General features: G+C 62.0%; 41 protein-coding genes and 1 pseudogene (1 of these 42 running past the window's edge). 21 read left to right on the top strand and 21 right to left on the bottom strand.

Features of this window, described 5'->3' with window-relative positions:
• The 4 genes from B7X90_RS01040 to B7X90_RS01025 all read right to left on the bottom strand — a co-directional run.
• On the bottom strand, positions 1 to 820 hold the 5' portion of the coding sequence (locus tag B7X90_RS01040) for an acyl-CoA dehydrogenase family protein (protein WP_292620915.1). Its footprint begins 392 nt before the window's first position; 820 of the gene's 1,212 nt are visible here — the first part of the coding sequence; the start codon lies at positions 818 to 820; its stop codon lies beyond the left edge, outside the window.
• Between the two features lie 68 nt (positions 821 to 888).
• Positions 889 to 3,651: an MFS transporter gene (locus B7X90_RS01035; RefSeq protein WP_292620913.1), complete on the bottom strand. Its 2,763-nt coding sequence runs from the start codon at positions 3,649 to 3,651 to the stop codon at positions 889 to 891.
• 235 nt (positions 3,652 to 3,886) lie between these two features.
• Positions 3,887 to 4,975, bottom strand: coding sequence for a ParB/RepB/Spo0J family partition protein (locus tag B7X90_RS01030; RefSeq protein ID WP_292620911.1), 1,089 nt, complete (start codon positions 4,973 to 4,975; stop codon positions 3,887 to 3,889).
• Between the two features lie 62 nt (positions 4,976 to 5,037).
• Positions 5,038 to 6,243 (bottom strand): AAA family ATPase, encoded by a 1,206-nt coding sequence (locus B7X90_RS01025; RefSeq protein WP_292620909.1) that lies wholly within the window; start codon positions 6,241 to 6,243, stop codon positions 5,038 to 5,040.
• A 148-nt stretch (positions 6,244 to 6,391) separates the two neighbouring features.
• On the opposite strand from B7X90_RS01025, the gene B7X90_RS01020 reads away from it, so the two are divergent.
• Together B7X90_RS01020 and B7X90_RS01015 are read left to right on the top strand one after the other, a co-directional pair.
• Entirely contained in the window at positions 6,392 to 6,688 is a 297-nt protein-coding gene (locus B7X90_RS01020) for a type II toxin-antitoxin system Phd/YefM family antitoxin (RefSeq protein ID WP_292620907.1), read from the top strand.
• 3 nt (positions 6,689 to 6,691) lie between these two features.
• Positions 6,692 to 7,027, top strand: a complete 336-nt coding sequence (locus B7X90_RS01015) for a type II toxin-antitoxin system RelE/ParE family toxin (protein ID WP_292620905.1) — start codon at positions 6,692 to 6,694, stop codon at positions 7,025 to 7,027.
• 4 nt (positions 7,028 to 7,031) lie between these two features.
• Here B7X90_RS01015 and B7X90_RS01010 read toward each other — a convergent pair whose 3' ends face one another.
• Positions 7,032 to 8,690, bottom strand: a complete 1,659-nt coding sequence (locus B7X90_RS01010; protein ID WP_292620903.1) for an alkaline phosphatase D family protein — start codon at positions 8,688 to 8,690, stop codon at positions 7,032 to 7,034.
• 36 nt (positions 8,691 to 8,726) lie between these two features.
• Entirely contained in the window at positions 8,727 to 11,039 is a 2,313-nt protein-coding gene (locus B7X90_RS01005; protein ID WP_292620901.1) for a TonB-dependent receptor, read from the bottom strand.
• Between the two features lie 210 nt (positions 11,040 to 11,249).
• Between B7X90_RS01005 and B7X90_RS01000 the strand changes: the two genes are divergently transcribed.
• The 5 genes from B7X90_RS01000 to B7X90_RS00980 all read left to right on the top strand — a co-directional run bounded on the left by B7X90_RS01000 (position 11,250) and on the right by B7X90_RS00980 (position 17,858).
• A complete protein-coding gene (locus tag B7X90_RS01000; protein WP_292620899.1) occupies positions 11,250 to 12,899 on the top strand; it encodes a choline dehydrogenase in 1,650 nt (549 codons plus the stop codon).
• 183 nt (positions 12,900 to 13,082) lie between these two features.
• On the top strand, positions 13,083 to 14,207 hold the full coding sequence (locus tag B7X90_RS00995) for a fumarylacetoacetate hydrolase family protein (protein WP_292620898.1): 1,125 nt from the start codon (positions 13,083 to 13,085) through the stop codon (positions 14,205 to 14,207).
• Between the two features lie 71 nt (positions 14,208 to 14,278).
• Positions 14,279 to 15,064: an SDR family oxidoreductase gene (locus B7X90_RS00990; protein ID WP_292620938.1), complete on the top strand. Its 786-nt coding sequence runs from the start codon at positions 14,279 to 14,281 to the stop codon at positions 15,062 to 15,064.
• Positions 15,064 to 15,954, top strand: a complete 891-nt coding sequence (locus B7X90_RS00985) for an SMP-30/gluconolactonase/LRE family protein (RefSeq protein WP_292620896.1) — start codon at positions 15,064 to 15,066, stop codon at positions 15,952 to 15,954. Before B7X90_RS00990 ends, B7X90_RS00985 begins: the two co-directional genes overlap by 1 nt.
• The gene (locus tag B7X90_RS00980) at positions 15,954 to 17,858 is read left to right on the top strand and encodes a sialate O-acetylesterase (RefSeq protein WP_292620936.1); all 1,905 of its coding nucleotides are present in this window, start codon (positions 15,954 to 15,956) and stop codon (positions 17,856 to 17,858) included. Before B7X90_RS00985 ends, B7X90_RS00980 begins: the two co-directional genes overlap by 1 nt.
• Before the next feature lie 10 nt (positions 17,859 to 17,868).
• Here B7X90_RS00980 and B7X90_RS00975 read toward each other — a convergent pair whose 3' ends face one another.
• Positions 17,869 to 18,918 carry a LacI family DNA-binding transcriptional regulator gene (locus B7X90_RS00975; protein ID WP_292620894.1) on the bottom strand — a complete coding sequence of 350 codons (1,050 nt, stop codon included), beginning with the start codon at positions 18,916 to 18,918 and terminating at the stop codon, positions 17,869 to 17,871.
• A 233-nt stretch (positions 18,919 to 19,151) separates the two neighbouring features.
• On the opposite strand from B7X90_RS00975, the gene B7X90_RS00970 reads away from it, so the two are divergent.
• The 3 genes from B7X90_RS00970 (at position 19,152) to B7X90_RS00960 (ending at position 23,566) form a co-directional block, all read left to right on the top strand.
• The gene (locus tag B7X90_RS00970) at positions 19,152 to 20,567 is read left to right on the top strand and encodes a sugar porter family MFS transporter (protein WP_292620892.1); all 1,416 of its coding nucleotides are present in this window, start codon (positions 19,152 to 19,154) and stop codon (positions 20,565 to 20,567) included.
• A 70-nt stretch (positions 20,568 to 20,637) separates the two neighbouring features.
• Positions 20,638 to 22,227, top strand: coding sequence for an alpha-L-arabinofuranosidase C-terminal domain-containing protein (locus B7X90_RS00965; protein ID WP_292620890.1), 1,590 nt, complete (start codon positions 20,638 to 20,640; stop codon positions 22,225 to 22,227).
• Positions 22,228 to 22,621: 394 nt separating this feature from the next.
• Complete coding sequence (locus B7X90_RS00960) at positions 22,622 to 23,566, top strand: RES family NAD+ phosphorylase (protein ID WP_292620888.1); 945 nt, start codon at positions 22,622 to 22,624, stop codon at positions 23,564 to 23,566.
• A 190-nt stretch (positions 23,567 to 23,756) separates the two neighbouring features.
• On the opposite strand, the gene B7X90_RS00955 is transcribed toward B7X90_RS00960, so the two are convergent.
• The 4 genes from B7X90_RS00955 to B7X90_RS00940 are packed head-to-tail and all read right to left on the bottom strand — an operon-like array spanning position 23,757 to position 28,526.
• The gene (locus B7X90_RS00955) at positions 23,757 to 25,673 is read right to left on the bottom strand and encodes an NPCBM/NEW2 domain-containing protein (protein WP_292620886.1); all 1,917 of its coding nucleotides are present in this window, start codon (positions 25,671 to 25,673) and stop codon (positions 23,757 to 23,759) included.
• Positions 25,670 to 26,749, bottom strand: a complete 1,080-nt coding sequence (locus B7X90_RS00950; protein WP_292620885.1) for an alpha/beta fold hydrolase — start codon at positions 26,747 to 26,749, stop codon at positions 25,670 to 25,672. The genes B7X90_RS00955 and B7X90_RS00950 overlap by 4 nt, the downstream gene beginning before the upstream one ends.
• 34 nt (positions 26,750 to 26,783) lie before the next feature.
• A complete protein-coding gene (locus tag B7X90_RS00945) occupies positions 26,784 to 27,800 on the bottom strand; it encodes a cupin-like domain-containing protein (protein WP_292620884.1) in 1,017 nt (338 codons plus the stop codon).
• Positions 27,801 to 27,803: 3 nt separating this feature from the next.
• Positions 27,804 to 28,526, bottom strand: a complete 723-nt coding sequence (locus B7X90_RS00940) for a SapC family protein (RefSeq protein WP_292620882.1) — start codon at positions 28,524 to 28,526, stop codon at positions 27,804 to 27,806.
• Positions 28,527 to 28,937: 411 nt separating this feature from the next.
• Between B7X90_RS00940 and B7X90_RS00935 the strand changes: the two genes are divergently transcribed.
• The 5 genes from B7X90_RS00935 to B7X90_RS00915 all read left to right on the top strand — a co-directional run bounded on the left by B7X90_RS00935 (position 28,938) and on the right by B7X90_RS00915 (position 37,616).
• Positions 28,938 to 29,138, top strand: coding sequence for a hypothetical protein (locus tag B7X90_RS00935; RefSeq protein ID WP_292620881.1), 201 nt, complete (start codon positions 28,938 to 28,940; stop codon positions 29,136 to 29,138).
• 3 nt (positions 29,139 to 29,141) lie between these two features.
• On the top strand, positions 29,142 to 31,769 hold the full coding sequence (locus B7X90_RS00930; RefSeq protein ID WP_292620934.1) for a TonB-dependent receptor: 2,628 nt from the start codon (positions 29,142 to 29,144) through the stop codon (positions 31,767 to 31,769).
• A gap of 68 nt (positions 31,770 to 31,837) precedes the next feature.
• The gene (locus B7X90_RS00925; protein WP_292620879.1) at positions 31,838 to 33,400 is read left to right on the top strand and encodes a tryptophan halogenase family protein; all 1,563 of its coding nucleotides are present in this window, start codon (positions 31,838 to 31,840) and stop codon (positions 33,398 to 33,400) included.
• Between the two features lie 74 nt (positions 33,401 to 33,474).
• Entirely contained in the window at positions 33,475 to 36,123 is a 2,649-nt protein-coding gene (locus tag B7X90_RS00920) for a glycoside hydrolase family 3 C-terminal domain-containing protein (RefSeq protein ID WP_292620932.1), read from the top strand.
• Positions 36,120 to 37,616, top strand: coding sequence for a glycosyl hydrolase family 8 (locus B7X90_RS00915; protein WP_292620878.1), 1,497 nt, complete (start codon positions 36,120 to 36,122; stop codon positions 37,614 to 37,616). Before B7X90_RS00920 ends, B7X90_RS00915 begins: the two co-directional genes overlap by 4 nt.
• 21 nt (positions 37,617 to 37,637) lie before the next feature.
• On the opposite strand, the gene B7X90_RS00910 is transcribed toward B7X90_RS00915, so the two are convergent.
• The 9 genes from B7X90_RS00910 to B7X90_RS00870 all read right to left on the bottom strand — a co-directional run bounded on the left by B7X90_RS00910 (position 37,638) and on the right by B7X90_RS00870 (position 50,336).
• Positions 37,638 to 39,965 carry a glycoside hydrolase family 95 protein gene (locus B7X90_RS00910; protein WP_292620876.1) on the bottom strand — a complete coding sequence of 776 codons (2,328 nt, stop codon included), beginning with the start codon at positions 39,963 to 39,965 and terminating at the stop codon, positions 37,638 to 37,640.
• A gap of 121 nt (positions 39,966 to 40,086) precedes the next feature.
• A complete protein-coding gene (locus B7X90_RS00905; protein WP_292620875.1) occupies positions 40,087 to 40,827 on the bottom strand; it encodes a FadR/GntR family transcriptional regulator in 741 nt (246 codons plus the stop codon).
• A 101-nt stretch (positions 40,828 to 40,928) separates the two neighbouring features.
• Complete coding sequence (locus B7X90_RS00900) at positions 40,929 to 42,395, bottom strand: family 43 glycosylhydrolase (RefSeq protein ID WP_292620873.1); 1,467 nt, start codon at positions 42,393 to 42,395, stop codon at positions 40,929 to 40,931.
• A gap of 11 nt (positions 42,396 to 42,406) precedes the next feature.
• Positions 42,407 to 43,096, bottom strand: a complete 690-nt coding sequence (locus tag B7X90_RS00895) for an acetylxylan esterase (protein ID WP_292620872.1) — start codon at positions 43,094 to 43,096, stop codon at positions 42,407 to 42,409.
• A 140-nt stretch (positions 43,097 to 43,236) separates the two neighbouring features.
• Positions 43,237 to 44,544: a xylose isomerase gene (gene xylA / locus B7X90_RS00890; RefSeq protein WP_292620870.1), complete on the bottom strand. Its 1,308-nt coding sequence runs from the start codon at positions 44,542 to 44,544 to the stop codon at positions 43,237 to 43,239.
• A gap of 7 nt (positions 44,545 to 44,551) precedes the next feature.
• Complete coding sequence (gene xylB / locus B7X90_RS00885) at positions 44,552 to 46,000, bottom strand: xylulokinase (protein ID WP_292620868.1); 1,449 nt, start codon at positions 45,998 to 46,000, stop codon at positions 44,552 to 44,554.
• Between the two features lie 5 nt (positions 46,001 to 46,005).
• A complete protein-coding gene (locus tag B7X90_RS00880; protein WP_292620865.1) occupies positions 46,006 to 47,121 on the bottom strand; it encodes a glycoside hydrolase family 43 protein in 1,116 nt (371 codons plus the stop codon).
• Positions 47,122 to 47,402: 281 nt separating this feature from the next.
• Positions 47,403 to 48,929 (bottom strand): aldehyde dehydrogenase (NADP(+)), encoded by a 1,527-nt coding sequence (locus B7X90_RS00875; protein ID WP_292620863.1) that lies wholly within the window; start codon positions 48,927 to 48,929, stop codon positions 47,403 to 47,405.
• A 90-nt stretch (positions 48,930 to 49,019) separates the two neighbouring features.
• Positions 49,020 to 50,336, bottom strand: a complete 1,317-nt coding sequence (locus tag B7X90_RS00870) for a sugar MFS transporter (protein ID WP_292620861.1) — start codon at positions 50,334 to 50,336, stop codon at positions 49,020 to 49,022.
• A gap of 263 nt (positions 50,337 to 50,599) precedes the next feature.
• Here B7X90_RS00870 and B7X90_RS00865 point away from each other — a divergent pair, with 263 nt between their 5' ends.
• From B7X90_RS00865 to B7X90_RS00850, 4 genes are all read left to right on the top strand, one after another.
• On the top strand, positions 50,600 to 51,481 hold the full coding sequence (locus tag B7X90_RS00865; RefSeq protein ID WP_292620860.1) for an SMP-30/gluconolactonase/LRE family protein: 882 nt from the start codon (positions 50,600 to 50,602) through the stop codon (positions 51,479 to 51,481).
• Between the two features lie 140 nt (positions 51,482 to 51,621).
• The gene (locus B7X90_RS00860; protein ID WP_292620858.1) at positions 51,622 to 52,227 is read left to right on the top strand and encodes a hypothetical protein; all 606 of its coding nucleotides are present in this window, start codon (positions 51,622 to 51,624) and stop codon (positions 52,225 to 52,227) included.
• Positions 52,228 to 52,280: 53 nt separating this feature from the next.
• On the top strand, positions 52,281 to 54,056 hold the full coding sequence (locus tag B7X90_RS00855) for an SLC13 family permease (RefSeq protein ID WP_292620856.1): 1,776 nt from the start codon (positions 52,281 to 52,283) through the stop codon (positions 54,054 to 54,056).
• A 77-nt stretch (positions 54,057 to 54,133) separates the two neighbouring features.
• Complete coding sequence (locus B7X90_RS00850) at positions 54,134 to 54,727, top strand: twin-arginine translocation pathway signal protein (RefSeq protein WP_292620855.1); 594 nt, start codon at positions 54,134 to 54,136, stop codon at positions 54,725 to 54,727.
• A 265-nt stretch (positions 54,728 to 54,992) separates the two neighbouring features.
• Here B7X90_RS00850 and B7X90_RS00845 read toward each other — a convergent pair whose 3' ends face one another.
• On the bottom strand, positions 54,993 to 56,162 hold the full coding sequence (locus tag B7X90_RS00845) for an aminotransferase (RefSeq protein ID WP_292620853.1): 1,170 nt from the start codon (positions 56,160 to 56,162) through the stop codon (positions 54,993 to 54,995).
• 89 nt (positions 56,163 to 56,251) lie between these two features.
• Between B7X90_RS00845 and maiA the strand changes: the two genes are divergently transcribed.
• Positions 56,252 to 56,893 (top strand): maleylacetoacetate isomerase, encoded by a 642-nt coding sequence (maiA, locus tag B7X90_RS00840; RefSeq protein WP_292620851.1) that lies wholly within the window; start codon positions 56,252 to 56,254, stop codon positions 56,891 to 56,893.
• Positions 56,894 to 56,937: 44 nt separating this feature from the next.
• A pseudogene (locus tag B7X90_RS00835) lies at positions 56,938 to 57,576 on the top strand (rhodanese-like domain-containing protein); the annotation flags it as partial.
• Positions 57,577 to 57,671 lie beyond the last annotated feature (95 nt).

Here is a 57,671-nt window from a genome sequence, read left to right as displayed (position 1 = left end):
GATCGGAAAGCCGTGGCCCCATCATCCGCGCCATCGAACCGCCGCCCGAAAGGTTGGTGCGTTCATGCTGCAACAGCCGCTTGCCAATGGTCCAGCCTTCGCCTTCGCGCCCCACCAGGTTTTCCTTGGGCACTTTCACATCGGTAAAGAAGGTTTCGCAAAATGGGCTGAGGCCGCTGATCATGCGGATCGGCCGCACTTCCACACCCGGTGCCTTCATATCGATCAGCAGAAAGCTGATGCCCTTGTGCTTGTCACTGCGGTCGGTACGGACAAGGCAGAAGCACTTGTCGGCCCACTGGCCCCCGCTGGTCCAGGTCTTCTGGCCATTGACCAGATAGTGATCGCCCTTGTCCTCGGCGGTGGTTTGCAAGTTCGCAAGGTCCGATCCGGCATTGGGTTCGGAATAGCCCTGACACCAGCGGATTTCGCCCCGGCAGATCGGCGGAATGTGCTCCTGCTTCTGCTGTTCGTTGCCATATTCCAGCAGGGTGGGGCCAAACATCATCACGCCCATGCCGCCGATGGGGTTATAGGCTCCGGCGCGGGCCAGTTCTTCGTTGAGGATCGCGGCTTGCCCACGGCTCAGCCCGCCGCCGCCATAGGCTGCGGGCCACGTCGGCGTGCCCCAGCCCTTGCTGCCCATCGCCGCGCGCCAGCGCTTCTGCGCCTCGGTCTCGCGCAGGTCGCTTTCAACGCCTGCCATGGGGTTGCCCTTGCCTTTCAGTTCAGGCGGGAAATGGTCGGCAAGGAACTGGCGCACTTCCTGGCGGAAGGCTTCGTTTGCCGCGTCTTTATCGGTCATCGGCCGTGTGGCCATGGCGTGCTCCCTGGAAAAACTCCCGCGCCGCGCACCGGCGGGGGATGAATGGACGGATAGTTGGAACTTCAGGCAGGCTGCTCCCCCGCTTCGTCGCGGCGGCGCAGTTCCTCGATATTGGCGGCATGGGATGCCCGGTCGATCCGGTAGGAAAACAGGAACCCGGCCCCACCGATGTAAAGGACGATCAGCAGCGGCACATAGTACTTGGCCAGCAGCATCGGCAGTGCGGGATCAAGCGTCTTGGGATCGGCACCGGGGGCAAGGCCCACCACCGTCAGCAGCATACCTGCGGCAAAGACACCAAGGCCCGATGTGGATTTCTGCATCAAAGTATTGGCGGCAAAGAACAGCCCTTCGGACCGGCGGCCCGTGGCGATCTGGCTTTCCTCCACCACATCGCCGATCATCGCGTGGACCAGCACGGCTGATGAAATGCCGCACATTTGGAACACGGTGGCAAAGGCGAAGATCGTCGGCACCAGCATCGGGTCGCCGTTTTCAAAAAACAGCCCGTTGATCCGCAGCAGATAGGGCAGGCTGGCCAGCGACACCGCAATCACCGAAAGCCACAGCGCGGCATTTCGCTTTCCGAACTTGCGAGAAACCCATGGCGCAAAGAACAGGCCGAGCGCGGCGCCAACAAGTGAATCTACCGTGAGAATGGCCAGCTGCGCGGAATTGAGCCCCCACAAATAGGTGCCGAAATAGATGCTGAGCGCCGAGGTCATCCCCACCGAGGTGTATTTCAGCACCCCGAATGCCAGCAGCGCCAGAAAACTGCGGTGCGAGAAGGTCTGCCGCATGTCCTTCAGCGTGGCCAGAACGCCGATCTTGGGCGGGGGCGGCGGAGCCTTGAAATACTTGACCCGGTGCAACGTGCCAAAGCTGGAAGCCAGAATCGCCACCAGCATGACCGACGATCCGACCATCGCAAAGGTATGATACCCGGCAGGGTTGAGCTGGCCCACCGGATAGGCTGCGGTCGGCGCAAGGAACACCAGCAGCGTCAGGAACGCCATGCAGACCCCGCCCAGATAGGCGAAGAAATAGCGGAAGCTGGCGATGGAGGTGCGCTCGTCATAGTCGCTGGTCAGTTCGGGGGCGAGCGCGGAGCTGGGAATCTCGAAGAAGGTGATGAACGTCCGCACCAGACAGCCGACGACAACCAGATACCAGAATGTCTCGGTCTCGCTCATCCCCGCGGGCGGGAAGAACAGGAACAACATGCTGAGCGAGGCCGGAATGGCTGATAGGATCATCATCGGGTGGCGGCGGCCCCAGCGCGTCTGCAACTGGTCCGACCACTGTCCGACAATGGGATCGGAAATGGCATCCACCACCAGCGCCACCAGAATGGCCAGCGACACCAGATCGGCGCGAATGCCGATGACCTGATTGTAATAGAGCAGCAGGAACGAGCGAAACGCGACGTCCTTGATGCCGTAGCCGATCGATCCCACGCCGTAGAAGATCTTGGTGAAAAGGCCCAGTTTTGGTGCCGAGGCTTCGGTTACCATGCGGGTGCCCCCCCCGCTGCCTGCTGCCGTGGCCTTGGCAATCGTATCGCCATATTGCGCCTGTGCCCGTTCACGCCGGGCGAGCAGCGAGTATTCGGGGAACATGGCGTCAGACACATCGCGGTAGGCGTGCAGATGCTGCCGCGCGACGGTCACCTTGTGAACCTCGGTCGGACCATCGGCAATGCCCATGACCATCGCGCCGATCACGCTGCCCACGAACGGCATTTCGTTCGAAACGCCCAGCGAACCGTGGATGTGGACGCAGCGCGTGGCGATATTGTGATAGACCTTGGGCATCAGCGCCTTGATCGCGGCGATGTCCTTGCGGACCTTGCGATAGTCCTGATACTTGTCGATCATCCATGCGGTTTTCAGCACGAACAGCTTGAACTGCTCCAGCTCGATGTAGCTGTCGGCAATCTGCATCTGCACGGCCTGAAAATCGCCAATCGCACCATTGCGGGTCTTGCGGCTCACCGCGCGGCGGCTCATCGCATCCAGCAGACGGCGGCAATTGCCAACCGTGCGCATGGCATGGTGCACGCGCCCTCCGCCAAGCCGGACCTGGGATATGGCAAAGGCGCCGCCCTGTTCGCCCAGCAGGTGATCGGCGGGCAGCCTGACATCGGTATAGCGGATATAGCTTTCCGACCCGTCCTCCTGCCCGAACACACCGACATTGCGCACGATCTCCACGCCCGGCGTATCCACCGGCACGATGAACATGCTCTGCCGCTTGTGGCGCGGAGCATCGGGATCGGTCACAGCCATGACGATCAGGAAATCGGCCCAGCGACCGTTGGTGGAAAACCACTTCTCGCCATTGATGACCCAGTGCGTGCCATCAAACTGTGCCTGCGTGATGAACCCGGTGGGATCTGACCCGCCTTGCGGTTCCGTCATCGAAAAGGCGGATACGATCTCGTTGGCGAGAAGTGGGCGAAGATACCGCTCCTTCTGTTCTGGCGTACCGTAGTGGGCCAGAATCTCGGCATTGCCGGTGTCAGGCGCCTGGCATCCGAACACCACGGGGGCGTATGTGGCCCCGCCCAGAATCTCGTTCATCAGTCCCAGCTTGACCTGGCCATAGCCTTGCCCGCCCAGCTCCGGTCCAAGGTGGCAGGCCCATAGCCCCTGCGCCTGAACTTCCTGTTGCAGCGGGCGAACCAGCGCATTTCGCGCCGGATTGCGCACGTCGTATGGGTGGATGCCCAGCAGGCCGAGCGGCTCCACCTTTTCGCGGACGAACTGTTCCATCCAGTCCAGCTTCTGCTGGAAATCGGGATCGGTTTCGAAATCCCAGGCCACTGTCACTCTCCCATGCCGTGCGTTTTCGCACCTGTCGATTCTCAGCATACCCAGTTTTTAGAATACGGCAAGGACGTGTGTGATGAAGGGGGGCGGATGCCGCGCTAGCGCAGGCAGAAACTGTCGGCCGGGTGGGCGAGCGTGGCTTGTATCGCCCTTGGCCAAATGCAAAAACGGCGTGTTTCCCTGGGGAAACACGCCGCTTCGGTCGTCTAAATTGAGGAGTACTCCCTGTTCAGGGGTGAAGCCCGCGCCCCTCGATCTGCAGGTCAACCAGCACACAGCGGGCCAGTTCGACCTGTTCTTCAAGGCTCATGCCTGATCCCGAATGAAGCTGCAGCGTGACACCCTGCCGGTTGATCGATTTGACGGTAACGGCCGGACGGCCAAAATCACTGGCATAAGTGACCGGCCCACTGCGTTCCTTTGCCGTTTTCGGCGCGGCGAGCAGGTGTGCGATGACGGCATTTGCCGGGATGGCAGGATCGCCCATCTTGCGGCGTTCCTGTTGTTCGCGGGCCAGCGCCTTTGCCTCGCGCAGGATCGCCGTTGCCGCACTGCGATCGTCAAGCGCTTGGGCGAGCGGATAGGCGGGCTTCAACTGCACATCGGCCGGACTGGCGAAGGCCGCCAGAACCTGATCGGGCAGGCCTGCCACCTTGATCATCTTCGAAAGCCAGCCCTTCGAAAGCTTCAGCCGTTCGGCCATGCGCGTCAGGTGGCTGCCATAGTGATCGTTCAGCGCCTGCGCATAGTTGCGTGCGCGTTCCAGATCGGACACGTCCTTGCGCGCGCGGTTTTCCAGATCGGCCAGACGGAAAGCGGCTTCATCGTCCAGATGGGCAACTTGCGCCAGAAATTGCATCTGCGGATAGGAATTGGCGCGCAGCCATGAGACCGACCAGTGCCGCCGCGTGCCTGCGACCACTTCGTAGTCATGGGCAGGGTCGCCCTCTATCCGGCGCACCACCGCCGCCACTTTCTGCCCGCCTTCGGCAATGATCGAATCGATCAGTTCACGGCATGATTCTTCCGACAAATGTTCGTAGGAGCGGGCGTTGCCTTTCCACACGCGCACCCGGGCAGGATCGAGCAAAAGCTGCGTCACCTGCCGCACTTCGCCACTGGCCACACGCGCCAGCGCGGATTCGCGGCCCAGCAGCGTGCTGCCGCGCAAACGCTCGCTGCGCGGCGAATCAGGCGCAGTGGCTTCTTTGTCGGATGGCAATGCGCTTGCTGCGCCGCTTTCCATTTCCGCTTTGGTGTTAGTCACTTCCTCGTCCGCCAGCAGAGCAGCGAGATAGTCCGATTGCTTACGCGCCATAGGTCATCTCCCGGATATCAGTGTCGAACATAATAAGAACATGGCGTTGTAGGAAAGTGCCTTCACAGCGCATGGATCACATCCTCTTCGCGCGCCGGGGCCACGCGGCCCCAACCGGCGCGCACAAGCTGCTCGATCTGCCCAAGCGCCTCGTCCAGATTGGCGCGGCAGCGCTTGTGCGTGCGCGGTGTGCCGATGGGCCTTTCGAGTTCGTAGACAGTCATCATGCGCAGCGCGGCGTGGCTGATTTCGGCGCTTTCAAGAATGGGGACGGGGAGCAATGCGGGGCCGAAGGTCTGCTCCATGATCGTGCGCACCATTTCGTGGCTGGGATCGCCGCCGTCGAACTTTGAACAGATCAGGCGGACGAAGGAGTAATCCACCTCGATCCCCGCTTCGATCAATTGCGCGATCACCTGATCCATCATCGAAAGGAACTGCACGGTGGAGCAGAAATCGGGTGTGGTCGCCGCCAGCGGCACCAGCAGCGCATTGGCGGCTTGCATCACCGCCAACGAAATCGTGCCCAACGCGGGCGGCGGATCGAGGATCACGATGTCGTAATCACGCGCCATATCGAGTAGGCCGGCTTTCAACTTGCGGAAACGCGCAGCGAGGACCGACTGGCCATCTGCGCCCGATGCGGCCAGCTCGTATTCCACATCGAACAGTTCCAGGTTCGACGGGATCAGATCGACATTGGGCCACGGCGTGCGCTTTACCGCATAGAGCAGATCGGTCTGCGTCGGGTCGATCGAGAGGTAGGGGTAGAGCGTTTCATCGCGGGTGATGTTGAAGTGCGGGTTGAAGCCGAACAGTGTGGTGGTGGTCGCCTGACTGTCGCAATCGACCACCAGCACACGGTATCCCTGCACGCCGAAATAGTGGGCAAGGTGCGTGGTAACGGTGCTTTTGCCCACGCCGCCCTTGAAGTTCTGCACCGCGATGATCGCTGGCACATCACCCGGCGCGCGGGCGGGGGAGGCGCCCAGCACGGCGCGCATGTGCATTAGCTCGTCCATCGAATAGCCCAGCCGCCGCCCATTTTCGCCCGCAGGGGGAGGGGGCAGGCGGCCATCGTCTTCGGCCATGCGGATGCGGTTGGTCGAGCAGCCTAGCAGTTGCGCGGCCTCGGCAATGCCGATGCGGACATTGAGGCCCTTGCGACTGTCCGGCAGGAACGCCTTGCGCCGCAAACGCTCGATCATCTTCTCACCCGCTGAGGCAAGATCGCCGATCTGGCTGCCTATTGAATTCGGATCAGACATCGTGCGCCTTTTTGAAGGAATTTCACGCTTTGGATATCGGATTTCGTTCAATTGTGCAATTGCCCGCGCGCTGAAGTTTGCGGAAACGGGTGGATGACATGCGTGGCACAAGAGACTATATTCAGTCCGAATTCCGATGGAGCGTATCATGGGCCTTGAAAGCCGCATCAAGCCGATCAGCTATGTAAAGGCCAACAGCGCCGAAGTGCTCCGCGAATTGAATGAAGGCGCGCCGCCGCTGATCATTACCCAGAACGGAGAGGCCAAAGCCGTTTTACAGGACGCCGCAGACTACTACCAGACGCAGGAGACGCTGGCTCTGCTGAAGATTCTGGCGCTGGCAAAGGATGATATTGCTGCGGGCAGAATTAAGCCGATAGAGGGTCTGGGAGACCGGATCAGGGCAAGGGCGAGATCGACGGCGTCAGAAAAGTCGGACGTTTGACGAATGGTTCGCGTTACGATTTCGGACGAAGCTGAAAACGACCTGTTTGCGATCTACCAGAAGCGGTTGGCCCTGCGCGGCCCGGATGGCGACGATGGGGCCGAGAGCCTACTCGACAGTCTGCTGTCTGCGATGAATCGCGTTGTGGACTATCCAGAATGCGGCCCGAACGTCCCGGAACTGCATGATTTGGCAGAATCGGGATGGCGGCAAATATCTGTGCGACCTTATCGCATTATCTACTTTCTGTCAGACGATCACGCGACCGTGGTAATGGTCGAAGACAGCCGCCGTGATCTTTCCAGCCTATTGCAAAGGCGGCTTTTCGGCAGACCCTGATTGTTCAGGCCAAAGCCTTCAACGCCGCGCCCTTCCGTGCCTCATACCGTGCCGCCACGCCGCGCGTGAACTGCGGGGTGTAAACCGTTGATACGGTGACGAAATCGGCCACGGCGGCGTCGGGCGTTATCGTGACCATCGTATAGCCCTTGGTGTCCTGATCGCAGAAGGCGACTTCGGGGCTTTGGGCGGCGATGATCTTCCCCAGACCCGGCAGGAGTGAGCCGTAGGAGGGGCTGGTGATGGCGGTGGCGCCGAATTCTGCGCCGATGCGGGTGCCGCTGTCATCGTGGAGGTCATTTGCCCATGCGGCGTGGCTGTCTCCGGCGAAGGCAAGCGGGTTCGCGCCGACTTTGCGCAGCATGGCGTAAAGACGTTCGCGGGCAGGGGGGTATCCGTCCCACGCGTCAAGGTTGAAGGGCAGGCCAGCCTTGAACGCGGCCTGCGACTGCGCGATCAGCCCGCGATAGGCCTCTGGCATTTTGGCGAGCATCATTTCGAACTTTTCATCGCCCAGCGCCATCTTCAAGTCCGGCCCCGGCACGCGCGCCATGACGACCTGATTGCCGAGCAATTGCCATGGCTTGCCTGCGCTTACCGAAGCGGCAAACAGGCTTTCGAGCCACTGCATTTGCGCCGCGCCCAGCATTTCGCGCGCAGGATCGTTGCGTGCGGCAAGCATGGCCTGCACCAGTGCTGTGTCAGGCGCCGCGCCCTTTGTGGCAATCTGCTCGGACCGGGCAAGGAGGCGGGTTTCGACCATGGCGAGCGTGGCCAGATCGCCGAATTCGAAGCTGCGGTTGATGGCTGCTGGATCGGCACCAGCCTTTGGCGCGCGGATCGGCATCCATTCGAAATAGGCCTGCAATGCGGCGGCCTTGCGTGCGCGCCAGTCGCCTTCCTTGGCCGGATCGTGGTTCTCTGCGCCGCCGATCCAGGCATCGTTGGCGGTTTCGTGATCGTCCCACACGCAGATGAAAGCGGCGCGGGCATGGGCGGCCTGCATCTGCGGATCGGCTTTTACTTGCGCATGGCGGCGCCGATAGTCGGACAGGGTGACGATTTCGTGCGGGGGATCGGGCAGGCGGTTCAGCTTTTTGCCAATGTCCGCGCCATAGCCTTCGGCACCGTATTCATAGATGTAATCGCCCAGATGCAGGACCGCGTCGAGGCGCTCTTGCACAGCCATATCGGCATAGGCGTTGAACAAGCCACCGGGGTATAGCTGGCACGAGGCGAGCGCGATCACGATCTTGTCGGTCTTGCCTACCGGCAGGGTGCGGAAGCGGCCTTTGGGTGAGGTGGTGCCATCTTTGGTGCTGAACCAGTACCAGTAATCAGATGCGGCGTTGAGGCCTTCGACTTCGACCTTTGCGGTGTGATCGGCTGAGGCAGTGGCGGTGATCATGCCGGATTTCAGCGGCTTGCCATCGGCACCAGCGGCAACATGCCAGTTAAGCGGAACGTCGCCTGTGGCGCCTTGTGCCACGGTAGCGCGCGTCCAGATCACCGCACCGTCTGCCGCTGGATCACCGCTGGCAACACCATGGCGGAACGTTGCCGTCTTGAGCAACGGCGCGGCCATCGCCGCAGGAGCCAGACCGATGCCGGTGCCCGCGCCCATTGCGGCGAGCAGATTGCGGCGATTGATCGAGAGTGTCATCGGTCTGGCGTCCTTGGTTTTCAGCAGGTCAGGCTATCAGAAGCGCGCGGTGAGTGCAGCGCCAAAGAAGCGTGGTTCGGCAGGGATGAACGTGGGAATGCCGAACGCACCGCCGGTGTTGCCGGCATCGAGCAGGTAGTCCTTGTTGGTCACATTGCGCATGAAGGCCGAGATTTCATACTTGCCATCGGCAAACGACACACCGCCGCGCACGTTGACCAGCGTTACCGGCGCCTGGCTCAGCAGATCGCGGTTTGGCAGTTCGAAGAAGATCTTGCTGCGATAGGTAATCGTCGGCGTGACGAAGAAGCGGATGCCATCGGCCACCGGCGTGTTGATGGTGAAGCCGCCTGCGGCCTGCCATTCGGGCTGAAGGCGGAAGCGTGCGCCCGAGAACGTGGGGGCAAACGTGGTGTTCTCGTCAATCCCGCCGTCGATGTAGCCAACGTTGCCGAACACTTGCAGCCAGTCTGCGGCCTTGATCGCCAGTTCCGCTTCAACGCCAAGGTTGCTTGCTGTGCCCGCGCTCTGCGTGACAGTGGTGCCATTGCTCTGCTGCACGCTCACCTGGAAACCATCGTATTTCTGGTAGTACACGCCAAGCGAGCCGGAGACCGGGCCAGCTGCGCCCTTCAGGCCCACTTCGTAGTTCCACACCGTTTCTTCTGGAACGTCCTGCCGGTTGGGCTGAACAACGCCGGAAACACGCGCGGCCGAAAGCTGGACGACCGGCGAACGGCGGCCTTTCGATACAGTGGCAAACACGTTGGTGCGGTCAGACAGGCGATAGAGCACGTTGACGCGTGGCAGGAAGGCGTTGGATTTGCCGCTGGCGGTGAAAGTCCGGCCGCCAGTGTCCGTCTGGCCGGGGACCAGTGAGAAGGCCGTTGGGTTCAGCAGCGGACGCGGTACGCGGGCAAAGTAAGTGGACGTGCGGTCTTCCCATACATAGCGCGCACCGGCTGTCACTTCGAGCGCGGGGGTGGGAATCCAGGTCGCGTCGGCAAAGACCGAATATGCGGTATTCTCACCCCCGTTGATGAATTCCGATGAATAGGGCACCTGCGTGAAGCGGCCGCCGGTGGCAAGCGCGGTGGCCTGTGCGGCGGTGACGACGCCAGCGGAATTGATGCAACCAAGGCCCGGAATGATGTTAGCGGCGCACTGCAGGAATGTCCCTTCTTCGGAACTGAAGGGCACGGCCTGGGTGCTGTCTTCCTTGAACACGTTCCAGCCTGCCGAGGCGCGGATGCTGTCCGACTGGAAGCTGAAGCGGCCTTCGTGGCTGGCCTGCCAGCCCTTGGCGTTTTCAGCGAATTCGAGATACCATGCGGCGCTGCCATCGGCATCGAACACTTCGCGGCTGTCGAAATCGCGATAACCGTTGACGGTGGTGAACGTGATCTCGTCCGTCAGTTCGGCAGCCACGGTCAGGTTGGCATCATAGACATCGCGGTCAAGGCCGAGCTGCGGCATTCCAAGCACTGTCGCCGAAAGCGGGGAGCCGCCGAGGTTGGCATCGCCGAAGGGATTCGCGGGGCCGCTGGCAGTGGCATAAGTGCCCGAAACGAAGGGTGTGCCGCCATTGCGCTGACGGTCATAGGTGCCGATCAGGTCAACCGTCACGCGGTCTGACGGTTTCCAGCGCACCGAAAGGCGCAGACCCAACTGGTCCTGCGCGTAAAGCTCTTCGTCCTGCGATGTGGCGAGGTTTTCGACATAGCCATCGCGGGTGCGCCATTCGAAGGCGATGCGCGCGGCGATCTTTTCATCGCCAGAATTGAGGAAGCCGCCGAGCAGGGTCTGGTTGAAGTTGCCGATGCCGCCGGTGACCATGGCCGAAACGCCGGGCACGGGGCGGGCCGAGACCATGCTGATTGCGCCAACCGCAGAGGCGGTGCCGAACAGGGTGGCCTGCGGGCCTTTGATCACTTCAACACGCTCAAGATCATAGATCGCCTGATACGATCCGCGCGAGCGCGAGATGTCGACGCCGTTGTAGTACAGTGTGACGCGCGGGCCTTGCTGGGCTGAGCCGGAATCCGAGGTGATGCCGCGGATCACGACGCCCGGATTGTTGGCGCTCTGTTCCTGAATGTTGAGGCCCGGGACATAGGCGGACAGCTCATCAAGGTCGGAAACGCCGAGTTCACGGATGCGATCACCAGTGACGGCAGAAATGGTGATGGGAACATCGACCAGCTTCTGTTCGAACTTCTGCGCTGTAACGACAATAGTGTCTAGGTTTTGTTCTTCAGATTCGGGTGCGGATGCTTGCTGTGCGAAAGCATTGGCCGAGAAAAGCAGCGAAGACGTTAGCGCTGAACCGGTAAGAAATGTCTTTTTCATTGGACCCACCTGTTGTGATGCAGGGCGGATAGGCGGGCAATGTTTCGGATACGTGACGGCAATCACATCCTTGTTAGTAGGGACTCTGTGTTTGCATACGGCATTCAGGGCAAGTGCGGCCTTCCCGCGCAGGTGCGCTTGCCATTAATCGCGCGATTAATTACCCTTGTGTCAATAAGCGGTGACGGACTTGGGGAAGGGTGCTGGCAAATGGCGGATGGGGCGTTCGACTATATCGTGATCGGGGCGGGCAGTGCAGGCGCGGTGCTGGCGGCGCGGCTTTCGGAAGATCCGCAGATGCGCGTGCTGCTGCTGGAAGCGGGCGGCACAAATACCTCGGTGCTGGTGCGGATGCCGGCGGGCGTGGGCACGCTGATCAAGCAGAAAAGCAAGCACAACTGGGGCTTCTGGTCCGAGCCGGAACCGCACATGGACGGCCGCCGTATGTGGCACCCGCGCGGGAAAGGGCTGGGCGGATCGTCGGCGATCAATGGCATGGTCTATATCCGCGGCCACGCGCGCGATTATGACCAGTGGCGGCAGTTGGGGCTGGATGGCTGGTCCTATGCCGATGTGCTGCCCTATTTCCGCAAGGCTGAGGACTTTGCGGGCGGCAAGACCGAGTTTCACGGTGCGGGCGGACCGCTGAAGGTCAATTGGGGCGAGAAATCGGGCCATCCGCTCTATCGCGGGATCATCGAGGCGGGGCGGCAGGCGGGGCACAAGGTCACGCCCGATTTCAACGGCGCGGATCAGGAAGGCTTCGGACGCTATCAGTTGACTATCAACGACGGGCAGCGGTGGAGCGCGGCGCGTGGATACCTGACGCCGATTGCTGGCACGCGGCGCAACCTGAGCGTGGTGACCGGGGCGCGGGTGCACCGCATCGTTGTGGCGAATGGGCGCGCGGTGGGCGTGGAATATTCGCTGGGGTCCAATGGATCAGGGAGGGGCAAACCGGTGCAATGCGTGCGTGCGGCGCGCGAAGTGTTGCTCTGCGCGGGCGCATTCCAAAGCCCGCAGATCTTGCAGCTGTCGGGCATCGGCGATCCTGAAAAGCTGAAGGGGCACGGCATCGCGCCGGTCCATGCCTTGAAAGGCGTGGGCGAAAATTTGCAGGACCATCTGGACGTCACCCTCAACTGGGCCTGCACGCAGCCAGTGTCGCTCTACAACGAAATCAGGGGCTTGCGGCAGCTGAAGGTGGGGCTGCAATATATGCTGACCGGCAAGGGCACCGGGCGACAGAACGGGCTGGAAGCAGGCGCCTTCCTCAAATCGCGGCCCGATCTGGACCGGCCGGACCTGCAAATCCACTTCGTCATCGCCATCATGCAGGAACATGCGAAAGTTCAGGTCAAGCGCGATGGCTTTACGCTGCACGTCTGCCAGTTGCGGCCCGAAAGCCGGGGCAGGGTGGGGTTGGTGAATGCCAATCCCTATGCCGATCCATCGATCCTGACCAACTTCCTGGGGACGGAAGAAGATCGGCGCGTGGTGCGCGAAGGTATCCGCATGGCGCGGCACGTGGCGGCGCAGGATGCGCTGGCGCCCTATCGCGGCGAGGAGATCTGGCCGGGCGCACATGTGCAATCGGACGACGAGATCGACGCATGGGTCCGCGCAAAGGGCGAGACGATCTATCACCCCGTTGGCACGGCGAAGATGGGGTTGCCAAGCGATCCGACGGCGGTGGTGGACAAGGACTGCAAGGTGATCGGGCTGGAGGGGCTGCGGGTGGTTGACGCTTCGGTGATTCCCCTGCTGATCGGCGGGAATACCAATGCGCCCACGATCATGATCGCCGAGAAAATTGCCGATGTGATCCGGGGGCGCGAGGCGCTGGCGGCGGTGGCCTGAGGCGCGCGTTGCCTACTGACGCAGCAAGATAGTTGCTGCATAGGTATGATAGCGCAATCATTTTATTCGCCGACGGCTTGAATTCCGTTGCGCGTCCCTCTACGGTAGCGTTACCAACAACGCATTGCATCGTGTTGCCATGCACGGCGCGATGCAAAGGGATACGTTCCGGGGGATGGATAAATGACAGTCGGCCTTGCGGCTTGCCTTCCGCACGACTTTGCCAGTGGACGCTTCCTCGGCCGCGCATTGAGCGAGGCCGGACCGCATGTGATCATGCTGCGCGAAGGGCGCATCTTCGATATGACCGCTCTTGTCAGCACCTCGTCCGGCGCAATTGCGCGGCGGGTGTTCGATGGTGGTGAAGATCTGGGACCGGTGGAGCAGGGCTTGCCTGAAGGTTGGCGGCTGGTCTCTCCGATTGATCTGCAATGCGTTAAGGCGTGCGGCGTGACCTTTGCGTTGAGCGCGATTGAGCGCGTGATCGAAGAACGGGCGCGGGGCGATGCCGGGGCGGCCGCAGCAATCCGTAGCGAACTGGAAGCGAAGATCGGATCGGGCATTCGCGGCGTTGTGCCGGGCAGTGACGAGGCGATGGCGCTGAAAGATCTGCTGATCGAGCAGGGTATGTGGTCGCAATATCTGGAAGTGGCGATTGGCCCGGATGCGGAAGTGTTTTCCAAATCGCCGGTGCTGTCCACCGTGGGGCACGATGCGCTGATCGGCGTGCGTTCGGATTCGGCATGGAACAATCCCGAACCCGAAGTGGTGCTGGCGGTTGATCCGGCGGGCGAAGTCGTTGGCGCAATGCTGGGCAACGATGTGAACTTGCGCGATTTCGAAGGGCGTTCGGCGCTGCTGCTGTCAAAGGCCAAGGACAACACCGCTTCGTGTGCGCTGGGGCCGTTCATCCGGTTGTTCGACGAAAGCTTTGGCATTGACGACGTGCGCAGTGCGCAAGTGGAACTGGTGGTCGAAGGCCAGGACAATTTCCGCATGGAAGGCACCAACCGCATGTCGGAAATCAGCCGCGATCCGCTCGATCTGGTAAGTCAGACGTTGAGCGAACATCACTATCCCGATGGCTTCGTGCTGTTTTGCGGCACGTTGTTTGCGCCGGTGCAGGACCGGGACGAGCCGGGGGCAGGATTTACGCACAAGGTGGGAGACAGGGTGACGATCCGGTCCGAACGGCTGGGCGCGCTGGCCAATACGGTGACGACATCGCGTGATGCACCCGCATGGACGGTGGGCATTGCTGAATTCATGCGCAATCTGGCACAGCGCAATCTGGTGAGCGTAGCGTGACGGGGGCGATTCCCGTGGCAGAAGCCACACAGCATCTCCGCCATGATGCACCGGCAGCTTCCGGTCAGACCATTGCCGAGGCACCTGCCGCAGCGCAAGCCAGTTATCCCAGCTTGCGGGGCAAGCGCGTGATCGTGTCTGGCGGGGCCAGCGGGATTGGCGAGGCGATTGTTGCAGGCTTTGCGCAGCAAGGCGCGCGGGTCGGCTTTATCGATGTGGCCGAAGCTGCGGCGCACGCGCTTGTCGCAAGGCTGGAGGCCGATGCTGACGTCAGCCATGTGCCGATCTGTCAGGTGCAGGATGTTTCGGACAGCGATGGCCTGAACCGGGCCATGCGCACGTTGACCGAAGCATTGGGCGGATGTGACGTGCTGATCAACAATGCCGCCAGCGATGATCGCCATACGATTGACGATGTGACGCCCACCTATTGGGACGAGCGCATGGCCGTGAACCTGCGCCATGCGTTCTTCGCCTCGCAAGCGGTATGGCCTGCGATGAAGGCGCAAAGCGAGGGCGTGATCCTCAACCTCGGCTCAATCTCGTGGCATCTGGGGCTTGAGGAACTGGCGATCTATCAGGTGGCCAAGGCGGGCATCGAGGGTTTGACGCGCAGCCTTGCACGCGAACTGGGACCGTGGAACATCCGTGTGAACACGATCATCCCCGGCAATGTGCAGACCGAACGGCAGATGCGCTGGTACACCCCCGAAGGCGAGGCCGAGATCGTGGCCGCGCAATGCCTGAAGGGACGGTTGCAGCCGGTGGATATTGCGGCGATGGCGATGTTCCTTGCCTCTGACGATGCAAGGTATTGCACCGGGCATGAATACTGGGTCGATGGAGGCTGGCGCTGATGGACGTGGCGGGAACAGGGATGCGGGTTCTCGCCGCCGGGTGTGAACTGGGCGAAGGGCCGGTGTGGGATGCTGCGCGGCAGTGCCTGTGGTTCGTCGACATCAAACGGCGCAGCATTCACAGCTTCGAGCCTTCGTCCGATCTGCACGAGGTGTTCGGCGTTCATGAACAGGTGGGCTGGGTGTTGCCTGCACAGGGCGGCAAGCTGCTGGCCGGGCTGCGCGACGGGTTGCACCTGTTTGATCCGGCCACGGGCAAGCGCCACGCCGTTGCACCTGTGCCGGGCGAGCCTGCTGGCAACCGGCTGAACGATGCCTGTGTCGATCCGCAGGGCCGCGTCTGGTTCGGGTCGATGGACGACGATGAAATTGCGCCCAGCGGGCGGTTCTATCGTGCCCATCGCAATGCAATTGATGCTCACGGGCCGGACGGGATCTGCATCACCAATGGTCCGGCGGTATCACCCGGCGGGGAACGCCTCTATTTTACCGACACGCTGGGGCAGGCGATTTATACAGCGCCGCTGCGTGCCGATGGGTCGGTTGGGCCAGCAGAACTTTTCGTCAGCACCGCGCGCGATTTTCCCGAAGCATGGGCCGATGGCCCGGTGTGCGATGCGCAGGGCTGCGTCTGGACCGGCTTGTGGAACGGCTGGGGCGTGGCGCGCTATTCTCCGGCCGGCGAACTGCTCGAAAAGGTTGAGCTGCCGGTGGCCAACGTAACCAAGCTGGCGTTTGGCGGGCCGGACCTCAAGCGCGCCTATGTGACGACGGCGCGCAAGGGGCTGGACGCTGCGGCGCTGGCTGCGCAGCCGATGGCGGGCGATGTCTTTTCGTTCGATGTCGAAGTGCCGGGCGTTGCTGCGGCGCTGGCAGAAGTGTGGGCGTGATGCGGTCTGTGGCCACGCTGGCGGCGGTATTGCTTGCGGGTGCAATGCCGGTATGGGCCGCCACGCCGTTGGAAATTGGCGCTGTCTGGACCGATCATGCCGTGGTGCAGCGTGGACAACCCGTGCTTGTGGAAGGGCGGGCGGGGCCATCGCAAGTTGTTTCCGGGCAGTTGGGGGACGAGCTGGTGACCGCGAAGGCGGACCGGCAAGGGCGGTTTGCCCTGCGGTTCGCGCCGCGCGCTGCATCGGCCGATCCGGTATCGCTGACGGTGTCAGCCAGCGGGGCGCGCATTACACGCAGCGATCTGCTGGTTGGCGATGTATGGTTCTGTTCGGGCCAGTCGAACATGGAATATCCGCTGCACAGCGCTTTGAATGGCGAGGGTGAGACCGCCAGCGCCAACGATCCGCAGCTGCGCCTGCTGCAGGTGCCACGTGGACTGGCCTATACGCCGCAGACGCGTTTCCCCGGGGAAACAGTCTGGGCAGCAGCGACGCCGCAATCGGCGCGGGACTTTTCTGCCGCGTGCTATTTCATGGCGCGCGAATTGCGCCGCGCGCGCGGCGTGCCGATTGGCGCGATCCATGCCAGCTGGGGTGGATCGAAAGTCACGCCCTGGCTCGATCCCGAAGCAGGCAGCGCGATTGCGGGGGCGCAGGACATGGCGCTGCTGGCGCAGTTCGAACGTGATCCGCTGGCCGCCGTAACGCAATTCACACCGCGCTGGCAGGCGTGGTACGCCCAGCAGACCGGCGGCACGCAGCCCTGGGCCTTGCCCGATGGGCTGGCGTGGCAAGCGGTTCCTTCAATCGCAGGCTGGCAGGCGTGGACAGGCACGCCACTGGCGGCCAATGCCATCGGCACGGTCTGGCTGCGGCGGCAGGTAACGCTGAGCGCAGATCAGGCACGCGCCGGGGCGAAGCTTTCGCTTGGCGTGCTGGACGATATGGACATGACCTTCGTCAATGGTCAGGCCGTGGGCAACACGTTCGGCTGGGACGAGGAGCGCGTCTACAAGGTCCCTCCCGCCATGCTGCGCGAAGGCGTGAACGAGGTCATGGTGGCGGTGACCAACACTTACGCCAATGGCGGCTTTGCCAGCGCGCCCGAAAAGCTGGCGTGGCAGGTTGAAGGGGGCGCCCTGATGCCGCTGGCGCAGGACTGGCGCTTTGCCATTGCCCCCGTGCAGGGCGATCCGCCGCGTGCGCCGTGGGATGCCAACGCCGGTGTTGGGTTGATGCACAACCGCATGGTTGCGCCGCTCGGCCACTTCGCAATGGAAGGCGCGGCCTGGTATCAGGGGGAAAGCGACATCGGCACGGCGGACTATGCCCGCCGGATGCAGGCCCTCGTCGCCGGGTGGCGAGCGCGGTTTGGCAGCACGCTGAAAGTCGCGATTGTGCAACTGGCCAACTATGGATCGCCCGCTACCGAGCCTGCGCCTTCGGGCTGGGCACAGATGCGCGATGGACAAAGGCGGATTGCGGCTGCCGATGGCAATGCCGCCCTTGTTACCGCAATAGACATTGGCGAGCGAACCGACATTCATCCGGCCAACAAGCTGCTGCTGGGCCAGCGGCTGGCCATGGTGGCGCAAGGCAAGACGCTTCCGGCTCCACGTTCGGCAAAGCTGGAGGGAAACCGGGTGCGCGTGCGCTTTTCCGGTGTTCAGGGTGGATTGCAGGCATGGTCTGCCGCAGGGCCGATCGGGTTTGAAATTTGCACGGCGGACAACGCCTGCCGCCACGCCACAGCGCTTGTCGATGGTGACAGCGTGGTGATTGCGGGCGCAGACGGCAAGGATGCGCAGGTGCGCTATGCGTGGGCGGATAGTCCCGTGGTGAACCTGTTTGATGAGCGTGCGCTGCCAGTTCCGGGCTTTATGCTGGCGATTGAACGCTGATTTTTCAGCCTCAGCCGGGCGGGGCGTCGGATTCGCGGCGGACGAGTTCGTAGTCCAGCGTGACGTGCCGGGCGACGCGGCTGTCGCCATTGCGCGCGGCGCGGATATCCTGCACCAGCAGGTCCAGCGCGGCTTCGGCCATTTGGCGGATGGGCTGGCGGATCGTGGTCAGTTCCGGCCAGATCGTCGAAGCAAGCGCGGTATCGTCAAACCCGCACACTGTCAGATCGCGGGGGACCTCCAGATCGTTGCGATGTGCTGCGGCAACGCAGCCTGCGGCCATATCGTCGTTCGAGGCGAAGATCGCGGTGGGGCGTTCCGGCAGTGCGAGCATCCGCATCGCCGCATCAAGGCCCGAACGATAAGTGAACTGGCCTTGCTGCACGAGGGCATCATCCACTGCAACATCGCCCTCGCTCATCGCATCGCGGAAACCGGCGAGGCGCAGCGCACTGGCCGATTGTTGCGGGTTGCCGATGATGAAACCGATGCGGCGGTGGCCCAGATCGAGGATGTGGCGCGTCATGTCATAGGCGGCCTGATAATCGTCGATCATCACAACGCCGTGCTGCGCCTGCGCTTGTCCCGGACCGATCAGCATGGCGTGCGTGCCAGACCGCCGCAGCCGGGCAAGCAGCGCGGTATCATCGCACAAGGGCGGGGGCAGCAGGAAGCCGTCGATCATGGTTTCGGCCAGCTTGGCAATCATCTTGGCCTGATCGCGTTCGGGATCGCACCGTTCAACCACCAGATGCGCATCGAGCCTGCTGGCTGCATCCATGCACCCGATCAACAGTTCGCTGAGATAGGCCGCAGAAGGGTTCGAATAGAGCAAGGCGAAGCGCAACTGCGATGCCCCGGCAAGACTGCGGGCCGCGCGGTTGGGCGCGTAGTTCAGCTGCTTGATCGCGGCCTCGACCGCGATGCGCGTTTCATCACGCACGCCTGTTCCGCCGTTGATCACGCGGCTGACGGTCATGGGCGAACAATCGGCCAGGCGGGCGACATCGTTGACGGTGGGGCGGCCGGACTGGCGGCGTCTGGATCGGACTTCGGTCATGCTGCAGGCCTCTCGTTCCCGGTTTTCCTGACGCTACGGCAGCCTGATGGCAAGCTGGTAAGTGAATAAAGCAGACATAAACGTAAAATGCGCTTGCGCCCTCCCGCAGCATCGTTACTAAGGTAGCGCTATCAGAACTCGTTCGACGAGCCGTGGGAACGTAAACAATTGCGTCGACGGCGTGCCGCAGGTGCGGCTATGTCCGGGCGTGTTCAATGATTTGGGAGAGGGAAATGGCTGCAGTGCAGCAGGACCGCGTCAACATGGCACTGGTCGGCGCGATCGTTGCGGTGGCGACGATCGGGGGATTGTTGTTTGGCTATGACAGCGGCGCCGTCAACGGAACGCAATCGGGGCTCAAGCAAGCCTTCGCGTTGGACGAAAATGGTCTCGGCTTTACCGTCGGCTCGCTGCTGATGGGCTGCGCGGCGGGCGCATTCCTTGCCGGGCGCATGGCTGACCGCTTTGGACGCAAGCGCATCATGATGCTCTCTGCGGTGCTGTTCCTGATCGGCGCACTGGTGCAGGGACTGACCGACAGCCACACCCTGTTCGTGATCGCGCGCTTCTTTGGCGGCATGGCGGTGGGCGCAGCCAGCGTGCTTTCGCCGGCCTATATCTCCGAAGTGGCCCCGGCGGCGATCCGCGGGCGGTTGACCAGCGTGCAGCAGGTCATGATCATCACCGGTCTGACGCTCGCTTTTGTGGTCAACTATGTGCTGGCGCAGCAGGCGGGGGATTCGCTGGGCGAACTGGCAGGCTATCCGGCGTGGCGCTGGATGTACCTTGCGCAGGCGGTGCCGGCGGTGGTCTTCCTTGTGGCGCTGCAGTTCATTCCCGAAAGCCCGCGCTACCTTGTCAGCAGCCGTCGCGAGGATGAAGCGCGTGTGGTGCTGACACGCCTGTTCGGCGAGACAGAGGCCGCGCGCAAGGTGGAAGACATCCGCGCCTCGTTCGCCACCGATCACCGCCCGCGTCTGGCCGATGTATTGGCGCCAGGCACCGTCCTGCGCCCCATCGTCTGGGCGGGCCTGATCATTGCGCTGTTCCAGCAGTTCGTCGGCATCAACGTGATCTTCTACTATGGCGAAACGCTGTGGAAGCTGGCGGGCGTTTCGGAAAAGGCCGCGCTTGAGCGCAACATCATTTCCGGCATCGTCTCGATCGCGGCGTGTCTGCTGGCCATGGCGCTGGTGGACAAGATCGGCCGCAAGCCGTTGCTGCTGATCGGTTCGGCAGGCATGACGCTGTCGTTGGGTGCAATGAGCTGGGCGTTCTCGCAAGGGACGCTGGATGCATCGGGCGCGTTGCAGATGGACCAGCAGCTGGGCTTCATGGCGGTGATCGCGGCCAATATCTATGTGATCTTCTTCAACGCCAGCTGGGGCCCGGTGATGTGGGTGATGCTGGGCGAGATGTTCCCCAACCAGCTGCGCGGATCGGCGCTGGCGGTTTGCGGCCTGGCGCAATGGGTGGCCAACTATGCCGTTGTGCAAAGCTTCCCGGCGATGGCCAGCGGCCTCGGCCTTGCCGAGACTTATGTGCTCTACACCATCAGCGCCTTCGTCAGCTTCTGGCTGGTGAAATCGTTCCTGCCCGAAACCAAGGGCAAGGAACTTGAACAGATGGAAGGCTGGGGCGGGCACTGAGCCGCCCTTGCCAAAGGAAAAGGACCGGCGGGCGCGGAACCGTCCGCCGGAAAGCAGGAGTGAGCGTTCGATGAAAGCCGTTGCCAAGACCATTCGAACCGCGCTGCTGGCGGCGACAACTGCGCTGATCGGTATCGGCACCCCGGCTTTGGCCAAGGATGCCGCCGTCGAAGTGAAGATCGATGCTGCGCAGACCGGCCCGGTGATCGACAGGCACATCTTCGGCCAGTTTGCCGAGCATCTGGGCAGTGGCATCTATGGCGGGCTGTGGGTCGGCAAGGATTCACCCATCCCCAATGTGCGCGGTATCCGCAGCGATGTGGTGGGCGCATTGAAGGCGCTGAAAGTGCCCAACGTGCGCTGGCCGGGCGGCTGCTTTGCCGATGAATATCATTGGCGCGATGGCATTGGCCCGGCAGACAAGCGCCGCGTGCAGATCAACACCAACTGGGGCGGGGTGCCTGAATCCAACGCATTCGGCACGCACGAATTCATGGACTTTGCCGAGATGATCGGCGCGGATGCCTATATCTCGGTCAATATCGGTTCGGGCACAGCGGCAGAAGCTTCGGCGTGGATCGAATACATGACCGCCGAAACCGGTGCGACGACGCTGGCCAAGGAGCGCGCCGCGAATGGGCATCCAAACCCATGGAAAGTGCCTATTCTGGGCCTTGGCAACGAGAACTGGGGCTGTGGCGGGGCGATGTCGGCCACGCATTATGTCGAGGAAATGAAGCGCTTCGCCAATTTCACGCGCAACTTCAATCCGGCGCAGCGTGAAGGCGCTGCCCGCATGAAGCGCATTGCGGTGGGCTGGGACAGCGACAAGCTGGACTATACCGAGGAAGTGATGAAGGCGTGGAAGGACCACGTCTATTCATGGGACATCGAAGGCGTATCGCTGCACAAGTATACCACCGGAGGCTGGCCGCCGCACTTGCCCGCCACTGGCTTTGGCAACGAGGAATACGCCATCGCCATTGCCGATACGCTGACCATGGACAGCCTGATCACGCGGCAAAGCGCGACGATGGACAAGTACGACCCCGAAAAGAAGCTGATGATCGCGGTGGACGAATGGGGCGCGTGGCTGGCCCCGACACCGGGCAGCAATCCGGGATTCCTGCAACAGCAGAATTCGATGCGCGATGGCGTGTTGACCGCGCTGAATGTCAACATCTTTGCCCGCCATGCCGACCGGGTGAAGATCGCCAACATCGCGCAGATGATCAACGTGCTGCAGGCGATGATCCTGACCGATGGAAGCAAGATGGTGCTGACGCCCACCTATCACGTGTTCAGGATGTACGTGCCGTTTCAGGATGCGCAGACTACGCCCGTCACATTCGATGCCGGGAAATATGTGAACGGCAAGCACACCCTGCCGAGCGTCGATGCGATGGCGGCCAAGGACAAGGCCGGGCAGGTGTGGGTCTCGCTGGTCAACGTCGATCCCGAAGCAGGCACAAGCGTGACGATCCCCGGCTTTCGCACGGCCAGCGGTGAAGTGCTGACCGCGCCGAAAGCGGACAGCGTGAACACTTTCGCCGCGCCGTCGGTTGTTTCGCCTAAGGCGATTGCCGGCAAGGCATCGGGCAAAGGCGTGACGATCACGCTGCCGCCCCATTCGGTGGCGGTCGTGAAAGTTTCGAACTGAATGCAAGAACCACCCTGCAACAGTCTCTAACCTCCCTCCTGAGGCTGCTGCAATTCACTGAAAGGCCCGGAAAGCACACCGCTTTCCGGGCCGTTTTTTGTGGTGCTGGCATCGGGATGTGAGTCAGTTTCGCGATCCAGGCGGGGAGAGGCGCTGGACTAAGTGCGACGTGATGGTAGCTTTTGGGACATGGGTGGGGCCGCGATGGGGTCTGATTTTGGGTGGGGAGCGGTCGTTTAGTAAGACCAGGCTACCGACTATTTCTGGGACGATGCTTGAACCCGCTGCGCGGGAGTGGTGCTAGAGGTAACGACGCGATCGCGCGCCATGGACGATCGGTTAAAAGGTCGCCATTGTCCGATACTGGTTAAGAGTAATTGCAGAGAAATTTTCGATGATTAAGAAAATTGGCCTCTCAAGGCTTGAGATGAGGGAGCAGATAAAAAGGCTAAATCGGTTAGATTTCAGCAAATCCGATTATAAAACTGTCAAAGCAATCGTTAGCCGGATGATTGCCGGTGTCCCCATCATGGTTGGGCCAACCAAATCCCACGAGCTCTTTTTCCGCGTGCGAAAAAATCCCGGGCACAAGCTGCGGAATGTCTCGGAGCTTTGTGCACCTTCCGCTGACTGCGTGAGTGGTTTTCAACGGTGCAATGCTCCCGGCCATCCAATGCTGTATTGCTCCTCTCGCCGTATCACCGCTTTGCTCGAATGCGATGTGCAGGCGGATGATGTTGCATACATCTCTCAATGGATCGGTAAGAAGGAGCTACCAGTCAACAAAGTGTTCGATATGGAAGAAGATCAAGCGTTCATGGAGCGCTTGGACGAAAAGGACACTATGCTTTATGCTTATCTGGACACTCTGTTCACCAGAAAGGTGCCTAGAGACTTTTCGACGGACTACAAACCTACCGCCGCCATCTCAGATAAATTCACGTCAGATTTCAATAAGCGGGAAGAAGGTTTCATTTTGGAAGATGGGAGGATCGGTATCCGCTATCCGTCCGTTGTTGACCTTGAGAATTCTTACAACACAGCGTTTCCACCGCACTTTGCTCTCGACCGGCTCGATCTGCTCCATGTGATGGAGTTACAAATCCAAAAGAGGCAGGCCGATGAGATTTTGGTTTCCCTTTCCGACACTGCTACCGATTTCGATGATGGTGTCATTCATTGGACCGGCGACGCCAACAGCATACCCGCTCCGCGTGACCCCAAGGGCGGAGTGTTGTTCAGGTTCTCAGGCGAAAAGTGGCGTGTGCTAACGACTGAACATTTGCCTGTTCCTGCCGACATGGCCGAACCATATTTAAACGAGCTACTCAAGGAGTAGCTGCCGCCGTACTAAAATGAACGAACAGGGGATCTTGCGCGTTTTCTGCCAAATGGCCAAGTGTCCGCAACGGCGTCGCTAAAAGAACTCCCGCTTTTGGCGAGAGCAATGGCCGAAGCGGCCATGCAAGTTCGACAAGGTTTGGCCCGTTTCCAGCCTTCGTCATTGAAGCAGGAAACGGGCAGGCATTTCACCGGTCCAGCGCTGCCATCGCCCAGTTGACCGGCACCGTCTGCATTTCCGTGCGATTGCCCTCGGCGACCAGTTCGACGATTTTTGCGCCTTTGACCGGGACCGAGATCGGCATCGGCTTGTCTCCGCGCTTCATCCAGTCCGTTTGCATCAGGCGCTTGCCATCGGCGTGAACCGAGAAGCGGACGCGGGCTGTGGCGTCGGCGGTGGCATCGTCGATCCCGGCAAGCGCGGTGAACGTGGCAAAGCCGTTGTTGCGCACTTCGAGGCGTGAGTTGGCGAGGGTGCCGATGGCGCTGGCGTAAGTTTTGCCAGCGATCTTGGGCGTTTGCGCAAAGGGCGTGGCGTCAGCTCTCGCGCCACCCCAGCCGCCATAGACCGGATGCTCGCCATCCGCCTTGGTCGAGCGCCATGGCAAGAGTCCGCGATAGACCAGCGGATCGGCCATTGGGTGGACCACGCCATCGACGGCGGGGTTCACGTTGGCGGGCTGCTCGGACAAGTACAGGCCCTGAGGCCGCTCGCGCGTGCCGCTGGCCTTGAACAGCAGCGTCTGGTGGCGTTCAAGGTGAATCGGCATCTCGTCAGTGAAGGACTTTGTGCCGCCGTCCCACAGGTCGGTCAGGCTGATGGGCTGGTCGGCGCGGAACTTCAGGTGTGATGCGATCAGCTTGACGTCGATCGGGCTGCCTGTGCGGTTGAACAGAGCGACCGCCTTGGTGCCATCGGCCAATGTCTTGACGAAAATCTGCACAGAATCGCCATCGTAGGCGAGCACGGCCTGATTGGCGGCAGCATCCTGATTGAGAGCGGTGACCTGTGCGTTGCCCAGTACGCCCATGATCTTTGGCGAGGCCTTGCGCAGATCGAAGCCGATGATCAGCGGTGCATTGAGCATGGCCCAAAGCGACATGTGCGAACGGGCTTCGGCGATGTGTTCATCGTCGAATTCACCGCTGCCGATGAACAGCATATCGGGATCGTTCCAGCTGTTGGGCTTGGCATAGAGTTCGCGGCGCGAGGCCGAATCGAGGTTGTGCAGCATCCGCTCCCAGTTGGGCGAAATGTCTTCGCTGGTGCGCGAAAGGTTGCCCAGCGTGCGCGCCCACGATCGCACATCAGCCGAGCCCCACAGGCAGATCGACAGGACGAAATCGTTGCCGGGTTTGTTGCGTGCCAACGCCTGCCCGACTTGACCGAACAGGGCCTTTACCGCCGGAATATCGGTGCGCGGGATCGTGTCGTAATCGATCAGCGGATCGAGCGCGCGCAAACGGCCGGACTGGACTTGCGGGCTGTCAGCGGCCAGCGCGCGAATGCCGCAACCATCGACCTTGATGTAATCGAAATTCCATTCACCGAAATAGAGCGCGATGTCCCGATCGATGTGGCCATAAAGCCCGATCTCGCGTTCTGCCTGCGTACCGGCGGGCTGGCCGGGGCCTGTGGGATCGCCATAGATCTGGCCGCAGCTGTTGCGGCCGATTTCGCTGTAGATGCCAGCCTTCAGGCCCATGGCGTGGAGCCGGTCGGTGAAGGGGCGGAAGCTGGTGTTGCCATCTGCAGTGCGGGCCGAAGGGAAATTATCGGTGCGGATCAGCACGCGGCCATCCGTCTGACGCCGCTTGGCCCACCAACCATCGTCGAGGTTGATATAGCGATAGCCCTTGGCCGCGAGGCCGGAGTCTACGATCAGCTGGGCCGATGCGATGACCTTTTCTTCGTCAATATCGGTGCCGAACGCGTTCCAACTGTTCCAGCCCATCGGCGGCAGGGGAGCATTGCCCCGCGCGGTGACGCTCCACTGGCCGCGCGCCTCGAGCGAGCGTTCGGCTGCGCTTTGGTCCTGCGCCAGAGCAGGGGCGGACAGCAGCGTTGCTGCAAGCAATGCTGCGCACAATGAAGCGCGGTTCACTGGCCTGCTCCGAACTGAAGATGCTGGTTGAAAAAGGGCATGACCTGCTCCTGAAAGCGGAAGGCGACGCGGTTGGTGTGATCGCCTTCGTAGAGGGTGAAACTGTTGGCGATGCCATAGGCATCAAGCGCCTGATGGAGCGTGGCCGTGTCGTCCTTGAGGCCGTCCTTGTCGCCCACGTCCATCGCGATGGCGGCATAGCGGCGCAAGTTGCCGACATATTGATCAACGAAAGCCAGCGGGGCATTGGCGGCCCACTTTGCCAGCACATCTGCACGTGGCTCGCCCTGTGCGTCCAGCGGCAGATCGAGGTAAAGCGGCGGGTTCTGCGGATTGGGCGACCATGCCGCAGCGGCAGCCAGCGTGGCGTGCTGCATCCATTGCAGCCCTGCCGAATCGGCCGGTGATTTCATCGCGCTGTAGGCCTGCATCGCTTCGGGCGTGAGGCCCATCAGCGTGCGGGCAGAGAGGCAGCGCGGGCTCATCAGGTAGAGCGCGCCGAACACGTCTGCGTGCTTCATGCCGATGCGCGTGGCGCCATATCCGCCCATCGAATGGCCGACGAGGCCCCGGCTCTCGCGCTTTGGAATCGTGCGGTAACGCCGGTCAACCTCTGCCACCAGATCGTGCGCGATGAAGCTTTCGAAATCGCCGGTCGTGGCCGAGGAGGAGTACATCGAACCGTTGTGCACGGTCTTGCTGTCGGGGAAGACCGCGATCATTTCGCGCGTCCCCTGGGCAAGGGCGTTTTCGATCACGCGCGGCACGTGGATCTCGCCGATCCATTGTTCCGCGCCGATGGAATAGCCGTGCAGCGCATAGACCACCGGATAGCGCCGCGCCTTGTCGCGGCCATAGCTGGGTGGCAGCACGACGATGACCGCGCGATCGGCGCTGTTGCCTTCCAGCGAACCTTCGAGAGCACTGCTGTGCAGCGTGAGGCGCTCAACCGTGACCTTTGGCGCTCCGACAATTGCGGCCGGTGCAGGCGTTGCAACTTGTGCATTGGCGAATGCGCCGAAAGGTAGCGCTCCTATCATCAGGGCGGAAAGGGCAATCATGCGGTATAGGCGCATCGGCATTCTCCCGTGTGGTATGTGGGGCGGGTGTCTATCCGCCGCGCAAGGCGCGCAGGATCATCGCGCGGATCTGGCCGTAACCACCGCCGCGCAGTGAACCGAGTACGCCGCGTCGTTCTTGCGGCAGATGGGCAAGTGGGTGGCCATCAGGGCGGAAAACGAAGTGATCGAAAAAGGCGCGGAAGGCGTCGCGCTCTGCCGCAGGACGCTCTGCAATGGTGATCATCGCGTGCAGCATGGACAGCATCGGCGCATCCGGGCCGATGGCGGTGGCATCCCACCAATAGTTGAGCATGACGTTGACCGGGGCGTCAGCTTCAACCTGATGCCACCACAGCTTTGGCAGGAACAGGGCGTCACCGGGGGCAAGATTGACCACCAGCGCGCGCTGGCGTGCAGCGGCGAAGCGCGGATAGGCGGGTTTTTCAGGATCGGCGGCGGCCATGCTCACCGGTTGCCCGGCCATGGTGTGATCGATCGGGCCGACATAGAGATCGCCAATGGCATCAGGCGGATAGAGCGTGAAGCGGCGCGATCCGGCCAGCACACACGCGATGTTCTCATAGGCGTCATAATGGCAGGCGACGTGCGACCCGTTGCCGATCCACAGTCGGGCGGCCACCTCTGACGGCACTACGGGCAGGCGATTGGCCTCGGCAAAGCCGGGCAAATAGTGTGAGGCAAGCAGCGAGCCGACATAAGTGGTGCCGCTCTCCTCGCCCGACGCCTGGCGCAGCATTCGCGCAAAAGCACTGGATAGAGGCAGCGTTTCGCGTTCGAAATTGAAGCCGCTCAGGTCCCCATTGTAGAAATAGCGCCCGGCGGCATCGGCTGAGGCATGGAAAACTTCGGGGCGCTGGCCGCAATCGAAGGTCTGGATGTAGCCCAGAGCCGCTGCAGGCGAGGGCGTTCCTGCAGTCACGGCAGGCAGGTGTGCGCCAAGGCCGCGCATCACTATAGGCTGTGCCGCGCAGATCACATTTGCAGCAAAAGACTCGGCAGAAGACAGCGCCGGGTCATCGCGTGAAAGTTCGCGCACAGTTCCCATGGATCAGGCCCAGCCAGCCAAAGCCCTGTCGAAACCTGATGAGCGCGATCCTGCTGATTCGTTCTTTCGCCGCGCCAGCAATCCGATCTGGTGCAGCGATCCGCGCATGGCCAATGCCGCTTGCAGCCAGCCATTGCGAAATAGTCTGATGATTTCAATATCACCCAGAGCCGACATGGCATCACCGCTGATCGAGTACAGCCCGTTGAGGGCAATGTTCGAGCCATCATCGAACTGCAACTGGACATCGATCGGTTCGACCAGCTTCAGGTTTGTCATAGCCTCGATGAAAGCCTCTGTCGGCGGTCCCATCGCCATCAGCTGTCCGATGGCCTTCTGCACCGCGCGCATCTGCGCGGTGGGTTCACCGTGGGCTTCAAACAGGGCGATAGGCCCGCCTGCTGCAAAGCGCGGGTGGGCCAGATCTACCGCGATGCTTTGTTCGACAGCATAAAAGCCCTGACGCACCAGTTCCAGCGGCACGAACGGCATCTGCCCGGAATCAGCAACGTCCACCAGAACCTCGCCGGGGGCGAACCCGAATAGCGCGGCGAGCGAGAAGCGTCCCGTTTCTGCGGATTTTACGAGAACGACCGGGCAGCTGTTTGCTGCAAGCTCAACTTCTCCGACAACAATCTGGACCATATGCGGATGCGGCCCGCCCAGCCTATGCATGTGAAGCGCGCCATGCGTTCCACCGTCCAGCAGTTCCAGCTGCTCCTGCATCTATTGCTCTCCCATTTTGATATTGAACATGACTTGCCCGGACCGGCACCGCAAGCCAAATGTTTGCGCTATCAGCAGCATCAGGCAGGCAGGTGATGCAGATATGTCATAGTCAGCACGATACTCGGTATAAAGCAGACAATTTGATGTTGATAGCGCTATCGCGACTCGCTATGGGGTATTTCGCAAGGTGGCGACAAGCACATCGGCGTGGAGAGATGCAATGGGTGGCGGAATGCCGCTCCGGCGAAGGACTGTTCCCTCCATTCCATGTGCATGTGACCAAATCCTGACTTCAGGACGCGGTATCGCTACCTTCCCGGGCGGGGGAGCCGTCAGACATGGGGTTTGGGAGAGGGTATGGATAACGCACATGCTTCAGGGTTGCTTTTGCGCACCGGGATAAGCGCATTGGCACTGGCAGTTGCAATGCCAGCACAGGCGCAAATGGCCGAAAACGCGGTGAGCGATGAAGCAATCATCGTCACTGGCATTCGCGGTTCCTTGCAGCGCAACATGGAGATCAAGCGGACGGCCTCCGGCGTGGTCGATGCAATCTCCGCTGAAGATATCGGCAAGTTTCCTGACGCGAACGTGGCCGACGCACTGTAGCGCCTGCCCGGTGTTTCGATCCAGCGTTCCGGTTCGCGTGGTGAAGCCACCGGTGTGACAGTTCGCGGCTTCGGCGGTGACTTCAACGACACGCAGTTCGATGGCCGTCGCCTGTCGACCGCGTCGGGTGGCCGCGCCGTTGACTTTTCGACGATCGGTTCGGACTTCGTCACGCGCCTGAGCGTTTACAAGACGCCGGACGTGACGCTGGGTTCGGCCGCAATCGGTGCAACGATCGACGTTGCGCTGCCCAAGCCGTTCGACAGCACCGGCACCAAACTGGTGGCCAAGGCGCAGGCTGCGATTCAGGATCGCAACGGAAACGTCCGTCCTTCGGGCGGCGTGCTGGCCAGCACCACCTTTGCCGATGATACGATGGGCATTCTTGCCTATGCCGCCTATCGCCGCGTCGATACCACTGCAAACCAGGTGTTCATTCCCGGCTGGATCGGTAACCGCTTCTACGAGTGCCAGGCGCAGGCCGCTTGCGCTCCTGCAGATCTGACCCCTGCAAAGAAGAACGTGCTTGGCTGGTTCCCGCAACAAGTTGGTGCCAATCAGGTTACCACCGAGGATGAGCGCATCGATGGACGCCTTGCCTATCAGTGGCGGCCAAGCGATACGGTTGAGCTGACCATTGATGGCACGTTCACACGCCAGACCCTGCGTACTGCCGCTTATGGCTATGGCGCATGGTTCAACGGCGATGATCTGCGCAATGTGAAGCAGGACAGCAACGGCACCGTCGTCGACTTTAATCAGTTCGGTACGCCGATGGATTTCAATGCGGGTCTGACGCGCAACATCAACCAGACCTTCATTGTTGGCGGCAACCTGAAGTGGGAAGCGACCGACAACCTTTCGTTCGACTTTGACGGCGCCGTATCGCGCTCGGTACTGAACCCGGGTCGTAACGGTATCGTCAACAACATGAACATTGGCTACGGCGGAACCAACCCCGGCGGTCCGTTCCTGTCCACCCCCTGCACGTTCCCGGCCGGTGCCACAGATTCCACGCCGCCGACCAGCTGCAGCACTTATGGTACCGTGCTTGGCGCCAATGCTGGCGTGACCATCCTGGGGTCGAGCGCGGAATTCCTGCCGAGCGTGAAGAACTTCGGACCGAACGGCGACATCAGCCGCTTTGCCGACAAGTCGATCATGGGTAGCCACGTGATCGTGCGTAATCCGAACTACTTCACCGATCTGGTCAAGCAGTTCAAGTTCGTCGGCAAGTGGGAACAGGAAGACGTCAAGGTTCACTTCGGCGCGCGCTATTCCGAAGACAAGTTCTATCAGGAAGGCGAGAACACTTTTGTCAACGGCACGTTCTTCCGCTATGGCGGTTATGGTGCGCCGTCGGGCCGTACCGGCGGACTTTCGCCGCTTCCTGCCAGCATCTTCCAGGGGGACATCAGCACGGCGGGCTTCATCCCTGGCTACAAGGGCGATGTTGCGCCGACGATCGTCAAGTATGATCCTGAAGCGGTCTACAAGCTCCTCGAAGCCACCGGTGGCGGCACCACGCTGCCAGCGTTCGATCCGGCCAGCGTTCTGGGCGTGACCGAAAAGACGTGGGCCGGTTTCTTCAAGGTTACGTTCGATACCGACCTTGGCGGAATGCCGTTCCATGTGACTACCGGCGTGCGCAACGAGTACACCAAGCTCACATCGCGTTCGATCGGTCGCTTGCCAACGCGTCTGATCACGGTTGCCACTGACCCGACGCTGATCGCGGTAGACACATTCACGCCGGAACAGACGATCCTGCGCGAAACGTCATACAACTATCTTCTGCCAAGCATCGACGTGAAGCTGGAAGTGACCTCGAATTTCGTGGCTCGCTTCGATGCTTCGCGCACGCTGACCCGTCCGGCGCTGGGTGACCTGCGTCCGACTGTGAACCTTGGCACACTGCGCCGTGGCAGCCTGGCGGCATCGGGCGGCAATCCCGATCTTCGCCCCTATGTTGCTGACAACTTCGACCTAGCGGGTGAATTCTACTACGGTTCGAACTCGTATGCCTCGGTGAACTTCTTCTTGAAGAACATCAGCAACTTCATCGTTGGCGGGGTGAGCACGCAGACGATCAACGGCGTAATCGATCCGTTCACCAACCAGCTTGCCCAGTTCCAGGTCAATGGCCGCGTCAACGGTCCTGATGGCACGGTGAAGGGTGTGGAAATTGCATGGCAGCACGTGTTCGGTGAGACCGGCTTCGGCTTCAACGCCAATGCCACGATCGTCGATACCAACCGCGATTTCGATCCGTCGGACATTTCGGGTTCGGCCTTTGCCATTACCGGTCTTGCCAATTCGGCCAACCTTGTCGGCTTCTATGACAAGCACGGTTTCGAAATGCGCGTTGCGGCCAACTGGCGTGACAGCTACCTGTTGGGCCTTGGCCAGCAGCAGGGCGGCACCTTCGGCGCCGAGCCGGTCAACGTGAACCGCCAGTTCCAGGTGGACGCGAGCGCCAGCTATCAGGTGACCAAGCAGTTCACCGTGTTCGGTGAAGTGACCAACATCAACAACTCGAACTTCAGCACGTATGGTCGTTATTCGAACATGCCGCTGGAAACGTTCAACTACGGTCGCCGCTTTGTCTTCGGCGCCCGTTTCAACTACTGACGTAACATGAAGACAGCGCCGGGCTCCATCCCGGCGCTGTCACCCATAGCAGGCGGAGCAGGACGCGGATGGTGCGGGCAGTGCGCGATGTGGTAATTGTCGGGGGCGGAACGGCCGGGTGGCTTACCGCCGCGATCATTGCCGCAAAGCACAAGGCGCGGATTGGTCACGACTTCTCCGTCACGCTGGTGGAAAGCCCCAACGTGCCGATCATCGGCGTGGGCGAAGGGACATGGCCGACCTTGCGGTCCACGCTGAAAAGTGTCGGCGTTTCCGAAACCGATTTCTTCCGAGAATGCGACGCCGCCTTCAAGCAGGGCGCGCTTTTTGCCAAGTGGACCACGGGCGCCGAGGACGACGCCTATTACCACCCGCTCGTGCTGCCGCAACGCTTCGGGCAGCTCAACTTGGCACCGCACTGGTTGGCGGGCACGCTGAATGAGGGTGGCGACAACGGTGAGACGTTTTGCGATGCCGTTTGCCCCCAAGGCCGGATCTGCGATGAGAACCGCGCACCCAAGTCGATGACAAATGCCGAGTTCGAGGGGCAGGCCAATTATGCCTATCACCTCGATGCTGGAAAGTTTGCGCCGTTCATGCAGCGGCATTGCACCGAAAAGCTGGGCGTGCGGCATGTTCTGGCCGATGTGCGCGAGGTGCTTCAGGACGAAAGCGGAGATATCCGCGCGATCGATACCGATCAGGCTGGTGAGATTGCAGGCGATCTGTTCGTCGATTGCACCGGGATGCGCAGCCTGCTGCTGGGCGGTACGCTGGGCGTAGGGTTCAAGGACTGCAACGATGTGCTGTTCTGCGATACCGCGCTGGCAGTGCAGGTGCCCTATCCCGATGATCAGGCGCCAGTGGCCACGCACACCATTTCCACTGCGCAATCGGCGGGCTGGATCTGGGACATTGGCCTGCCGACGCGGCGCGGCGTGGGCCACGTCTATTCGAGCAGGCACATCAGCCGCGAAGAAGCCGAGGCCGAACTGCGCGCCTATATCGGTCCGCAACACGCTGATTTGCCGGTGCGCAAGATCGACATCCGTTCGGGCCACCGCGAACTGTTCTGGAAGAACAATTGCGTGGCCGTGGGGCTGGCCGCCGGGTTTCTTGAACCGCTGGAGGCATCGGCCATCGTGCTGATCGAGCTTTCGGCCAAGATGATCGCCGATCAGATGCCGCCCGCGCGCGAAGTGATGGACATCGTGGCAAAGCGCTACAACGAAAAGACGTTGTACCGGTGGGGGCGGATCATCGATTTCCTCAAGCTGCACTATGTGTTGAGCAAGCGCCGCGACACCACGTTCTGGCGTGACAACATGGACCCGGAAACGATCCCCGAACGCCTGCAGGAATTGCTGGCGTTGTGGCAGTATCAGCCGCCCTACATGCACGAGGAGTTTGACCGGGTGGACGAAGTGTTCCCCTCGGCTTCCTACCAGTACGTGCTCTATGGCATGGGCTTTCGTACCGAAGTTTCGGCGCGCGCACTTGAACCCGAAGTGCGCGATGCGCGCCGGGCACGGCGCGACAATGCCGATCAGACAGCGCGCATGGTTGCAGCCCTGCCCACGCATCGAGACCTGATTCAACGTATCGTCAAGTACGGGTTGCAGCCTGTGTAATCTGCGCATGAGTCCGTCGGGTCGCACTGGCCGGACTGCATAACCGAAGAGGATTTCCAGTGACCAAATGTTCGATGTCCCTGCAGGGAATTGCACGCCTGTGCCTGTCGTCCGCAGTGATAGCGCTAACCACGGTTCCAACTGTGGCGCAGGAAGCGTCGGCACCGGTCGTGGAGGCTGAACGGCTGGCATCGGCATTGGTCGTCAAGATGACGACCGACGAGAAGGTGGAGCAACTTCTGAACGTTGCGCCCGCGATCCCGCGTCTGGGCATTCCGGCCTACAACTGGTGGACTGAAAGCCTTCATGGCGCAGGCGGCGCGGTGCCAACCACGAACTTTCCGCAGTCTATCGGCCTTGCCGCCACGTTTGATCCACCGCTGATCCACGATGTAGCGCGCGTGATCAGTACCGAATTGCAGGGCCTTCACACGCTGGCACGCCAGACCGGTCATCTCGGCAAGATCGGAACCGGGCTGGATACATGGGCACCCAACATCAACATCTTCCGCGATCCGCGCTGGGGGCGTGGGCAGGAGACTTATGGCGAGGACCCTTTCCTGACTGCGCAACTGGGCGTGGCCTATGTGAAAGGCATTCAGGGCCCCAACCCCGATCTGCCCGATGTCATCGCCAGCCCCAAGCACTTTGCCGTGCATTCCGGCCCGGAACCCACGCGCCACACCGACAACATCATGGTCACGCGCCACGATCTGGAAGACACTTATCTTCCCGCCTTCCGCGCTGCCATTGTCGAGGGCAAGGCTGGATCGATCATGTGCGCCTACAACCGCGTCGATGGCCAGCCCGCTTGCGCCAGCGACTTGCTGCTGAAGGATCACTTGCGCGGCGCGTGGGGCTTCAAGGGCTATGTCGTGTCGGACTGCGATGCCGTGTTCGACATCTACGAACGCCACAAATTTGCGCCCGATGCCGCATCGGGTGTCGCCGTAGGCCTGCTGGCAGGTGTGGACAACGAATGCCATACCGGCACCATCGGTGAGGCCAAGGGGCTGGCCGATCGCTACAAGGCCGCGCTCAAGGCCGGTTATCTGACCGAGGGCGATGTCGACCGCGTGCTGGTGCGGCTGTTCTCGGCGCGCTATCGCAACGGTGATCTGGGCGGGATGCGCGCGCGCCAGCCCAATGCCATGCCGGTTAGCGCGGTGGGGACCAAGGCGGGCTGGGACCTGTCGCTGACGTCGGCGGAAAAGAGCCTCGTCCTGCTCAAGAACAACGGCCTGCTGCCGCTGAAGCCCAATGCGCGGATCGCGGTGATCGGCCCGCTGGGCGATGCCACCCGCGTTTTGCGCGGCAACTATTCGTCGCCCAACTCCGCACCGCCGATTTCGGTGGCAGAAGGCCTGCGCCGCGCGATGCCGCAGGCGCAAGTCACGTATGTTCCGTTTGCGCCTTCGATCACAGACGGCGATCTGGTGACCGATGGCAATTTCCTGACGCCCGATGGCAAGCCCGGACTGCGCGCGCTCTATTACAACGCAGTCGACCCCGATCAGCCGCGCGGAGAGCGCAAGTTCGGCGCAAAGCCGGTGGTCACGCGGATCGAAACGAACCTGTCGAACAACGCGATGCAGCTCAAGGAAGTGCATCCCGCGCACAAGGTGGTGTGGGACGGCTTTTTTGTTGCGCCTGAAAGCGGCCTCTACAAAATGGGCGTGACGGCGGTTAAGGGTGCCATCGAAATCGATGGCAAGCCGGTGATCACCTCCGATCACTACTCGCTGTGGGGGGAGCCGCCGAAATACGTCGAGGTCGAACTGACCAAGGGCGAGCGCTATCCGCTGCACTTTGACATCGAAGGCGGCGGTGCGGCAGGACCGGGGCTTTTCTGGAAGCGCATCAGCCGCGATCCATGGGGCGACATGGCCCGCGCGGCTGCCGATGCCGATGTGCTGGTGGCCGTGGTGGGCCTCACCGCCGATCTTGAGGGCGAGGAAATGCCGCTCAAGATCGAAGGGTTCGATGGCGGCGACAAAACCAACCTCGAACTGCCGATGGATCACCGCGAACTGCTGATCCGGGCCAAGGCGTTGGGCAAGCCACTGGTGGTGGTGACGATGAATGGCAGCCCGATCAACATGTCATGGCCCAAGGACAACGCCGATGCTCTGCTGGAGGCGTGGTATCCGGGGCAGGCGGGCGGACTTGCCGTGGCCAACGTGTTGTCGGGCAAGACCAACCCTTCGGGCCGTCTGCCGCTGACGTTCTACAAGGACACGTCCGATCTGCCGCCCTTCACCGACTATGCGATGAAGGGGCGGACCTATCGCTACTACACCGGAAAGCCGGTCTATGGCTTCGGTTATGGCCTGAGCTACACCACCTTCGGCTATGGCGCGGCAAAGGTGGAGCCGGTGGGGGGCAGCACCGCCAATGGCATTCGCGTGACGACACAGGTGACCAACACCGGCACGCGCGAAGGCGAGGAAGTGGTGCAGGCCTATCTGCGTTTCCCCGACCAGCCCGGCGCGCCGCGCGTGGCTTTGCGGGGGATTCAGCGTGTTTCCCTGAAGCCGGGGGAAACGAAGGCAGTAACGCTGGAGCTTTCGCCACGTGATCTGTCAGCCGTGCGGCCCGATGGCGTGCGACAGGTCTTTGCAGGCACCTATCGCCTGAGCCTTGGCGGGGGCCAGCCTGAAAGCGGGCTTCCGGTTACGGAAACCACGTTCAGCGTGGATCGTGTGGTGGATCTGCCCAAGTGAAGGCGCTGTTCCTTGGTGCGATGGCGGTGGCGGTGATCTCCGCGCCGCTTTCTGCCCAACCCGCAAACAAGCCTCAGGTGACCGAGGCTTCGGCCCCACCGCCGGGCGTGGCCTTCGTGCCGCACAAGGAAGCGCCGCTGTGGAAAGTCATGCGCCATCCGGGCGATGGCAAAGGGGCTTACGCCACCGGGCAATACCGCAATCTCTTCACCGAACTGCTTGGCGTGCCGCAGGAGGCAGTAAAAGCGCGGATCGACGCGGCGTGGCGCACCTATTTCCACGGCGACGGGCAGGAGCAGAAGCTCTATTTTGAAACCGGCGCGAACGAGAACGGGACGCTGGCCTATATCACCGATTGGGCCAATAACGACGCTCGGTCCGAAGGCATGAGCTATGGCATGATGATTGCCGTCCAGCTTGGCCACAAGCGGGAATTCGATGCGCTGTGGAACTGGTCGAAAACCCATATGCAGGTGACCGACCCGGACAATCCGTCCTTCGGCTATTTCGCGTGGTCGATGGGCACCGATGGTAGCGCGCGGAGCACCGGGGCGGCGCCCGATGGTGAGGAATTCTTCGCCATGGCGCTCTATTTCGCGGCCAACCGTTGGGGCAACGGCACCGGCATCTATGATTACAAGGCCGAGGCAGACCGTATCCTTACCGCCATGCGCCACCGCGAAGTGCGCACCGGCACACCGCCGTTCCGCATTCACCCCGGCGATGCGCCTTTCGTGCCGCCTGCCACGCCGTGGCCCAGCATCAACAACCGTGCCGAAGCTGCAAGGCTGGCAGCGTTGGGCCAGACCCCGCCTGCTGCGCAACGGCGCAATGCCACACTGCGCCCGCAGTCGGTCGGCCCGATGATGGAGGAAAGCCACGCGATGATCCGCTTCGTGGCGGACGTGGGCTATCCGGGCTCCGATGCATCGTACCACTTGCCCGCGTTCTATGAACTGTGGGCGCGCTGGGGGCCTGAGGCGGACCGGGCGTTCTGGGCCAAGGCCGCCGATGTAAGCCGCGATTACTTCGTGCGCGTCACCCATCCGCGCACCGGACTCGCGCCCGATCACAGCTATTTTGATGGCACGACGATGCCTGCCAGCACGGGCGAGCCATACCCGTTCGGCTACGACAGTTGGCGCACGGCCAGCAACTGGGCAGTAGATTGGTCCTGGTGGGGCAAGGACCGGCGTCAGAAGGGGCTGAGCACTGCGATCCAGACATTCCTGAACAGTGAAGGAATCGACAGGTTTGCCGATCGCTATACGCTTGATGGCAAGCCGCTGTCGCAGCGCCATTCTCCGGGCATGGTGGCGGCAACGGCTGTGGCGGGCCTTGCCGGAACGCCCGATCCGCTGGCCCGCGCCTTTGTGAAGGAATTGTGGGACACGCCTCTGCCCGAAGGCGAACAGCGCTATTTCGATGGGATGCTCTACCTCATGAGCATGATGCATCTGGCAGGCGAGTTCCGCGCCATCGGCCCACGCTGATTGAACCCGTCCGGGGCCGGATCACACCAACTCCGGCCCCTTCAGGCGGACAATGCGCCCGGCCTTGAGGTGCAGGGTGCGGCGTTTTTGACCAAGGCGCACGTCGCAGGTTTGCGATTCCATCGGCTGAAGAATGGCCTCTACCAGCGCGCCATCTGCCCAGCGCAAGTCCACCACCACCCCGCCGCGCGCCACAATGCCGCGCACGTATCCTTGCGGCCATGCGCGGGGGAGGGCGGGGAGCAGGTGGATCGTGCCGCTGCGGCTTTGCATGAGCATTTCGACAATCGCGGTGGCTCCGCCAAAATTTCCGTCGATCTGGAACGGTGGGTGGGCATCGAACATGTTGGGATATGTGCGCTTCGGACCCAGCAGCGCGCGCAGGATGGCGTGCGCCCGCTCGCCATCGCGAAGCCGCGCCCATAGCGCAATGCGCCAAGCCGTGGCCCATCCGGTTGATTCATCGCCGCGACGATTGAGTGAGATGCGGGCAGCTTGTGCCAGTTCCGGCGTGCGGTCTGGATCGATCTGATGGCCGGGATAAAGCGCGTAGAGGTGCGAAACGTGGCGATGATCCTGTTCGGGCGCGGCCTCGTCCCAGTCCTCAAGCCATTCCTGCAATTGCCCGGCCTTGCCGATGCGGTCCGGGGCAAGGCGCGCTCTGGACTCCAGCAATTGCGTTGCAAGTTCAGTGTCCTGGCCCAGCACTTGTGCTGCATCGGCCGTGCGTTCGAACAGGTCGCGCAGGATCTGGCGGTCCATGGCCGGGCCGGAACATACCGATGCGCCGAAGGGGTGCGGATTTTCGGGGGAGATCGAGGGGGACGTGACCAGCCCTTCGGGTGAAGGCTGCAACGTATCGAGAAAGAACTGCGCTGCACCGCGCATCAGGGGGTAAATTTCGGCCAGCCACGCCTTGTCGCGGCCATAGTCCCACCGGTCCCACAGTGCGTTGCACAGCCAGGCACCGCCCAGCGGCCATAGACCCCATGCCGCGCCGTCAATCGGGCTGGAAGCGCGCCACAGATCGGTGTTGTGGTGCGCCACCCACCCGCGCGCGCCATAGATTTCGCGCGCGGTCTTTGCCCCGGTCACGGCCAGTTCGCGCACCATGCGTAGCAACGGTTCGGTGCATTCGCCCAGATTGGCGGGATCGGCCAGCCAATAGTTCATCTCGGTATTGATGTTGATCGTGTATTTCGAACCCCACGGTGGGGTGGTGCTGTCGTTCCACACGCCTTGCAGATTGGCGGGCTGGCTGCCGGGGCGGGAAGAGCAGATCAGCAGATAGCGGGCATAGGCAAAGTAGAGCGCGGCCAGCGCAGGTTCGTCGGTCTGCACGTTAGAGGAAATGCGCGCATCGGTGGCCAGCGGGCTGGCGGGGCCGAGATCGAGCGCTGCTGCGCGGTACAGCGCCCGGTGTGCTGCCAGATGGGCCTTGCGCAATGTGGCCCACGGCTTGGTGCGTGCCGCCGCGATCTGTCGGGCAACTGTGGCTACCGGATCGCCCGAAACATCGCTCGGCCCTTTGTAACTGGTCGCCAGCGCGATCAGCACCGTGGCCGTGCGGGCATCTTCGATCACAAGGTCTGACCCGTCGGCGCGCACCGAACCACCGTCGGTATTTACCGAAACGTGCGCGGCGATGCGCAGCGCGCCGGGAATGCCTTGGTCCGCCCGGTTGCGCCCTTCAGCCCGAATTTCGCTTCCGGCGGCCGAAACGCGCGCATCCTGCGGCGTGGCAAAGCGCAGGCGAAAACGAATGGTTGCGCCGCTGGCTGCCGAAAGCCGCACCGCGATGACCTGATCAGGACCGCTGGCAAGCACCTCGCGCGTGACCGGGCCGGTGGGCGTATTGAACCGCGTCAGCGCGATGGCGCTGTCGAGATCGAGCTGGCGATGATAGCGGGTCAGTTCATCGTCCAGATCCATATCGATGAACAGATCACCAAATGTCTGGTAGGCCATCTGGCTTGGCGGGCGGGCCAGCAAGCGATCATTGGCCAGTGCTTCAGCCTCGGCAAAACGGCGCGCGGCGATCAGGCGGCGCACCTCTGCCACGGCCTGAGGGTTTGCTGCAGGATTCAGCGGATCATAGGGGCCGCCGCTCCAAAGCGTATCTTCATTGAGCTGGATGCGTTCACTGGCCGTACCACCAAAAACCATGGCGCCGAGCCTGCCGTTGCCAACTGGCAGCGCCTCGGTCCAGACTTGGGCGGGTTGATTATACCACAACAGATCGCGGAGCGGCTCTGGCGGAGTTTTGGCTACGGCGCTTGTCTTGGGCAAAAAACCCTGACCAGTTATCGCAGCGCCTGCCGCCATCACTTGTCTGCGCGAAAATGCCATCCTGCGTCCTGTCTGCCCAACTGATTGTATGGCATGGCAGAACGGGCCGGTTCAGGCAGCACGCAGCCACCCGATAATAAGTATGATTAATTGCAAAACTGTCCAGTAAAAAGCGTCCGTTTCAGGCGCGCGGCGGCAGATTGATATCGGCCAGCGCCAGTTCGATAAGCTTGTGCATGGCGGCACGCGCAGCAGGGCCATCGCCATCGGCAACGGCCTCATAGAGCACGCGATGATCGGGCAGGGGATCGCGCGGCAACTTGCGCTTGCGCTGCTTGTAGATCGTCGTCCAACGGACCGCGGCCGAAATTGTGCTGGCCAGCGAAATCAGCCCTTTGTTGCCCGTTGCGTTGAGCAGCGTTGCGTGGAATATCTGATCGGCGGCCTGCCCAAGTGGTGAGAACAGCGTATGCTTGCCCATTTCCTCCAGCGCGTGGCCCATTTGCGCCAGCTGTGTGCCAGTGCGCCGACCTGCGGCTATTTCGGCGGCAGCAGGTTCGATGACCATGCGCAGTTCGAAAAGATCTTCGATCGCGGCCTGGCTGGGTTCGCCTTCAAACGTCCATGCCAGAACATCGGGATCAAGGATATGCCAGCGCGATGGATCGGTGATTTTGGTGCCAGCCTTGGGGCGGCTTTCCACCAGACCCTTGGCTGCAAGAATGCGGATCGCTTCACGATAGGCGGTGCGCGAGATGTTGTGCCTTTCGGCAAAGTCCACTTCGCTGGTCAGCACGTGGCCCGGCGGATATTTGCCCGTGACGATGGCAATGCCCAGATCGCGCGCGATGCTTCCATGCAGGCGCAGCGATTTGTCTGACCTGTCAATCGCCTTGCCGTCTTGCTCGTTCACCTGCGACACGCTGCACTCCTTGCGCCCTAAGCCCTATTTGGGCGCAAATTCCGCAAAGTCCAGCAGATCGATAGTCCGATGACCACGCGGGATCTGTCAGTCCTTTTGGTTCATGGTTTGCGGAAGGTCCACTTGCCCGCTTCCGATGCCGGATCAAAGCGCACCAAACGCGGCGTACTTGCTCCCACGGCAGACAGCGCCAGCGGTTTGAACGGATCGGGCGTCGTCTTGGGAATGATCCTGAACGTGCCATCGCCAAGCTGGTCGATCCGCCAAAGCTGTTCGGGCGCGCCGCTGAATTCGGCAACGGCCACAACGTCACCCGAAGGCGTGGCGGCCAGTGCGCGCGTCGTCCCGGCGATCACGATCTTCACATAAGGCGCGCCGAACCAGCCGCCTGCGCCTGCCACAGGCTCGATGGTCCAGTGCTGGTTGGCGCGAACCTGATAGTAGCCCATGTCGACCGGAATGGTGCTGGCCGGCCATGTCGTCTGGTTCTGCGCCAGCGTCTGGCCGGGGACCGGCTTGACCGGCTCTTTGGGAGCATCCCAGCCGCGCCAGCTGTGCGGCAGTCGCACTTCGTCAACTGCAAGTTGCAGCGCGCCACCGCGTTCGGACTGGATTTCATAGGTGCCGGGCCGCAGGTTCTCCTGCCCCACGGGCCAGCCGTTCTTCCACGTGAGTGGCAGGATCGCCAGCACGCTGCGGGCGGAACGGTCCATGTCGGCTTCATAGTGAAACGAGAACTTTTCCACCCCGTCGCCCAGATCGACAAGGCCGAAGTGGCCCGCGCCCATGCCACGCCCGTTCGATCCCCACGCCAGCTTGCCGCCGCCTTTCAGCAGAGGCACGCCGAAGTTATCGACATAAGGCCCCAGCGGGCTGCGCGAACGGCCAACGCGGATGTTGTAGGTGGAATTCGGCCCATCGCAGCAGGTGCCGTGCGTACCGAGCAGGTAATACCAGCCGTCGCGGTGCATCAGCGCGGTGGCTTCCATGTCAATCGCGATATCGACATGCTGGTTGCCGGGCAGGCGTTCGGCGGTTTTGGGGTCAAGCTCGATCATGCGGATCGTGCCGAAATAGGTGCCGTATGTCAGCCACAGCCGTCCTTCGGCCAACAGAAAGGCCGGGTCGATCGCATCGTTGTTTTCAAACCCGTCGCTCGACGCCACGGTGCCCACTTCGTGAAACTTGAAGTCTTTCGATGCGGGATCGAGCGATTTGGTCCACATGATCTTGACGTCGCTCTTGTGGCCGCCGTTCATGCCGCCGCCGCCCACGGCCCATGAAACGTAATAGCGGTCACCCAGCTTGATCACATCGGGTGCCACGCCGCCGCCGGGGCGGACCGGGCCGCTGTTCCACGTCCAGCCGTCAGCCGAAACCAGACCGCCGCCGCGTGTGCCGAAGGTGTAGAATTTCCCATCGGATTCCACGATGGTTGAAGGATCGTGGATGTAGGGTTCCCCCTCAAGCTGCGCGACGGGATTGGGGTGCACACCCCGTTCCTGCGCGCACAGCATGGCGGGCAGGAAGGCGAAAGCCGCAGCAGCGGCGAAAAATCCGGGCTTCATGATTGCCTCCTTCAGCGCAGGCCAACTGTGATGTCGCGGATCGGCTGGCCCTTGCCATCGACGAAACGCACGGCAAAATCGGACAGGCCGGGGCCATTGATCACCGCGCCATACAGCACGTTGCGGCCCTTCTTCAGCCCCACGGCGGGCGAGATGACATCGTCCATCACCATGCGCCGGTCACCAAACAGCGCGGCAGTTTCCTTGCCGTTGAGCCACCACATCGAGGCAGAATTCGACCCCACCGCCAGATGCGCATCGGGAATGTCGCGCGGGGCTTCGATGACGGTCGCGGTCCAGAAAATCACGCCATAGGTGGGCTTGCCATATGCCGCGGCAAAGTAGAACAGCTTGGCGTCCCATTGCGTGGCATCGAGCGCGTGCCAGGTCAGCTTTGTGCCCTTGTGGGTGACGGACTGGCCGTCCTTGGGCATCTGCGTGCCGATTCCCGTCGGACGATCTTCGGCCAGGGCCTTGCGCACATAGTCGCTGGTGAACAGCTGGTTGGTGCGGTTGGGCTTGGCGATGGGTTCAAGCAGCATCCAGCGGCGGACAAAACCGTCCTCGTCCACTGCAGTGCTGCCTGATCCAGCAGGCGCAAAAAAGGGCGATAGGGAAGGCGCTGTCTGACCGAATGCAGGCGATGCAGTTGCGCACAGAACTGCGCCTGCCGCCGCGAATATGCGGGACGTTCGAATCATGGCATCCTCTCAATATTTTCAAATTGTATGATTTAAAGAGGATGGGGATTCAACCACAATTATATCGAAAACCAAAGAAAAAGGCTCATACTGAACCCCAACGTTCAGCATGAGCCTTTTTATTACTCATACCAGTAGAATCAAAACCGGTTGAGCATGTTCTCCAGCCATTCCTGACGGCCCGACACGGGCGTGGGGCAAAGGTCTTGCGCCACGGCAAGATCGGCGATTTCGGCAAGGCTGGACTTGCGGATGGTCTGGCCCATTTCCCCGTTCCACCCGGCATAGCGTTCGGCGACGAATGCATCGATCCGGCCATCGGCGATCACGGCCTCGGCGCGCAGCAGAGACTTGGCGATCACGTCCACGCCGCCGATGTGGCCGTGGAACAGGTCTGCCGCGTCCACCGACTGGCGGCGCACCTTGGCGTCGAAGTTGAAGCCGCCATCGGTGAAGCCACCGGCACGCTCGATCTCGATGCAGGCCAGCGTCAGTTCCTCGACCGAGTTGGGGAACTGGTCGGTGTCCCAGCCATTCTGCGGATCGCCGCGATTGGCGTCGATCGACCCGAAGATGCCAAGCGCGCGCGCCATCGCGATTTCATGCTCGAAGGTGTGGCCCGAAAGCGTGGCGTGGTTGGCTTCGATGTTGACCTTCACCTCGTTCTCAAGTCCGAAGCGCTTGAGGAAGCCGTAGACGGTCTGCGTGTCGAAATCGTACTGGTGTTTGGTCGGCTCGTGCGGCTTGGGTTCGATCAGAATGGTGCCCTTGAACCCGATCTTGTGCTTGTGCTCGACCACGAGCGAAAGGAACCGCCCGAAATTGGCCTGCTCCATCGCCAGATCGGTGTTGAGGATCGTGTCGTAACCCTCGCGACCGCCCCACAGCACGTAGTTCGCACCGCCAAGGCGATGCGTGGCTTCCAGAGCGTCGCGCACCTGGCTCGCGCCCCATGCGTAAACTTCGGGACGGGGGGAGGTGGCAGCGCCAGCCAGATAGCGCGGGTGGCCAAACAGGTTGGCCGTGCCCCACAGCAACTGGCGGCCACGCGCTGCCTGCAGTTCCTCAAGATGATCGACAGCGCGGGCAAAGCTGGCGCGGAATTCGCTGATGCTCTCAGCCGGGGCCATCACGTCAACGTCGTGGAAGCAGTAAAACGGCAGGTCCAGCTTTTCGACGAAGGACAGAGCGGCTTCGCGCTTGGCGCGGGCGGCGGCTTCGTCCTGCGGGCCGTTCAGCCAAGGGCGGTCGAACGTGCCTGCGCCAAACACGTCGCTGCCCGGCCAGCAGAAGGTGTGCCACATGCAAACGGCAAAGCGCAGGTAGTCTTCCATGCGCTTGCCAAAGACCACGCGGTCCTTGTCGTAATAGCGATAGGCCAGATCGCTGGTAGCGTCAGGCCCTTCATAGCGAACAGTGTCGAAGGCTTCGAAATAGGCAGCAGACATTGGTGGTTTACTCCTTGATCGGGGCGAGCGCGGCGTAGGCAGCGCAGAAATGGGCGCGCTTGGGCGCAAGACGGGCGGCGAGATCGAGATCGGGTTCGATCACGGCGCGCACGGGTGGGCGGATGCAGACATCGGCGGCGCTGGCACCGGTCACGGCCATCTGCGCCAGACGTGCGCCGCCAAGCGCTGGGCCAACTTCGCCCCCGTGCAGATAGACCAGCCGCACGCCCAGCACGCTGGAAAGGATGCGGCCCCAATGGGCAGACCGCGATCCGCCGCCGATCACGCAAAGCTCGTCGATCTGCGTGCCTGCTTCGCGCAAGGCATCAATGCCATCGGCGTGGGCAAAGGCCACGCCTTCCAGCACGGCAGCGGCCATGCGCGGCGTCGTGCTTTCGTTGCCCAGGCCAAGGAAGGCCGCGCGGATATGCGGATCGTTGTGCGGGGTGCGTTCGCCCGAAAGGTAGGGCAGAAACAGTTCCGGCCCGCAGGCAGCGCCCGCCTGTTCGGCGAGGGCGAAGAATTCGGCAGGGCCGGGCACATTGCAGGCCTTTGCCGCCCAATCGATGCAAGATGCAGCCGAGAGATGCACGCTCATCTGGTGCCACACACCCGGCAGCGCGTGGCAGAACGCGTGGACTGCCTGCGCCGGGTTGGGCCGGAACTGGCCATTGGCAACGAAGATCACGCCTGATGTGCCCAGCGACAGCATCCCCTGTCCTTCGCCCAGCACGCCCACGCCCAGCGCGCCGGCGGCATTGTCACCAGCCCCAGCCACGACCGGCACGCGGCCCATGCCCCATGCCTTGGCCACATCTTCGCGCAGGGTGCCGGTCACGTCCGGCCCTTCGTGCAGGCGGGGCATGTGGCTGCGATCCAGTCCGGTGGCTGCGAGCATCGCATCGGACCAATCGCGCGCTGCAACGTCCAGCCACAGCGTTCCTGCCGAATCCGACATGTCGCTGGCTTTTTCGCCGGTCAGCGCCAACCGCACGAAGTCCTTGGGCAGTAGCACGGTCTTGGTCGCGGCAAATACGTCGGGCTCGTGCGCGCGAACCCATGCCAGCTTGGGCGCGGTAAAGCCGGGCATGGCGATATTGCCGGTGATCTCGCGGCTGCGCGGCTCGACCGCTTCAAGCGCTGCACACTCGGCAAAGCTGCGCCCGTCATTCCACAGGATCGCGGGGCGCAGCGGCTTGTCGTCCGATCCCAGCAGCGTGGCACCGTGCATCTGCCCGGCGAGGCCTATGCCCTCAACGCCCGCGCGGATCGTGGCATCGATGCCCAGCACGGCCTTGTGCGCCGCATCCACCCACGCAGCAGGGTCCTGTTCGGACCACAGCGGCTGCGGGCGGAAGACGACAAGGTCAGAGCTGCTTTGCGCCAGCACTTCACCGCTGGCTGCGGTAATGACCGCCTTTACACAGCTCGTGCCGACATCGATGCCAAGGAACATGCAGCTTACTTCTTTGCGAGGAAGGGATCGATGGTCTGGATCGTGCCATCGGGATTGAAGGTCAGCTCGGTCACCTTCACGTTGCGCAGGTGGTTCTTGTTCGAAATCTGCGTATCGGCATAGAACAGCCACCACTTGCCATCGTGCTGGATCACCGAATGATGCGTGGTCCAGCCCTGCACTGGCTTCAGAATGTGGCCTGTATACTTGAACGGACCATAGGGACTGTCGCCAATCGCATAGTTCAGGAAGTGCGTGTCGCCGGTGGAGTAGGTGTAGTAATACTTGCCGTCCTTCTTGAAGACCCACGTTCCTTCAAAGAACCGGCGCTCATGATCGCCGCCCAGCACGGGCTTGCCATCTTCGCCCAGGATCACCGCATCGCGGGGGCTTTCGGCAAAGGTTTTCATGTCGGCGTTCATCTTGACGACCTTGCCCGACAATGCAGGCTTGTCGTCCTGCATCAGATCGGTGTCCGATCCGTTGGGATCGAACTTGCCCGTGGCCCAGCGCTGCAACTGGCCGCCCCAGATGCCGCCGAAATACATGTAGGACGCGCCGTCATCATCGGTGAACACCGCCGGGTCCATCGAGAACGATCCGGGGATCGGGTCCTTTTCCGCCACGAACGGACCCATCGGGTCCTTCGATGTCGCCACGCCGATGCGGAACGTGCCGAGGCCATTCTTGTCCTTCACCTTGTCGCGCGCGGGGAAATACAGGTAGTAGGTGCCGTCCTTGTATGCCGCGTCAGGCGCCCACATCTGCTGTGAGGCCCAGGGCACATCTTTCACATCCAGCGCGACCGGGCCGATCGTTACCTTGCCGCCGATCTTTTCCATGCTGAGGACGCGGTAATCGCGCATCGCATACTGGTTGCCCAGATCATCGTCGGTGGTCGGCGTTTCGATGTCGTGCGAGGGATAGATGTAGATCTTGCCGTCAAAGACGTGTGCCGAAGGATCGGCCGTGTAGATTTCGCTGACCAGCGGTTGATCGCGGAAGGCGCTGGCAGGTGCGCCACCATTGGAAACGGGCGCTTCGCTATCGGCCTTGGAACAAGCTGCGGTGGCGAGCGCGGTCGTCAGGCACAGCGCAGTGGCCAGAAGTCTTGCCTTCATTTTCAGACATCCTTTTCCTCACCGGTTCTCCGGTTTCTGCTGCATGATAGCGCTACCTAAAGCGGACCGCAATCTGAAATATGTATTCTAATTATTGCAGCATGGACATTGTGCAGAGCATATCCGCCCGGCGCCGCGCACCGCGCAGGCGAGATCACCTGAACGATGCCTGGAAGCACCGAGACGACACCAGGCGGGGCCGTTGCACCAGCGTGAGCAACATCGTGCGCACGCTGGTGCAACGAGAAGAATTGATATCTTTTACCGTCGCATCAGCGGGTTCAAAGAGTCAGATTGCCATCGATCAGGCGCGGTGCGCCATCGCCTCGCGCGTCGTCACGCAGTTCAGGCGGAAGCAGTGCGGCACTCAGGTTCTGGTAGCTTACGGGGCGCAGGAACCGGTCGATGGCCATGCTGCCGACAGACGTTGTGCGCGGATCGGACGTGGCGGGGAAGGGGCCGCCGTGGACCATCGCGTGGCACACTTCGACACCGGTGGGCCAGCCATTGGCAAGGATGCGCCCGGCCTTCATTTCCAGTACCGACATGAGCCGCGCGGCCAGCGCCTCGTCTGCGGCATCCATGTGCAACGTGGCAGTCAGCTGGCCTTCCAGCCCTTTGAGAACGCTGAGCAATTCGGCCTCATCGCGGCAAGCGACAACGACCGAGGACGCGCCAAAGACCTCATGGCCCATGGCTCTTTCGGTAAGAAATGCCTCGGCCGTGGTGCGGAACAGCGCGGCGTGGCCTTGCATGGCGTCTCCGGCACGACCCTCGGCTAGCTTGTCGACGCCGGGTGTTGCCTCAAGCGTGGCAACGCCGGACTGGTAGGCCTTGCAGATCCCGCCGGTCAGCATTGTCTGGGCCGCAGCCGCGCCAACTGCTTCGACGGCAGCGGCAAGGAAAGCGTCAAGCCCTTCGCCCGCAATGGCAAGGACGAGGCCGGGATTGGTGCAGAACTGGCCCGCGCCCATCGTCAGCGAACCGACGAAAGCAGTGCCAAGTGCGCCGCTGCGCGTCTTCAGCGCTTCGGGCAGCAACAGGACCGGGTTGATGCTCGACATTTCGGCATAGACCGGGATCGGCACGTCGCGGCCTTGCGCAAGGCGGACGAGTGCGAGGCCGCCATTGCGCGATCCGGTGAAACCTACGGCGGCAATGCGGGGGTCTTGCACCAGCGCCGCACCCAGTTCGTTGGAAGGGCCAACGAGGTGGCCGAAGACACCAGCAGGCAGACCACAGGCAGCAACGGCGCGGGCGATGGCAGCAGCTACCAGCTCGCCTGTCTTGGGGTGTGCGGGGTGGCCCTTGACAACAACCGGGCAACCGGCAGCAAGGGCGGAAGCGGTATCACCACCGGCGGTGGAGAAAGCGAGCGGGAAGTTTGATGCGCCGAACACGGCGACGGGACCGACCGGAATCATGCGCAGGCGCAAGTCCGGGCGGGGCAATGGTTGGCGATCGGGCATGGCCGGATCGATCCGCAACTGCTGCCAGGCACCCTTGCGCACGACATCGGCAAACAGGCGCAACTGGCCGACAGTGCGGCCACGCTCTCCTTCAAGCCGGGCGCGCGGCAGGCCGGATTCGAGCATGGCTGCTTCGATCAGGTCATCGCCAATCCCGAGAATTTCGGTGGCAATGGCTTCGAGGAATGCGGCGCGCTCTTCGCGGCCCGTGGCACGATAGGCGTCGAAAGCCGCAGCCGCGGCGGCGCAGACCGCATCGACATCGGCAGGACCATGGACGGCAAAGGCAGGGCCGGTCGGTTCACCCGTGGCAGCGGCCACGGCGCGGAATTCTGTCATCGAACATCTCCTGATTTAATCAGACATATTATCGGAATGGCTGGAATGCAACTCTGTGCATTCCGGCCAACGGGGGTTTTCTTGTGCGGATCAGACAGTCTGGCCCGTCGGCTTTGCCCCCCACAGTGCGTAGAACAGGATGTAGAGTTCGCAGGCAGCGGTCAGGAGGAAGGAGGATTGTAGGCCATAGGCGTCTGCGATCCATCCCTGGACGACGACGAGCGCGCCGCCGGCAATGGCCATGATGAGCAGGCCGGACCCTTCTTCGGTGAGGGGTCCGAGGCCCTTGATCCCCAGCGTGAAGATGGTGGGGAACATGATGGAGTGGAACAGTCCGACAAGGATCAGCGCCCACATGGCGGCAGGTCCGGTGGTGAATACAGCGATCAGCATGACGACGAAAGCGCCGATCGAGAAGACGGCGAGCACCAGCGCTGCATCGATCTTCTGCATGATGGCAGAACCAAGGAAGCGCCCGATCATCATGCCGCCCCACAGGAAGGTGAGGTAGTGGCCGGCCTGTTCCTGGGTCAGATTGGCGATATCGGGCTGGCTGACGAAGTTGACGAAGAGGTTGGCGACGCCGATTTCGGCGATGAGGTAGATGAAGATGGCAGGGATGCCGAACACCAGATTCCGGTGCTTCCACAGCGAGAGCCTGGCGCGCTCTTCGGGCGCGAGCCGCTGCGTGGCGTTGCCCATGGCGGGCAAGGGAAAGCGTGCGATGACAACGGCCAGGATGACCAGAACGACGGCGACAAGGCCATAGGGCAGGATCACCGATTGCGCGTCGGCCATGCGCTCTGCCTGGGTGAGCACGGTGCCGGAAGCCGCCGTGCCGCCCTTGGACCGGCCCAGGATCAGATAGGCGCCGAACATCGGTGCGAGCATCGTGCCGGCCGAGTTCATCGCCTGCACCAGATTGAGGCGCGATGATGCGGTTTCCGGCTTTCCGACCACGGCGACGTAGGGGTTGGCAGCGACTTGCAGCAAAGTGATGCCGCTGGCGATCACGAAGAGCATGACCAGCGTTACGCCATAGGATGGCAACGATGCTGCCAGCATCATGCCCAGTGCGCCTGCCGCCATGACCAGCAGGCCGATCACCAGCGACTTCTGATAGCCGATCTTCTCGATCAGTTTGGCCGAGGGGATCGATGCCACGAAATAGGCGATGAACCACACCGATTCGATCAATGTTGTCTGCGTATAGTTCAGATCGAACACGCTGCGCAGGTGCGGCAGCAGAGTGTTGTTGATCACCGTGATGAAGCCCCACATGAAGAACAGGCTCGCCAGCAATCCAAGCGATGGGCCATAGCGGACTGCGGCGTGTTGCCCTGTAGAGTCCTTGCTGCCTGCCGCATCTTGCGGTGGTGTTCCAGACGAAGACATCACAGGCGGCATCAGGTGCGCTCCTCTCAAACTGCAAGTGCCAAATTGCTGGCGCCTTTGCCGACATGCGGCTTGCACTCATTTCATTTGTCGGACTATATATCTGTCGTCGTGCCGTCAATGGTTGGGATGAATGACCGGCGAAAGAGGATGGGCCGCGGCAGGAAATCCGGCGCGAGTCTTTGAACAAGCTTCCCACTGCATCGCCTTGACCACGAGTCTCCTGCACCACAACCATCGATACTGGCACTGAATTTCGCACTGAGGTTGACACAATGACACTCTGGAAGAAGATCGAACGCGGTGCACAGCGTGATGTTTTGGGTGAAGGCGCGTTATGGTGCCCGCGTGACGGGGCATTCTACTGGGTGGATATACTCGCCCCGGCACTTAACCGGTTGACCCTTGCCACCGGCAAGATTGAGCGCTGGGACATGCCCGAGCCGTTGGGTTGGGTAGTGACAAGCGCCTCCAATGGCTCAACGGGCAGTCTGGTCGGCGGTTTTCGCTCCGGCATTGCCACTATCAGCCTTGATCCGGTTGAAATCGGTCCACGCAAGGCGCTTGAGGCCCACTTGCCCGGAAACCGAATGAACGATGGCAAGACTGATGCCAGCGGTGCGATCTGGTGTGGCACGATGGACATGAGCGAGACGCAAGCCAGCGGCGCGCTCTATCGCATCAGTCCCGAAGGCGAAGTACGGATGATCGACATTGGCTATCTCGTGCCCAACGGTCCTGCCTTTTCACACTGCGGCCAATGGATGTATCATGCCGACAGCGGACGCCGGTTGATCTATCGCTTTGCGCTTGATGATGGTGCGGCTCGCAAGGACCGGGTTTTCGTCGAATTTGATGAGGATGATGGCTATCCAGACGGGATGACCACCGACAGTCAAGGCTTCGTGTGGGTGGCGCATTGGGACGGCGGCCGCATTACCCGCTTCGCGGCGGACGGCAGCCGGGATCGCACGATCGAACTGCCAGCGCGGCGCATAACCAATATCGCGTTTGCGGGCGAAGGGCTGGACCGCATGTTCGTGACGTCAGCAGCAACAGGGCTTGAGCCTTCTGAATTTGACGGCGCGCTGTTCGAAGTGGATTGCGGCGGAGTCACAGGCAATGCGCCTATGCCATTCACTGGGCAAGTGGCCTGAGGCTTGGCCAGGGTAAAGGGGCATTCGTGACACTTTACCTTCGGGCAAAGTGTCACAGAGGACAAATGTTGCCTTTTGCGGTGGGATGGGCACGGAAGGGATTCACAGAAATCCCGTTATGTGCTTTGTTGAATCACGAAATGTTCCAATCGGCGATCCTCCTAGGTTCATCCTCCCTCAACTCTGGCTCCCCCAGTCCGGTGTCATCGCTGCTCGATTGCCTGGCGCAAGCCAGCACGCGTCCGCGCTATGCCTTCATGGTGCTCAGCCTTATTGCTGAAGTCGCCGATGCAGGTGGGGAGGCTGGGCCGTTTGTCCGGCGGGGCAACAAGCAGTTCACATTGCGCGATTTCCTGTGTGACAGCCTCGCCCCGATGGGCCGGCGCGATCCCCGCCGCGTGGCGCTGGCGGAGCGGGTGAAATCTGACCTTATCCTTGAAGATCGGATGCCAGTCGATCCCGTCGCCGCTGCCGCGCTGGTGGAGGATGAAGTGCGTGACCGGGTGCGCGCTTCGGGCAAGACCAATCTCAGCCGGGCCGTGTCAGAACTGGTCGGCGCGGGGCTGTTGAAGCGCTATTACAAGGGCTTTGCCGTGGATCATGAGAATCGGGGTGGGCAGCGCCACGCGGTCTATGTGTTGCAGGGTATGGCGCGCTGCCTGCTGTCGCATCGCATGGCCACTCCGCCACCGCCGCGCCAGCTACCGCGCAATCTGCCCCGGCAGGGCGAACTGCTATTCGGTTGAGTGGAACCTGAACGCCGGTCGATCATTCTCCCGGCAATGAAATATCCAACGCAATGACAACACCCCAGTGGCTCTCGCTGGCCACGCTCGGCGGGATGATGGCCCTGTTTCTATGGGGCCGTTTTCGGTATGACGTGACAGCGGTGATTGCACTGCTGGCGGCAATTGCGCTGGGCGTTGTCTCGCCAAAAGACGCGTTTTCTGGCTTTTCCGATGATATTGTGGTGATCGTTGGATCGGCGCTGGTCCTGTCTGCGGCAGTTCAGCGGTCCGGGCTGATCGAAGGCTTGCTGCAATCGTTGGCACAGCGGATCAAGCGCCCGCAGGCACAGATGCTGGTGATGTCTGCGGCGGTGGGCGTCGCCTCCGGCTTTATCAAGAATGTTGGCGCACTGGCCATGCTGATGCCGGGCGCGGTGCAAATGGCGCGCAAGAACAAGGCCTCGCCCTCGCTCTACCTGATGCCGATGGCCTTTGCCTCGCTGCTTGGGGGCCTCACCACGCTGATCGGCACGTCGCCCAACATCATCGTATCGCGCGTGCGTGAGGAGATGACGGGCGAGCCATTCGGCATGTTCGATTACCTGCCGACGGGCGCTGCGCTGCTGGTGGTCGGATTGCTGTTCCTCAGCGTGGGCTGGCGGCTGCTGCCGACGGACCGCAATGCCGCACAAGGCATGGCTGAGGCGATCAACATCTCGGCCTATGTGATCGAGGCAACCGTGACCGAAGGCTCGCCGGTGGCAGGCCTTACCGTTGCCGAATTCCACGAGCGGAACGAAGGCGAAATCGGCGTAACCGGATTGATGCGCGGTGACATGCGTGGCGAGGTGTTGCCCTACACCACCATTGGCGAAGGCGACGTGCTGATCCTCAGCGGTGAGCCCGATGTGCTGGAACGCATCGTGGCGGCGGACCGGCTGACGCTGGCCGGCGACGGCAAGGGCAAAGGAGACGAGCCGCAGCGGGCCGATAACATCGGCGTGATCGAGGCTGTGATCCGCTCGGATTCGGCGCTGATCGGCCGTACTGCCCGGCGGCTGAACATGCGCGACAGACTTGGCATCAACCTGATCGCGATATCGCGCGAAGGTGCAACGATTGCCAACAAGCCGGGCAACACCGTGCTGCAGGCAGGCGATGTGATCGTGCTGCAAGGGCCGCTGGAAACCATGCCCGCCCGCCTTTCCGAAATGGGCGCGCTTCCGCTGGCCGAGCGCCAGATCGGCCTCGGATCGCGCAAGGCACGCTGGCTGCCGCTGATAATCCTTGCCTGCGCCATGGTGGCGGCAGGCAGCGGAGTTGTGCCAGCAGCGATGGCGTTCTTTGCTGCTGCCAGCCTTACCGTGATTACCGGAGCGCTGCCCGCGGACGAGGCTTACAAGGCGATTGAATGGCCGATCCTGATCATGTTGGCGGCGCTGATTCCAGTAAGTGAATCGTTGCAGACCACCGGTGCTTCTGACCTGATCGCCGTAGTGCTGGCCAATTTCGCCGTGCAGCTTCCGGCATGGGGTGCGGTGGCATTGATCCTTGTGGCGGCAATGGCTGTCACTCCGTTTCTGAACAACGCCGCGACGGTGCTCGTCATGGCCCCGATTGCTGCGGTCTTTGCCGAACAGCTCCATTACCGCCCCGAAGCCTTCCTGATTGCCACCGCCATTGGCGCAGGCTGCGATTTCCTCACCCCCATCGGCCACCAGTGCAACACGCTGGTGCTGGGGCCGGGCGGCTATCGCTTTGGCGATTACGCAAGGCTTGGCGCACCGCTTTCGGTGCTGGTCGTGGTGATTGGCACGCCACTGATCCTGTGGGCGTGGCCGCTTTGAGACGGTGGTAAATGGCGTATTGCTAACGCGGGTTCCAACATCATTAGCTCGCCATCGGTTTCGATGGAGCAATGTCGATGGGTTTGAGGGTCACGAGCGCAAAGCTGGGTTTGGCGGTGTTGGCGCTGCAAGCGGGGCCAGCGTTTGCGCAGGCGGCAGAAGCAGTGGTTACAGCGCCAGTGCCGCCACTGGTTCCAGCGGACTTTGCCGTGCCGACACTGGTGGAAGGGCCGGGATTCAAGCTGGTGCCGCTCGGCCCGGATTTGGTTAAAATCGATTTCGATGCCTACATGGCGTCGATCGCACACCTGCAGCAGACTTTCACCCGCAGCACGGATTGGCCACACGCCGGGCTGACCGATGCTGATGCGATCAAAGACATGGAGGGCGAGCAGGCTCGCTTTCGGGCGCGCAAGTCGTTTGCCTATGGTGTGCTGACATCCGATGGCACGCGCGAACGCGGTAGTGTTTATGTTTCACCCAGCCCGGTGGCGGGCTATGATGCAGTGGTGCGGCTGTGGGTCACGAAGGCGGAACACGACGCAGGCTTTGATGCCGCGCTTTATGCCTGGGTGCAGGCATGGGTGGCCAAGGAATGGCCTTTTGCGCGCGTGGCCTATCCGGGCCGGGCAATTGCGTGGGGGGAGTGGGACGCGCTGGTGAAGCATTAGAGCACTTTCCAACCAATCTGGCTCACCACGATTGCCGCAGGGAGCTTCTCGGCAAGGAGCCTTGTGCAGGGCGGGCTGGTTGCCCGTCTAAACAAGGCGACGCGGTCCGAGGGGCTTCCTGCGGCAACCCCGCAGGGGCGGGCCCCTTTTGGCCGATTGCTGCGTCTCTCGTCGGTCACTATGCAATGGCATGGCTCCCTCCTCGATCCTTGCACTCGACCAAAATCGGCTCCGTCGTGGTGAGCCAGATTGGTTGGAAAGTGCTCTAAGCCCCGCCATCCCGCCACCGCGCTAGCCTCTCCACCGCCTCCACCAGCATCGCTGCGGGCTTGCAGTGACACAGGCGGGCTATGTCGGTGGGGGCACTAGAACCTTCCCACAGCGCGGATAGTGGGATGGTGGCAACACCCGCTTCATGGACCGCGCACAATGCAAAAGTGCGGTCGTCGAGCGGAATGCCCGACGCGGGGAGATCTATGCAGGTGAACCACGTGGCGGCGTTGGGGAGCAGGGCAAAGCCTTCACACGTGAGGGCTTCGATCAGAACTGCGCGGGTTTCGGCCCAGCGGGCGGTGCAGCTTTGCGCGATCTGCGGACTCTCCAGACCTTCCGCCACGGCCCATTGCAGCATCGGCGGCGTGGTGAAGGTGAGGAACTGGTGTGCGCGGCCGACCACGGCGGCCACCTCGGGCGCGGCAACGATCCAGCCGACCTTCCACCCGGTTGCACCGAAGATCTTGCCTGCCGATCCGATCTTCAGGGCGCGGGTCTTCATGCCGGGCTGGGCAAGGAGCGAAACGTGGGGTTGGCCATCGAAGCGGACATTTTCCCACACCTCGTCGCAGATCGCAAAAAGATCGTGCGTCACGCACAGTTGCGCAAGCATGGCCAGATCTGACGGCGAAGCGACAGTGCCGGTGGGGTTCAGCGGATCGTTGAGCACCAAAGCGCGGGTGCGGGGGCTGATTGCTGCTTCGATTGCGGCATGGTCATAGCGCCATAGCGGCGGTTGTAGTGCGATGAACACCGGCACGCCGCCCGCCCGGCGCACCAGCGGAGCATAGGCATCGTAGGCCGGTGAAAAGAGCAGCACTTCATCGCCCGGCTGCACCACGGCAAGGATGGCAGAAGCCACCGCCTCGGTCGCGCCGGAGGTGACGATCACGCTTTCAGGCGGAAGGTCCAGCGCTTGCGTGCGGGCATAGAATGCGGCCACGGCGCGGCGCAGTTCGGGAATGCCTGCCATCGGCGGATACTGGTGAGATCGCTCCATCGAGGCGCGGGCCAGTGCCTCCAGCAACGCAGGCGGCGGAGCCCCATCAGGAAAGCCCTGCCCCAGATTGATCGCGCCGGTCTGGCGGGAAAGGCCGGACATTTCTTCGAAGATCGTCACCGGCATTCCGGCATAGATCGGGTGGAGGCGGGGCTGTGTCATTGCCTCAATGCCTAACCGCAGCGCGGGGCGGGTTGCAATGTGTCTGTCGGCAGGTAACGTCGCGCGCAGCAAAATGGGAGTGCGCTGCCGTGTCGGAAGAGATTGTCCTTCATGCCTATTGGCGGTCCAGCGCATCGTGGCGCGTGCGGATCGCACTGGCGCTCAAAGGGCTGGCTTGGGATACCGCGCCGCGTGACCTGCTGAATGACCAGCAGCGCGCGGCGGATTATCTCGCCGTCAATCCGCAAGGCGTGGTGCCGTCTTTGGTGGTGAATGGGCAAGTGCTGACGCAGAGCATGGCGATCTGCGAATATCTTGACGAGGTCTATCCCGAACCGCCGTTTTTGCCGCAAAGCCCGCTGGAGCGGGCGCGGGTGCGCGCTTTTGCCCAGATCATTGCCTGCGACATACACCCGCTGCAGAACATACGGGTGCTCAAGATGGTCAAGGCACTGGGGCAGGATCAGGCCGGAGTGGAGCGTTGGGCGGCAGATGCGATTGAACGCGGGCTGGCGGCGGGTGCAGAACTGATTGCCGGGCATGAAGGGCCATTCTGCTTCGGCGCGCAGGTAACGCTCGCCGATGTGCTGTTAGTGCCGCAACTGTACAACGCACGCCGTTATGGCGCCCGTTTCGATTTCGGGCGGATTGCGGCGGTGGAGGCGGCCTGCATGGCCTTGCCCGCATTTGCAGAAACCGCGCCTGATCGGCAGCCGGGGGCTATCATCTAGCCACCCTCTGGCGAATTTTGGCACAGGCGCTAAAGGGCGTGGCCATGCAGACCAACCAGCCGATCACCGTTGCCGCACTCTATCGCTTTGCCGTGGTTGCCGATCCCGCAGCTTTGCGCGATGCGCTGGACACCGTGTGCCGGGCGCAGAAGATCAAAGGCACGCTGCTGGTGGCGCGTGAGGGGATCAACGGGACGATTGCCGGCACCTCTGGCGGCATCGCGCAGGTGGTCGATTTCATCCGTGCGCAGCCAGATTGCGCGGAGGTGGACGTCAAGTATTCCGGCGCGGCGGAAATGCCGTTCTATCGCATGAAAGTGCGCGTCAAGCGCGAGATCGTGACGATGGGCGAGCCGGACATAGATCCCCGTGCCAACGTCGGCACATATGTGGCTCCGCAGGATTGGAACGCACTGATTGCCGATCCCGAGACTATCGTGATCGACACGCGCAACGATTACGAGGTCGAAGTCGGCACGTTCGAGCGCGCGATCGATCCGCGCACGCGGACGTTCCGGGATTTCCCTGAATGGTTCAGGGGTGAGCGGGAGCGATTGCTGGGCGATGGGAAAGCGCCCAAAGTCGCCATGTTCTGCACCGGTGGAATCCGCTGTGAAAAGTCCACCGCGTTCCTCAAGGCTGAAGGGGTGGAAGAAGTCTATCACCTCAAGGGCGGCATCCTGAACCCACATTCTCCAAGTAAGTCGCTGATTTCGCTGTCGTAATCGTGATATTTCGCATATAAATCATGGCGTTGACGGCTGCGAGGGGCGCGTTT

Source organism: Novosphingobium sp. 17-62-19, from assembly GCF_002256775.1.
In the GTDB taxonomy this organism is placed as follows: Bacteria; Pseudomonadota; Alphaproteobacteria; order Sphingomonadales; family Sphingomonadaceae; genus Novosphingobium.
The sequence above is the reverse complement of the archived record's forward strand: the minus strand, read 5'-3'. Positions and strand labels throughout refer to the sequence as shown.

What these genes read in the sequence shown, in the direction of transcription:
- B7X90_RS01030 (WP_292620911.1), bottom strand. Translation starts at nt 4,975, where the DNA reads ATGGCGCGTAAGCAATCGGACTATCTCGCTGCTCTGCTGGCGGACGAG.
- B7X90_RS01025 (WP_292620909.1), bottom strand. Translation starts at nt 6,243, where the DNA reads ATGTCTGATCCGAATTCAATAGGCAGCCAGATCGGCGATCTTGCCTCA.
- B7X90_RS01020 (WP_292620907.1), top strand. Translation starts at nt 6,392, where the DNA reads ATGGGCCTTGAAAGCCGCATCAAGCCGATCAGCTATGTAAAGGCCAAC.
- B7X90_RS01015 (WP_292620905.1), top strand. Translation starts at nt 6,692, where the DNA reads ATGGTTCGCGTTACGATTTCGGACGAAGCTGAAAACGACCTGTTTGCG.
- B7X90_RS01010 (WP_292620903.1), bottom strand. Translation starts at nt 8,690, where the DNA reads ATGACACTCTCGATCAATCGCCGCAATCTGCTCGCCGCAATGGGCGCG.
- B7X90_RS01005 (WP_292620901.1), bottom strand. Translation starts at nt 11,039, where the DNA reads ATGAAAAAGACATTTCTTACCGGTTCAGCGCTAACGTCTTCGCTGCTT.
- B7X90_RS01000 (WP_292620899.1), top strand. Translation starts at nt 11,250, where the DNA reads ATGGCGGATGGGGCGTTCGACTATATCGTGATCGGGGCGGGCAGTGCA.
- B7X90_RS00995 (WP_292620898.1), top strand. Translation starts at nt 13,083, where the DNA reads ATGACAGTCGGCCTTGCGGCTTGCCTTCCGCACGACTTTGCCAGTGGA.
- B7X90_RS00985 (WP_292620896.1), top strand. Translation starts at nt 15,064, where the DNA reads ATGGACGTGGCGGGAACAGGGATGCGGGTTCTCGCCGCCGGGTGTGAA.
- B7X90_RS00980 (WP_292620936.1), top strand. Translation starts at nt 15,954, where the DNA reads ATGCGGTCTGTGGCCACGCTGGCGGCGGTATTGCTTGCGGGTGCAATG.
- B7X90_RS00975 (WP_292620894.1), bottom strand. Translation starts at nt 18,918, where the DNA reads ATGACCGAAGTCCGATCCAGACGCCGCCAGTCCGGCCGCCCCACCGTC.
- B7X90_RS00970 (WP_292620892.1), top strand. Translation starts at nt 19,152, where the DNA reads ATGGCTGCAGTGCAGCAGGACCGCGTCAACATGGCACTGGTCGGCGCG.
- B7X90_RS00965 (WP_292620890.1), top strand. Translation starts at nt 20,638, where the DNA reads ATGAAAGCCGTTGCCAAGACCATTCGAACCGCGCTGCTGGCGGCGACA.
- B7X90_RS00960 (WP_292620888.1), top strand. Translation starts at nt 22,622, where the DNA reads ATGATTAAGAAAATTGGCCTCTCAAGGCTTGAGATGAGGGAGCAGATA.
- B7X90_RS00950 (WP_292620885.1), bottom strand. Translation starts at nt 26,749, where the DNA reads ATGCGCCTATACCGCATGATTGCCCTTTCCGCCCTGATGATAGGAGCG.
- B7X90_RS00945 (WP_292620884.1), bottom strand. Translation starts at nt 27,800, where the DNA reads ATGGGAACTGTGCGCGAACTTTCACGCGATGACCCGGCGCTGTCTTCT.
- B7X90_RS00940 (WP_292620882.1), bottom strand. Translation starts at nt 28,526, where the DNA reads ATGCAGGAGCAGCTGGAACTGCTGGACGGTGGAACGCATGGCGCGCTT.
- B7X90_RS00925 (WP_292620879.1), top strand. Translation starts at nt 31,838, where the DNA reads ATGGTGCGGGCAGTGCGCGATGTGGTAATTGTCGGGGGCGGAACGGCC.
- B7X90_RS00920 (WP_292620932.1), top strand. Translation starts at nt 33,475, where the DNA reads ATGTCCCTGCAGGGAATTGCACGCCTGTGCCTGTCGTCCGCAGTGATA.
- B7X90_RS00910 (WP_292620876.1), bottom strand. Translation starts at nt 39,965, where the DNA reads ATGGCATTTTCGCGCAGACAAGTGATGGCGGCAGGCGCTGCGATAACT.
- B7X90_RS00900 (WP_292620873.1), bottom strand. Translation starts at nt 42,395, where the DNA reads ATGAAGCCCGGATTTTTCGCCGCTGCTGCGGCTTTCGCCTTCCTGCCC.
- B7X90_RS00895 (WP_292620872.1), bottom strand. Translation starts at nt 43,096, where the DNA reads ATGATTCGAACGTCCCGCATATTCGCGGCGGCAGGCGCAGTTCTGTGC.
- xylA (WP_292620870.1), bottom strand. Translation starts at nt 44,544, where the DNA reads ATGTCTGCTGCCTATTTCGAAGCCTTCGACACTGTTCGCTATGAAGGG.
- xylB (WP_292620868.1), bottom strand. Translation starts at nt 46,000, where the DNA reads ATGTTCCTTGGCATCGATGTCGGCACGAGCTGTGTAAAGGCGGTCATT.
- B7X90_RS00880 (WP_292620865.1), bottom strand. Translation starts at nt 47,121, where the DNA reads ATGAAGGCAAGACTTCTGGCCACTGCGCTGTGCCTGACGACCGCGCTC.
- B7X90_RS00875 (WP_292620863.1), bottom strand. Translation starts at nt 48,929, where the DNA reads ATGACAGAATTCCGCGCCGTGGCCGCTGCCACGGGTGAACCGACCGGC.
- B7X90_RS00870 (WP_292620861.1), bottom strand. Translation starts at nt 50,336, where the DNA reads ATGCCGCCTGTGATGTCTTCGTCTGGAACACCACCGCAAGATGCGGCA.
- B7X90_RS00865 (WP_292620860.1), top strand. Translation starts at nt 50,600, where the DNA reads ATGACACTCTGGAAGAAGATCGAACGCGGTGCACAGCGTGATGTTTTG.
- B7X90_RS00860 (WP_292620858.1), top strand. Translation starts at nt 51,622, where the DNA reads ATGTTCCAATCGGCGATCCTCCTAGGTTCATCCTCCCTCAACTCTGGC.
- B7X90_RS00855 (WP_292620856.1), top strand. Translation starts at nt 52,281, where the DNA reads ATGACAACACCCCAGTGGCTCTCGCTGGCCACGCTCGGCGGGATGATG.
- B7X90_RS00850 (WP_292620855.1), top strand. Translation starts at nt 54,134, where the DNA reads ATGGGTTTGAGGGTCACGAGCGCAAAGCTGGGTTTGGCGGTGTTGGCG.
- B7X90_RS00845 (WP_292620853.1), bottom strand. Translation starts at nt 56,162, where the DNA reads ATGACACAGCCCCGCCTCCACCCGATCTATGCCGGAATGCCGGTGACG.